This is a genomic window from Marinomonas sp. SBI8L (assembly GCF_001624705.1).
In the GTDB taxonomy this organism is placed as follows: Bacteria; Pseudomonadota; Gammaproteobacteria; order Pseudomonadales; family Marinomonadaceae; genus Marinomonas.
In genome coordinates, this window is the sequence record NZ_JSEO01000014.1 from 1 (window position 1) to 57,671 (window position 57,671).

Consider the following 57,671-nt stretch of genomic DNA (forward strand, 5'->3'; position numbering starts at 1 on the left):
AAGTCTCTAGCGAGTGCCCACACAAATTATCTGATTAACTATTTTAAAGAGCGTCTGACTTATCTGTGTAAGATAGTGAGTTACTTGGTAACTTGTCGGTGTAGTCTTGTTTGCTACCCCGTGTCAGCGAGGGCGTATATTAATGACTGGTAGATTTAGTGCAAGTGTTTTTTGCATTAATTTTCATTTTTTTAAAATCTATGCGAAGAAGCAATGGAATCACTAAAAATGGCGTAAACCAAATAGCTATCTCTGAGTCTGCTTTAATCTGCCACCATAAGTGAGCCAAGGTCGCTAATGCCGCTATGTAAACCATCTTATGTAATGGTTTCCAGCGTTTACCTAGTTTTCTCACCATAGCTTTAGGACTGGTAATCGCTAATGCCGCTAGTATCACAAACGCCAGTACACCAATATAGATATATGGACGCTTTAATAAGTCTTCTTGAATCCAACTTAAATTAAAGCCAGCATGCAGAACTAAATAAGCGAGTAGGTGAACTAAAGCATACCAAAAAGCGGCTAAACCGATAAAGCGACGGTATCGATTTATCATTCTTAAGCTTTTGAACTTTTTAGTTAAAGGCGTAACACTCAGGCTCATGCAAATAAAGACACTTGCCCAAATACCACTTAAGGTCATAAAAGGTTCGGCAGGGTCTGGAAAGTAGCGCCCACTTAAAAGCGAATACACTAACCAAATAAATGGAGCACAAAACACCACTAATACGTATGGTTTCTCTTTTCTGTCCCACATAAGCCTTACCTCTTTCTTTTGACCAATATTAATTAATAGTTCTTAACTAGGCTCATGCCTCTATACAGGTCAGCAACTTCTTCTTGGTAACCATTGAACATTTGCGTATCGATAACGTTAGGGAAAAGTAATCCTCCCGGTAAACGTCTTTCTTGTTTCTGTGTCCATCTTGGATGATCAACGCCAGGATTCACATTGGCATAAAAACCGTACTCTTGTGGTGCAAGCAGGTTCCATGTGGTTTCAGGCATAGTTTCAACAAAACGTATTTTGACAATTGATTTAATACTTTTGAAACCATACTTCCATGGCACAACTAAACGAATTGGTGCACCATTTTGATTAGGGAGCACACTGCCATACATACCAACACTTAAAAACGCCAAATCATTCATAGCTTCATCTATGCGTAAACCTTCTCTATACGGCCATTTTATATTGCCGCCATTTTGCCCTGGGAACTGGGAAGGGTCATATAAGGTTTCGAAGTAAACATATTTAGCTTTTGAGTTGGGCTTGAACTTTTTAAGCACATCACCAAGCGAAATTCCTACCCAAGGAATCACCATGGACCAAGCTTCAACACAACGCAGTCTATAAATACGTTCTTCTAGTTGATGCTCTTTAATAATATCTTCAAGTGCAAAAGTACCGACGATATCGGCTTCACCCTCGACTGTGATATTCCAAGGATCAGGCTTAAAGTTTTCAGCTCGTTTTGCTGGATCACCTTTACCATAGCCAAATTCGTAGAAGTTATTATAGGTAGTTGCAACATCAAAAGGTGCTACCTTTTCCCCAGCACCAAAGCTGGTTTCTTTAATGTTATTAAAGTATGGCGCTAAAGAGGTGGGAGGCGTAATCAAGTTACCTTCTTGTAAGCCTGCCAATACATTTGATGTGCCAGATAACGCAGCAATTGATAATGCTGAATTACGCATAAATTGACGGCGATTTAAATAAACAGCTTGATCTGTAACTTGATGCTCACTAACGTCGGATGCTTTCTTAATTTTTATCAACATGGTCATTCCTCATAATCTCTATGTGTTGACCTGTGTTTTTCTTATGGGTTCAATTTTCTTTACATTTTATTGACACTTTACCCCCTAGCTTACCTTGCTCATAAATATCAAAGCCAAAAAAAGCCTGCATATAGCAGGCTTTTCAAAGTTTAAATAGGTTTAAGCAAAGCGACGCATAATTGAACCAATCACGCCCGAAGCGCCATAAAGTAGAAAGGCACTTGCCAAAATTAAAGATGGCTCCATAGCGACAAGCACAAGAACAAAGACTACAGCCACCAACTTAATAAAAGACACCTTACCTTTCATATCTAAGTCTTTGAAACTGCGATACTTAATATTGCTCACCATTAATAAACCAACAGCTGGAACAAGCAGGAGCATCAAATAAACAAGGCTTTCAGCTGCTATACCTTGGCTATTAGCCGCCCAGATAACACCAGCAATGATTGCTGCTGCAGCAGGACTCGGCAAACCAGTAAAATAACGCTTTTCCTCAACCCCCAGCATGGTATTAAACCGGGCTAATCTTAATGCAGCACCAACGGCATAAATAAATGCAGCGACCCAACCTAGTTTACCAAGAGGAGCTAATACCCAAGTAAAAGAGATCAAAGCAGGGGCAACACCAAAAGAGACCATATCAGAGAGAGAGTCGTATTCAGCACCAAAAGCACTTTGAGTTCCCGTCATACGAGCAACACGACCATCAAGTCCATCAAGAATCATGGCAACAAAAATCGCCACAGCAGCATGAGTAAAGTCGCCATTCATTGCTGCGATAATGGCATAAAAGCCTGCAAATAATGCAGAGGTAGTAAACAGATTAGGTAATAAGTACACCCCTTTATGAGGTGGCTTTATTTCTGTTTTTTCGCTTTCAATGCCATTCGACTCTGGTTTATCGTTTTTCTTCTCAAGGGGCATTTCAGTCACTTTGCTCATGCACTCTCTCTGTTAATTATGAATATTCTTATAGTTGCGCAAAGGCTTTTTTGGCAGCAGCAATTGTAAACTCAATATCTTCATCAGTATGAGCTTGAGAAATAAAGCCAGCTTCAAATGCCGCTGGAGCAAAATACACCCCTTCTTGTAGCATCAAGTGGAAAAACTTTTTAAATTTCTCTGCATCACAAGCCTGCATTTCTGCAAATGAAGTAATGCGGTCTGCATCAGTAAAGAAGAAACCAAACATGCCACCAACACTCACTGAATGAAAGGGTACACCAGCCTCATCCGCAGCAGCTTTTAAACCCTGCATCAATTTTTCAGATTTTGCAGTTAGCGTCTCATGAAAGCCAGGCTCACTAATTAGGTTAAGGGCAGTTAAACCCGCCGTCATGGCAATAGGGTTACCAGAAAGTGTACCCGCTTGATAAACCGCACCGAGTGGAGCGATATGCTCCATAATATCGCGACGACCACCAAATGCACCCACTGGCATGCCTGCACCAATCACTTTACCTAGGGTTGTAAGGTCAGGTTTGATATTGAATTTTTCTTGCGCGCCACCCAAGGCAACACGGAAACCCGTCATTACTTCATCAAAAATCAGTACAGCACCAGATTCATCACATACTTCGCGTAAGGTTTCTAAGAAACCTTCAATCGGGGGAATACAGTTCATGTTACCAGCGACAGGCTCAACAATGATGCAAGCAACTTGGTCACCAATTTCTGCAAAGCATTGTTTTACACTTTCAATATCATTGTATTGTAGTGTTACTGTGTGTTGAGCAAGGTCTGCGGGAACACCAGGAGAGTTTGGAATACCAAGCGTTAATGCACCAGAACCAGCTTTTACCAATAAAGAGTCAGAATGACCATGGTAACAGCCTTCGAATTTCACAATTTTATCGCGTTTAGTAAAACCACGCGCTAGACGAATCGCGCTCATGGTTGCTTCTGTACCAGAGCTAACCATACGAACCATGTCCATAGAAGGTACTAGTTCGCACACTTTCTCTGCCATATCGATTTCGATTTCAGTTGGTGCACCAAAACTTAAACCTAAATCCATTTGCTCACGAATCGCATCTAAAACATCAGGGTGAGAATGACCAATAATCATTGGCCCCCAGGAACCTACATAATCAACGTATCTTTGATCATCTTCATCATAAACATATGCGCCCTGCCCTTTTTGGAAAAAAACAGGTGTTCCACCGACACCATTAAAGGCTCGAACTGGTGAGTTTACACCACCAGGGATACGCTTTTGGGCTCTTTGATACAAATCTTCAGATCGGCTCATAACTCTATACTCAAACTTTAAAAACAAAAAAGGAAAATTAGAAAGGTTTAACGATTACCAAGATGGCTATGGCAATCAGAATAACAACTGGCAATTCGTTGAACCAACGAAAGAAAACATGACTACGTGTATTCGCGTCATTGGCAAACTTCTTCAATAAACGGCCACAAGCATGGTGATAACCTAGTAAAACAAACACTAAAGTCAATTTGGCGTGAAACCAGCCTGATTTCATATAATACTCTGGGCTAAAACTAACTAACCAAATACCCAAGGCGATGGTGACCACAGCCGCTGGAGTCATAATGCCACGATACAGCTTGCGCCCCATTACTTTAAATCTTTCATTACTAATCGTATCTTTAGCATCAGCGTGATACACAAAAATACGCGGTAAATAAAACAACCCTGCAAACCAAGAAACCATAGCAACTAAATGAAACGCTTTAACCCATAACATAATTCGAATTCCTATATAAAATTCAATTTTAGCAATCTTGTAACAAGTTGAACTTGGGCGTTACCGCCGTCAAAGCAGTAACAGAGGTTCAAGCAAAATAAACGGCAGGCATTCTAGCATATTTATTTTTTCGGTATTACTCCAGAAAATACAACCTAAAGTGGGATAAATCACTAACTTATTCTTTTGTGCTTTTCACATCACCATTATGGTCAACTCTCACCCTTGCCTTAGAATGCAGGCCTAAGCTAGTAAGCCTTTCTATAAAAATCGAATCTTGCTTAAACGCGACTCTTGTTATCACACATGATGATGCAATGACTAACATGGCTGGCAGTAGAATTTCTGGAGTATGAGTCATTTCTACTATCGCAATAAGCCCTGTTAAAGGCGCTTGGAAGCTGGTTGACATCATGGCTGCCATGCCAAGCAAGGCAAACAATGAAATTAACTCAAGGCTTGCTTCACCAGAAAAAGCCCAAACAGCCACCTGAATTCCAGCCAATCCACCCATAACAAAAGTTGGCCCTATCATGCCACCAGGAATTCCTAAACCGATTGAGAAGGCGGTCAATAAAACTTTGGTCAGCAAAACTAACAGCAAGACATTTGTTAGCGATCCACCAGCCAAGAGTTTTTCAACTGAGTCATAACCGGCACCCAGTACCTCAGGAATGAAAGCTGCACATAATGCAGTAGCCACGCCCACGAGTGAAAAACGCCAAACTAGCGACCAATGATTGACTTTCCAAAGCAGTTGCTGCGTTCTAAAAAACAAACCAGCCAATAGAGCAACTACCAAAGATAGAGCAGCCAAGGCAGTAATACTCTCTGTATTAATCACTAAAACAGCAACACGATCGAAACTAAAAAGAGTAATCGGCCCTAGAAGTGCATGACTGACTGCCATTGAAAAGACGGAGGATAAAATGACAGGGAGAATAATGGCTATTCGGTATTCTAAAAAAATGACCTCAAGCGCAAAAAGAACACCTGCTAAAGGCGTTTGAAATGCTGCTGAAATTGCACCGGCAATACCACAGGCAACCAGTACTTCAATATGACTTTGAGATAAACCCAAACGTAACGCAATACGGCTACCAAAGGTGGCCCCGATATGAACAGCGGGCCCTTCTTTACCGATAGATAAGCCTCCCATCAAACCAATGCCCGCGGTTATAAACTGAATAACCCCATTCATAATAGGTAAATGGCCTTTATGGTAATTGAGTCGCTCAATGACATAAGGCACACCCACTTTCTGCCATTTTTTAGGCAAATAAAACATAATCAGAATTAATAAAAAGCAAGAGACTAAAGGAAAGAGTACACGCAATAATAATGGTAAATCTTCGAAGCCTTCATTATCTCCTCCCATAAAAAGATGGGCGGGTAGATCTAAAAGCCAATGCAATAGCACCATAGATAAGGCACAGGCTATCCCTACAATAACCCCTACAGAAGAGAGTAAAAGCAGAGCGTCAGAAGAATTAAGTCGCTGTTGCAGCAAATCTTTTAATTTAAAGCGGTACAGTTGGCTCTCCTTACTTTTAAGATTTGTAAAAATCGGGCACTATTCAACCAGTAAATCAACACAGGCGCAAATGTGTTAACGCGTTTCAATCAAGTATTAAGATAACGGGACTCAACAGTGTATAAAATCGGCATAGTAGGCGGCACAGGTTATACCGGTGCAGAATTATTAAGACTTTTAGCAAATCACCCAGAGGTTGAGGTGAAAGCCATCACCTCTCGAAGTGAAGAAGGCAAACTAGTTGCTGATATTTACCCAAGCCTACGAGGACATTATGACCTTAAATTCACCACTCCTAGTGTAGACGAATTAGCTGAGTGCGATCTTGTCTTTTTTGCCACTCCTCATGGTGTTGCCATGGACCAAGTACCTGCATTACTAGAGAAAGGCGTTAAAGTTGTAGATCTTGGGGCTGACTTTAGAATTAAAGATACAGTGGAATGGTCTAAATGGTATGGCATGGAACATAGAACACCTGACTATGTTGCTGAAGCTGTTTACGGTTTACCTGAAATAAACCGTGAAGCAATCAAAGGGGCTCGTTTAGTTGCTAACCCTGGCTGCTACCCTACTGCGACACAACTTGGCTTAATTCCTCTGCTTGAAGCAGGTGTTATTGACCCAAGTGATCTTATTGCCGATGCAAAATCAGCAGTAAGTGGTGCTGGTCGTGGTGCGAATGTTGGCACACTGCTTTGCGAAGCGGGCGAAAACTTTAAAGCTTATGGGGTTGCTGGTCACAGACATTTACCTGAAATCAAGCAAGGTCTTCAAGCTTATACAGATAAGCAAGTGGGTTTAACATTTGTCCCACACTTACTGCCTATGATTCGTGGTATTCATTCAACCATGTATGCCACATTACTCGATACAGACATTGACCTTCAAAAACTATTTGAAGAAAGATATCAAGATGAATTCTTTGTTGATGTGATGCCTGAAGGCAGCTTACCAGAAACACGTAGTACTAAAGGTGCTAACTTTTGTCGTATTGCGGTTTATCGCCCACAAGGTGGAAACAAGGTAGTCGTGCTTTCAGTTATTGATAACCTTGTTAAAGGGGCATCTGGTCAGGCGATCCAAAACATGAACATCATGTTAGGCCTAGATGAAAATGCTGGATTGACTGCTTTAGGCATGATTCCCTAGGGAGCTTGCAATTAAGTCAGCACTTGATCGAATCCATCTTTAAGGATTGGATTGAAAAATGCCCGTATAGCAAAAGCGATACGGGCATTTTTATAATCTTGTCATTGCACACTATTCTTAGTGTTAGCGTTGGAGCCGGTCAACCAACACTGTATGAGTAACAATTCGTTGGACATTTGGCCAAGCATCCATCATTTCACGAATCTCACTCAAGCGCGTCATATTTGCAGCTTCAGCAAAAACAATCAGATCGACATCACCACTAATACTATGGGCCTGCTTAATTTCTGGAATATCTTGCATCAAACCTGCAATCACTTCACAGCATAAGGGGCTAAAGGTAACAGAGAAATAGGCTGCGACTTGTGTTGCAGCATCTTGATTAAGCTTGGCATGATAACCCGTGATGGTTTGGCTTTCTTCTAAACGCTTAATTCTATCCGTCACAGCCGAACGAGACAGACTCACCTGACGAGCAATATCCGAAATAGATAATCTGGCGTCTTCTACCAAGAGAGAAAGAATTTTTTGGTCAAAACTGTCTAACTTCACTCATAATCCTTGTTGCCATCGCATTTTCTTGGAGCTAAGCAGTTTGACGGCATTACCGTCACTTTAACGGCGAAATAACCTATTTTGCTAGCTGTATACTTAATCAAATCATTCTATCCTGTCTCAATTGAATCACACATCAATTTATTTTGAATTCACCCACAATTTTTGCGATTGACATTAAAGAGAAGAAACATGAGCACAAACACCAAAGGGATAGGTCCATTACAAGGCATTGCCATGACAGTGACGACGTTTGTTGGCACAGGTCTGATGGTACTCCCCGCATTATCTGTCAACATAGCTCACGAACAAACCGCTTACAGCTGGATTTTTACAGCGCTCATCATTATGCCAATTGCCATTATTTTTGCTTTGCTAGGAGCAAGACTTCCCCATGCAGGTGGCGCATCACATTATATTGGTCAGGCTTTTAGTAAACCTTTACAAGATGCGGTGGGTTGGTTGTTCTTATCTATTTTAATCGTTGGCCCTGCGGTTGCGATAAAGATCACAGCTAATTACCTCGCTGCCTTCTTAGGTTTTGATCAAAGCATGTTTATTTACCTCTATATTCTGATCTTTATCTTATTTTTAGGCTTTGGCCTTGCTGGTATTCAAACCTCAGCCAAAACACAAACCGCCATAGTTGTTCTTATGCTTGTGGCTATTGTATGGCTTGCCATAAGAGGAGATATTCTAAATGCAGTCCAGCTCACTCAAGCGCCAGTAACGGACACTCAATGGCAACAAACCTTTAGCGCTATCAGTGTGGTTTTTTGGTGCTTTCTTGGTATTGAAGTAATGGCCCACTTGGGTGGTGAGTTTAAAAACCCTGCTAGGGATTTCCCTATTGCTATGATTGTCGGCATTAGTGTTGTGATTGTTTGTTACCTAACCGTCGTTTTCCTTATTTTTGCCTACGCAAGCTATGGTGACGAACAAACTAACAATCAATCTATTGCGGTTTTAGTTTCAAGTATCGCCGGTGAGAGTGCCAGTCGCTGGGTATCCTTTGGCGCCTTTGTCATCTCCTTTGCGAATGTCAGTATCTATCTACTTGGCTTTGGCCGTATGGTACAAGCCATGTCAGAGAACAAAGCATTACCTGCTTATTTAGGCAAACTTAACCGCTTCGGTTCTCCTGGCAATGCCATCATTATTGTTAACCTTGTCTGTGCAGGTTCACTCATTTTAGGAGAAACCTTCAATCTAAAAATGGAGTGGCTCATTGAAATGACAAATGGCTCATTCCTAACCGTTTATACATTGGCGTCTTTAGCGGCATGGCACCTTCTAAAAGGCAAAGTAAGATATCTTGCAATACCGGCATTGATGGCTTGCACCTTTATTGCCTTACAAATTGGTGAAAGCATGCTATTCGCCTTTGTGATGCTTGGTTCTGCCTATCTTTTCTCACTCTTGAAAGCTAATAAAACTGCAATTGCTTAAAAACCATTAATTTAAGTAATTGAGCCTGCTAAGCTCAAAATTTAAGTCTAAGATTACTGAGCGCTAAGATTAATTTTCTGTATAATCCAGAAAATTAATCTTTTTAGCATGCCATTCAGTTTTCATTGAAGAATGGCTAATTTCGATTTTAGGAGAATTCTCATGCCTTTATTAGACAGCTTTCGCGTCGACCACACTCGCATGCATGCCCCTGCAGTTCGCGTAGCAAAATCCATGGCGACACCTAGCGGCGACACAATTACCGTTTTTGATTTAAGATTTTGCATTCCTAATAAAGAAATATTATCTGAAACAGGCATACATACATTAGAGCATTTATTTGCTGGTTTTATGCGTGATCACCTAAACGGTAACTCTGTTGAGATTATTGATATTTCACCTATGGGTTGTCGTACTGGTTTTTACATGAGCTTAATTGGCGAACCAACAGAAGAAAAAGTGGCGAACTCTTGGAAAGCGGCGATGGAAGATGTTGTAAATGTTGCTGCAAAAGAAGATATCCCTGAGTTAAATGAGTATCAGTGCGGCACTTTTGAAATGCACTCACTTAAAGAAGCGCAGGATATTGCAAAAATGATTCTTGAGCGTGACGTGGCTGTAAACAGCAACCAAGAACTTTACTTAAGTGAAGAGTTCCTTGCTGAACATAGCTAATTGCTAAATTAGCCTATAAAAGCCCTGATTATAAACAGGGCTTTTATATTTTATTTGTCTCTGAATCCCATAAAGGCAAGCCTAGCTTTAATCCTTAATTAGAAAGCATCCTCTTCTAGTAAAGCAGCATCTGCTTGTAAAACATCCTGTGATTTTGTAGAACTAACCCAAATTGCGATTCCTGTTTTCTCTTGCCCTAACACAGGTGGTTTATCTAGCTTAATCTGCCAACGCTTACCTTGACTGATAAGACTAAAATTATCTAATACAACATAGTCATGATTAAGTCGCCTATTTCTGTTCTCGCCCGCTTTGACCTGAGTTGTAATCCCCATACCTAAATACGCAACATTAAGCAGATAAGGCCCATCAATATCAGGGTGCCCTGAATATTCAGCTTCTAAAAAACCTTGAGTTAATTTAGCCGATAACTGTCCTGCATCACCGTGATTTTGAGGTATATCTCGTTCTCCTCTAAACCATTCTCGCCATTCTTTATTATTCACTACAAAACCTGGGGTATAAACTTGGCTTGTATTCCCCTCTCTTACATGTCTTCTTTGTCTACTACTATATTCAGGACGGGAAAAACGATCTTCCCAACCAATGTAATTCCAATAGTCCACATGGTAAGCAAGAGGAAATGCTTTTTCGAAAGGGTCTTCTTCAGTCGCAAGACTAGATAAAAAGCGATCTGCAGGAGGACAAGAACTACATCCTTCAGAAGTAAAAAGTTCTACCACGGTTGGCGCGTTTGAATCTGTTACAAACACTTGTGAATGTGCGGTTTGAGCTGAAAGTAAACCAAATAAAAACGGAATTGTATAAAAGAGCCTCATATCATCATGCCTTTTCATATGGATAAGTGCACCCTAACAGCACAAGCCTACGCTGATAGAAATATGCGATATAGCTAATATGAGGTAGAAAATCTAATTTAGTTCACTTGTTGATGAATTCAAGTTATGGCAAATAAAACAAAAAGTTTGAAACAGAAGAGTAAAGAGAGGAGCGGCTCACATAATTTTTTATGCGAGTCGCGAATTTTAAATCATGATTCGTAGAATTTAACGTGAGGCGCTGGCAAGTACTGCACTCGCAGCCACAAACACTGCTCCCATAGAACGGTTTAAACGTATGGCACCCTTTGAGCTTTTGATGAAACGCTTAATTTGGTTACCTGCTATCGCATAAATATATGAGCCGATAAATTCAGTCACAATAAAAGTAAAGCCCATGATAAAGAACTGAATCATAACGGGTTTATCAAGATTTAACATTTGAGGAAAAACCGCCGTAAATATCAGAATGGCTTTCGGGTTGCTAATAGCAACAATAAACTCCTGACGAATTAATCCTGAATAAGGCACTTTTCTAGTATGAGTAACTTCACCTGAATCAACCCCTTGAGCAGCATTACGCCAAGTTTTAATACCCATATAAAGTAGGTAGCAAACACCCGCCCACTTCACTATGTTGAACAAAAGACTAGATGAAACAATAACAGCACCCAGACCTAGAGCAGAAACCAGCATCAAAATAGCAAAGGCAAAATTTCGGCCAATAGTGCCAACCAAAGCTGCCACGGGGCCCTGATTAATACCATTAGACATAGCCATAAAGTTATTAGGACCAGGTCCTAGAGATAACAAAAGAAATATTGGCGCTATCGTTAGCCAGTCAACAAATGCCATGCTGTTTCCTACTGAGTTTTCAACATAAATTAAAACGAATTATGAGTGGTTAATTTTCAAGCAATTATCAATTAAATACTTCCTAGCCACAAGAAATTAATCAAACTTTTGAATCGAAAGTTTGCTTGCAAATTTACGCTGTTTTTTAAAGTTTTAAGCCGTTAAATGATTGGTAATCGTCTGGTGAAAAACTTTCCTCTGGCGCAAACTTCTCCACAAGTTAAGACATCAAAACCTTTGCTCAATATCAGATAAGCAAAGGGCACGTTAAAGAGTGAGGATTTATGAGCATTGCACACATCATGTTATGGTTAACCGCGATTATTTGGGGAGTGGGATTTGTTGCACAAAGTGCAGGCATGAACTCACTTGAGCCACATAGTTTTAATGCTGCTCGTTTTATTCTAGCTGCTATATCATTGATTCCTTTATTGTTTATTTTCCCGAGCAAGCAAAGCTATCAAGTTCGTACACTTGTATTAGGCGGAATAGTTGGCGGGATATTTATGTTTACTGGCTTCACTTTCCAGCAAACGGGTTTGCTTTACACCACAGCAGGTAATGCTGGATTTATCACCAGCGTCTATATCGTTCTTGTCCCAATCATAGGCATGGCCTTTGGACAAAAAACCGCACGTAATACTTGGATTGGCATCACCTTCGCTATTGTTGGCTTATATAGCCTAACCATAGGCCCTAATCTAACGATTAATTATGGTGACGCACTTGAACTAGCAGGCTCCTTTTTCTGGGCATCCCATGTATTGGTGATAGGTTATTTATCGAAGCGTATACCCGCAATTCCTTTTGCAATTACTCAATTTTGTGTAGCCGCCGTTTTGGCTATTGCTGCCGCCTTTATTTGGGAAACGCCGAAACTTGAAAACTTCTATCTAGCTTGGGTGCCAATTGCCTATGCAGGGATAGCCGCGTCAGGTATTGCTTGTACATTACAAATACTTGGGCAGAAAAAAGTATCACCGAGTGCAAGTGCCCTTATCTTATCAACCGAAGCTGTCTTTGCAGTCATTGCCGGATGGTTATTTATGGATGAAGTTTTGAGTTTTGATGCCTATGTTGGCTGTGGTTTGATTCTTATCGGTATGTTGATTAGCCAATGGCCGACTAAGGAAGGTAAAGAAAAAGAAAGAGTCAATGCAGAAACAACGGCTTCAACTTAGTCAGTTTAGTATTCAACCCAAGTTAATGATTCCCATGCGTTAAGCATTACCCTTTTGGCCCAGTTCAAACTACTGGGCCTTTTTTTATCCAATAATTTATTAGTCTCAGCCTTCTAACTCGTTATTAAAAAGGTTCAGTTGCCTTGGCAGCTCTCTTTTTATAGGAGTCGAGAGTATCATCATGGTATGAGTATCACTTAAATCAATTAATCGATTTAATAAATCATCTAAAGCAGACATAGAGGCGACGCCCACCTTAAGAATAAAAGCATAAGGCCCTGTTAGGTTCTGACTTTCAATTACTTCATTCAGAGTACTGACCAAGACTTTAAACTCTTTCTCTTTGGCATGATGCACTTCACAGCCAATCAAGGCTGTAATGGGAATCCCCATTTTCTCTAAATTGAGTGTTGGTCGGTAACCTGTAATTACTCCAGACTCCTCTAATTTTCGAATACGTTCAGCCACCGCAGGCGCGGATAAGTGAACTCTTTTCCCTAATTCTGAAAATGACATTCTGGCATTTTCAGTTAAAGCAAAAATCAGCTTTTGATTAATTTTGTCCATTTTTGATAAACCTATGAGGCAAACCTTTGTCATTAGATATGTTGCAATAAATGATATATATTTTTGCTATTATTGCATTTTATACATAAAAACAAACTGCATTTATAGCTTGTTAAATTTAAGGCCTGCTCTATGGATACCAAATCATTGCAACTCTTTTCTCACTTGGCCCAAACTCTACATTTTGGCCGGACCAGTGAAGCGTTTCATATGAGCCCATCCACCTTAAGCCGACACATTAAGCAAATTGAAAATGAAATAGGCCATGTTTTGTTTAATCGAGACAATCGCTCTGTTCAACTAACCATTGAGGGCGAAAGGTTTAACCAATATGCCTTAGAAAGCCTTTCTCAATGGCGTAATTTTAGACGTTCTCTCACCACAAGCGGAGAGCAATTGGTGGGAGAAATTAGCCTTTATTGCTCTGTAACCGCAAGCTATAGTTTTTTGTATGATATTTTGAGTGAGTTTCGTGGTCTGCACCCAAAGATAGAAATGAAACTGCATACTGGTGACCCAGCTCCAGCCCTTGCTCGCGTCATGGAAGGACATGAAGATATCGCCATAGCGGCAAGGCCAAACAATCTACCAAGCAGTATGGCGTTTAAACGTATTGCCATTTCCCCTCTGGTTTTTATTGCTCCTAATGATGTTAATGCCGCACAATCGCTTGGGGTTTCTATGTCAGCCGATAGCAAGATTAACTGGAATCAAGTACCTATGATTTTATCTGAAGAAGGTATTTCACGCTCACGTGTGGACCAGTGGTTTCGACAACGTAATGCAAAACCTAAAATCTATGCACAGGTATCAGGTAATGAAGCCATTGTTAGTATGGTGTCCTTAGGCTTTGGAATAGGTGTGGTACCAAAAATAGTAATCGACAATAGCCCTTTGATCGACAAGGTAAGCATTATGGATCTTCAACCAGAACTAGAGGCTTATGATGTTGGCCTATTTACGCTAAAAAAGAATCTTGCGACACCAATTATTAAGGCTTTCTGGCAACAAATTAACCGCTAAGAGGCAAGGCTTTCATCATCAAGAATATTGTAATTAAAGCGTGATGAAAGTTGATGGAACTCTTTATGAAGCAGTAATAAAGGTTTTTTCTTTTCCATATCATTAATACGGCTAATTAAGAAGCCAGCCATGGATACATACTGAGATAGTTGGCGTGCTAGCTCTTGCTGAAAGATAAAGTATTCCCTCACCTCTGGTGCCGCTTCCAACAGTTGCATTTCTTCCACATGAGACATCCAACGCGCAAGAGATTCCGTCAGCAAACCTGTACTGGATACAATAAATAAAACCTGTTCAGCTTTTTGTCTAAACCTTAAAGGCAGATTTTTAGAGCTAATTGCAAGTTGTGCTTCTACTTTTTCAAAAAGCTCCAACCATTCATTTAATACCACATGATTTATTAAAATTTTTCGCAAATTCTCTAATAAGCTTTTTTCATCGGTAATGACATGCTTTAAATCTGCGGAGCAGATCGCCTCTATGATGACTTTTGAGTAACGTGGAAAATAATGGGGAGAGTAAAGCTTAAGAATTGGAATGAAGTCCAATGGACCCACATTAAAAGAGAACTTATCACTCATTCCTACCTGTAAAAACCTGCTTAACCAAACAATTTGGTCTTCATTAGCAACCTCAAGCATGTCTTCTTTTTTCATTAAACCTAGGCTAGTAGGAAACACCTTCATATTCGTAATGGATCTGACTATCGTAATTGGCAAACCGTTAATTTTGCCAAGCACCTGGCTCGTTAATGAGAGAATAGAATCATTAGACCCACCTTTACTGATAAACAGACGGCCAATATCTTGAAATAGACAAGCGGTAAAAACAGCCCGCTTTGTCATTTGGCTGTCTTGCTTTGCTCTGGCTATCATCCATGCACCCCAAGCTAGGGTTAGGGACTTTTTCATTTTGCCTGGGTAAAGCTGGGCATAAACCGTAATGAGTTGAACGAGAGTTGGATATTGCGTAAAAAAACCACACATATCAGTGAGGTCTTCTTCGTTATGAAGCTTTAGATGCAGCTCTTTCAATAAATCATTTTCGTTAATGACATTGAGAGTCTGTTGTAGAATTTCATTTCGAGCTAGCGAGTTCTGCATTTTAATGCTGAACTCCAAAGGCTGCTCTAGCACATGCTGACGAATTCTAGCCAATCGCGCAGATGTTAACTCAGTATCAGCTTTGACTAATACTGCCCCTTCCTTGTTTAAAATATCTTTAGAAGCTAATGCGCTGTTCTTAGGTTCAATTGATTCCAGTTGAACCGCATACTCCTTAGACATCTGATCAGCCAGCTCCATATCACTCCTTTAAGTCCTTTTAACCCTTTTGATAAATATGGCCTAATTAGCAAGATAACATGATATCTCTATAAAATGCATTTATAGAATAGTTGAATATTAAAAAAATGAGGAAAAAAAAAGCCACATAAATGTGACTTTTTTGTAACTCTATTCAGTTTTATTTTGAGCCAATCAAGAAAATTGAATGGCTCAAAATATAAAGTACTAAATACTCAGTACTTTCTCTCCGCGTGCGATACCGGAAACACCCGTTCTCACAACTTCTAGCAGATGAACAGCACCTAGTGACTGTAAAAAGCCATCTAGTTTGTCTGATTCACCCACAATTTGAATTGTGTAAATAGACGGTGTCATATCAACTATGTTGCCACGGAAAATATCAACTGTACGCTTAATCTCAGCGCGTTGTGCACCTGTCGCACGCACTTTAACCAACATCAATTCACGCTCGATGTGCTGCCCTTCAGTAAGGTCAACTAGCTTAACGACATCGATCAGCTTATTAAGCTGTTTTGTAATCTGCTCAACCACTTGGTCTGAACCAAAAGTTGTCAAAGTTAAACGCGACAAGGTCGGATCATCAGTAGCAGCTACGTTTAGAGATTCGATATTAAAGTTTCTTTGAGAAAATAAGCCAACTACACGCGACAAGGCACCTGGTTCGTTTTCCATCAATACAGAGATAATGTGTCGCATATTAGGTACGCTCCGTCTTGCTCAATAACATATCACGCATGGAACCACGAGGTACCTGCATTGGATAAACATGCTCTTCAGGGTCAACATAACAGTTGATAAATACCAACTGATCCTTCATGGCAAAAGCTTCAGCCATTTTTTCGTCAAGTTCGTCTTTTGTATTAATCTCAACGTACTGATGACGATAGGCTTTCAATAAAGCTTCAAAGTCAGGTAAAGACTCAAGGTATGAACTAGAGTGGCGACCTTCATAGTTCATATCTTGCCATTGGCGTACCATGCCAAGATAACCATTATTCAAACATAAGATTTTAACGGGCAAACCGTATTGCAAGCAGGTAGACAGCTCTTGAATATTCATTTGAATACTGCCTTCACCTGTTACACATACTACTTCTTCATCTGGGAAGTTTAGTTTGATACCCATAGCCGCAGGTAAACCAAAGCCCATGGTGCCTAGACCGCCTGAGTTAACCCAGCGATTTGGTTTATCGAACTTGTAGTATTGTGCAGCAAACATCTGGTGCTGACCTACATCGGAAGCAACAAATGCATCCCCTTTAGTCGCTCTCCAACATGCTTCAACCGCAGCCTGTGGCTTGATTTTTTCACTCGAAGTATCGTATTTACCACCGTGAACCTTGCGCCATTCTTCAATCTGCTTCCACCAGCCATCTAACACACTTGCATCCGCTTTCTTAGAAGACTCAACAAGACCTAACATTTCGGTTAGTACTTGTCTTACTGGACCAACAATAGGTACATCAGCACGAATGGTTTTAGAAATAGCAGCAGGATCAATATCGATATGAATGATCTTAGCGCCAGGACAGAATTTATCAGGGTCATTTGTTACCCTGTCATCGAAACGTGCCCCCACAGCAAGAATCAAATCACTATGGTGCATAGTCATATTCGCTTCATAGCTACCATGCATACCTAACATACCCACAGATTGACGATCCGTTGCTGGGTAGCCACCTAGGCCCATTAGTGTATTAGTTACAGGGAAGTTTAACGTTTTACCCAATTTAACCAGTAGATCAGATGCGCCACCTAAAATAACACCACCACCGGCGTAAATGATTGGGCGTTTCGCCGCAAGCATTAAATCAACCGCTTTCTTAATCTGGCCACTATGGCCTTTTGTTGGTGGCACGTAAGAACGTAGAGAAACCGTTTCAGGGTATTTATATTCAAACTTTTCGTTTGGTACTGTCATATCTTTCGGGATATCAACGACAACAGGACCAGGACGACCAGAAGACGCAATGTAATACGCTTTTTTCAGGATTTCTGGAATTTCTGACGCATGTTTCACAGAGAAACTGTGTTTTACAATTGGACGACTTACACCAACCATATCAGTTTCTTGGAATGCATCTTCACCAATCAGGTAACTCATTACCTGACCACAGATCACAACCATTGGAATTGAATCCATATAAGCCGTTGCAATACCTGTAATGGTATTTGTTGCACCAGGACCAGATGTTACAAGTACTGTACCCGCTTTACCGGTTGCACGAGCATAACCATCTGCCATGTGTGTTGCAGCTTGTTCATGACGAACAAGTACGTGTTTGACGTCATTTTGGCGATGCAATGCGTCATAGATATGCAAGGCTGCCCCGCCTGGATATCCATAAATATACTCTACGCCCTCATCTTTAAGAAAGCGGGCGATCATTTCACCACCGGATAATAATTCCACCTTTTTACCCTCTATTATTCGTTTTACTGCTAGATTTTTATGGCACATATTGTACCCATATATCTTAGTCAGATAAATATTGATTAAACGAAGTTTGCAAAGCTTATGCAGAAACCCTAAAAAAGGTGCATTCAAACGCAAAAAATCGCAGTAATAACACTGCCCGCGTTTTTCGCGAGGAGAAATGTAAAGTTGTAACTTAAATCACTTCACATTTTTGTGTGCATTCATATGTCTATGCATATGATTGGGATAGGCTGTTGGCCTAAATAAGATTTTTAGCTGGGATGTTTGCTAAAAAGATACCTTATTCTGCCTATTTATTCCCCAAGCTGTCAAGCAACATTTATGAAGAAGCTTGCCCTTCATCCCGCTTCGTGGTGTCATAGGCTGATTTGAACAGTAGGAGTTTTAAAACAATGGCAAGTGAACTAAATCAACAACGAATTATTGATGAATTTTTACGCTGTTTTAGAAAAATGATCATGGAGCCAGAACTAGCAGGAGAGCTGGTTCGCATTGCGAAAGAACATATTAATGAGCCAGATGCATACGAGCGTATCTCTCAAGAAGTTTCTAGCCAAACAACGTTAAAAATTACAGATGAACACACAGATGCAGACCGCATGTTTATCAACTTATTAATCGATGTCGTAAAAGGCGATTCTAACCTTTATTAGCCTGGTTACTTCTTTTAAAGGCATAACAAGTGTTTATGCCTTTAAAAAGTACCTCCCTTAAAAGTCTTATCTCTTTGTCATCATTAAAAAACGATCTAAGAATGTCTCAAACTAGCGCATTAAGTGCCGCTGAATTAAACGAACTCGTCCTTAAAATTAAAGACTGGGCGATAGAATTTGGTTTTGCTGAAGCAAAAATAACGGGCACAGATTACAGCCAGCATAAAGATGACTACCAAGCATGGATTGACGCGGGCTACAACGCCAGTATGGATTATCTTGCTAACCATGGTGACATGCGCTTTTATCCAGAACAGCTGCATCCAGGCACGCAATGTATTATTGCTTTACGCATGCACTACCTGCCCCAATCGGTTGAAACTGTTAAGCGCTTACAAACCAAGAGTAAAGCTTATATTGCTCGTTATGCTCTTGGCCGTGATTATCACAAGCTAATACGTAAACGCTTAACTCAGCTTGCTAAAAAGATTCAAGAAGAAGTAGGTGATCATGGTTATCGTGCCTTTGTTGATAGCGCACCCGTTCTAGAAAGACAAATTGCTGAAAATGCTGGCTTAGGTTGGACAGGTAAAAACACGCTCTTACTCACTCCTAAAGCGGGTAGCTGGTTTTTATTAGGTGAGATTTTTACTAACCTCCCACTACCAGTTGATAAGCCAACGCCAAAAAGGCATTGTGGCAGCTGCACTGCTTGCCTTGATCTTTGCCCTACCGATGCCTTTGTCGAACCTTGGGTTTTAGATGCTAATAAATGTATTTCCTACCTCACCATAGAACATGATGGACCGATACCTGTTGAACTTAGGTCGAAAATGGGTAACCGAATTTTTGGCTGTGATGACTGTCAGCTAGTTTGCCCTTGGACAAAGTTTGCTAAATACACTGAAGAGCAAGACTTTCAACCTCGCCACCAGCTTGATAAAGAAGAGTTGGTTACACTCTTTTTGTGGCAAGAAGATGAGTTTCTGAAAAAAACAGAAGGCTCACCTATACGCCGAACAGGCTATGAGAACTGGCTCAGAAATATCGCCATTGCACTTGGTAACGCTCCCTATAGCGAAGATGTAATTGACGCCTTGAAAAGCAGAGAAGATGACAGCTCTGAGTTAGTAAAAGAACATGTTAACTGGGCCTTAGCTCAACATGCCCTTAAACCTAAGCTCATTTAACACCATTCATTACTTTGAATAGCGAATTAAGCCTTCTTGTACCGTAGATGCAACCAGCTCCCCTTTTCGATTAAATATCTGACCTCTAACAAAGCCCCTTGCACCACCAGCACAAGGACTATCAGCCACGTAAAGTAACCAGTCATCTAATTTAAAAGGACGATGAAACCAGATAGCATGATCAAGACTCGCGATATTCAAATAACGATTACCGATTGAGATACCATGTGGGGTTAAGGCTGTTTCTAAAAAACCATAGTCGCTTGTATAAGCCAACATAGATTGATGAATCAGTTGGTTATCAGGCAAAGGTGCCACACTTTTAATCCACATATGGCGCTTAGCTATGCCATGCCTTGGCCTAAATGGGTTTTGATTTTCTACAACCCGACATTCTATCGGCCTATCAGCAATAAACAGATCTCTAATCTTATCTGGAATTTCGCTAGCATGAGCACGGTATAAATCCAGTTCAGATTGGAAGTGCTCAGGCCCTGGCACATTTGGCATGACATCTTGGTGCTCAAAGCCGTCCTCTTCCTGATGGAATGAGATAGACATGTTAAGGATTTGTTTCCCAAACTGACTTGCCACCACTCGACGCATACTAAAGCTGCCACCATCACGAATGACTTCTACTTCGTAGTTAATTGGATGTGATGCATCACCAGGACGTAAAAAGTAAGCATGTAGTGAATGGGGTTGGCGATTCTCTACTGTTTGTGTGGCAGCGGACAAACCTTGTCCTATGACCTGACCACCAAAAACTTTAGGAAAGCCCAGATCCTTGCTGCGGCCAATAAAATGGGTTTCATCTTGTTGCTCTAATTTAAGAACATCAATCAAATCATTTACGACATTTTGCAACTTTCTTAAACTCCCATTCAGTTAATTATAAAACTCTTATATAGATTAATAACTTGAATTTAATCATACGCTTAAAGCTTATGTCATAAATCAAATTAATAGCAAATTAGTCACATAATATGAAAATTATTTATTCTGTTAACTTTGCTTATTGCGCTTTTTTTTGGTTCTATGGACTTGCTAACTCTGTGAGGTATTTTTTTGTCTGAGTCATCCCTAGTCGATCCATTTGGAAGACGCATAGATTATCTTCGTATTTCTGTCACCGACCGCTGTGACTTTCGCTGCACTTATTGCATGGACGAAGATGTCACTTTCATGCCTAAAGAACACATTTTGTCTTTAGAAGAGATCGTCACTACTGCGCGTACTTTCATAAAAATGGGGACGAAACGCATCCGAATTACCGGAGGTGAACCACTTGTCAGAAAAAACATTTTATGGGCTCTTGAACAAATTGCCAATACCCCAGGCTTAGAAGAGTTAACCATCACAACAAATGGCTCTATGTTAAAAAAATTGGGCCAATCGCTTTATGATGTCGGTGTATCTCGATTAAATGTCAGTCTAGATACACTCATAGAAGAAGAATTTAACCGTCTAACGCGTCGCAACAAGTTTAAGCAAGTCGTTGAGGGGATAGAAACCATTGCGGCTCTTCCTTTTAATCGCTGCAAAATTAATAGCGTCATTATGAAAAACCAAAATGACGATCAAATTTTGCCTTTGGCCAAATTTGCCCTTGCTCATAATATGGACATTAGTTACATAGAAGAGATGCCACTGGGCGCTATCACTGCACATGATAGAGCTGAGTCTTATATGTCTAGTGATGATGTTATCGAACTATTAAGTAACCATTATCAACTAAGCAAAAGCTCGGCCACAACACCAGGGCCGACCCAATACTATAAAGTTGAAGGCGAGCAAGGACGAATTGGAGTCATCTCTCCCCATAGCCATAATTTCTGCTCTAGTTGTAACCGTATACGCATGACAGTAGAAGGCCGCTTGCTATTATGTCTTGGCAATGAGCACTCTCTTGATTTAAAACCTTATATACGCGCAACAAATCAAGATAAACTGACCTTAGAAGATGCCATTATCAAAGCCTTGGCACTTAAACCCGAACAGCACTATTTTAATCTAGAAGAAGAACCACAAATTTTACGCTTTATGAGCGCTACTGGTGGTTAATTAAGAAGGCAAACAATGAGCAAGACAGCTAAACCTTTTCGTCCCTTAAATATTAATGTACTTACCGTTTCAGATACTCGATCCATTGCTGAAGACACTTCAGGTGATGCCCTTATTGCAGGTCTAACAGAAGCAGGCCACAACCTAGTAGAAAGAAAGCTCGTAAAAGATGACATTTATGACATGAGAGCAGCTGTGTCTAACTGGATTGCAGATAAAGAGATTAATGTTGTCCTTATTACTGGCGGCACAGGTTTTCATTCAAGAGACAGTACTCCAGAAGCGTTAAAACCACTTTTTGATATGCATGTTGAAGGCTTTGGTGAACTCTTCAGACAAGTTTCTTTTGACGAGATCGGCACTTCAACAATTCAATCAAGAGCAGCAGCGGGTATTGCTAACCGTACCTTAGTATTTTGTCTTCCTGGTTCGACAGGAGCATGTAAAACAGCTTGGTATAAGATTATAGAATCTCAACTAAATGCAACAACTCGTCCCTGTAACTTTGTTGAGATGTTACTAGGTAAGTAAAACCTAGTTTTAAATAAATTAACAAGCATATGAAGAAGTGCACTTTTTATTCAGTGCACTCTTTCACACACCATCTCAAAAACGTAAAGTCTAATCACTTGTTCCAGCTAAATATTCATTAAGGCCAATCATGTCTAAGTCGCCATTAATCTCTTTCACGGATGCTCTCAATACGATTCAAGCAAACTCCAAATGCTTGGTATCCAACCAGACAATCGAACTTAATCAAGCTCTAGGCAAGGTTTTGGCACAGGATATTATTGCTGAACTTGATATACCACCGGCATCAAACAGTGCAATGGATGGATACGTCATGCGCTTTGAGGATTGGCAAAAAAACAAGGTGTTTGCCATTAGTCAACGCATTCCAGCAGGCCAAGCAGCAACAGAGTTAGCGCCAGGTACAGTCGCTCGCATTTTTACAGGAGCGGAAATCCCCACTAATGCTGACTTGGTTATTATGCAAGAAAATGCGACCCAGCAAGATGAGGGAGTAAGCTTTAGGCAAACACCTAAACAACATGACAATATTCGCCCACAAGGCCAAGATATTACTAAAGGTGATTTGGTTTTAAGTAAAGGAACTCGCCTTGAAGCTCAACATTTGGGCATGATAGCAAGCCTTGGTATCAAGCAGGTAAATGTATTCAGCGAATTAAGCGTTGGCGTTTTAACCACAGGTGATGAACTTGTTGAACCAGGAACACCTCTTGCTCAAGGCCAGATTTACAATAGTAATGGCCCTATGCTCAAGGCATTAGTGGAAAAGCTAGGTTATCAAGTCACAAGCTATCAACATGCTCCTGACAATCATGAAGAAACAGAAGCCATTTTGGCAAAAATGGCACCTGAATGTGACATTATTTTATCCTCTGGTGGTGTATCGGTTGGCGAAGAAGATCACGTTAAAAATGTGATTCAGGCTAATGGAGAGCTACTTCTTTGGAAAATTGCAATAAAACCAGGAAAACCTTTAGTTCATGGGAAAGTATTTGATACACCTTTTATCGGCTTGCCAGGTAACCCTAGCTCTACTTTAGTGACTTTCCACTGGTTTGCGACGATAGCATTAGCGGTAAGTTCAGGTTTAACAGTGAACCCTGTACAAGGTTTTGAAATAGCGTCTGGGTTTAGTCGCCAAAACGTCATTAGTCGTGATGAGTTTTTAAGAGTGTCGATAGTTAATGGCAAAGCTGTTGCTCACTCTCAACAAAGCTCTGGAGCACTTAGTGCTGCTTGCCATAGCCATGGTTATTTCCACATACCTGCCGGTGAAAAAATCGAAGAAAACAAACGTTTTATCTTTTACCCTTTCTCTAGCTTTTAATTCCTGATTTTTTGAATAAGCTCGGTTTATGAACTAGATTATAGAAACATTCTAGCGATATTAAACTGAGTTATTCTAAGTTTTGGGGAGTACGCATGCGCAATCTTGAATGGGAAGATTCGTTATATCAACACCAGCATCAGATGATAAAACGTCTAGATACTTACCGTAAGCAGCCTTCAAGTAAAGAATTAACAAGCGACGATAAGATGGTGATTGAGCATTCGTTTCAACTCCTGGTAGCGTCCATGTTAGATCTAGCCAAATACGTACTTAAACATCATTACAAAACCAAAGTATATGAGCGACACGAAGTACTTAAAGCCTTACTAGAACATAATGATGTCACCTTTGAACAAGGTGAACAAATGAGAATACTGATTGAGATTCGTGAAAATATTTTATTTGATTACTTAGACGAGAATTTTAATATTCTAAGACAAGCAATGGAGTTAAGACGCTATAGCTTAGTAGAAGTACTAACAAAAGAGTGGACAACGAGACTTAAAAATATTGATGCTCAACTAAAGCTAAATGCTGGCTAATATCTATGGCGCTCAATAAAAGCTCATTAATCATTGCACTTAAAACTTAGACATATCAGCAAGAGTAATTATGCAAAAACACTCAAAATAGCTCTTGCTGATATATAAGCTCTTATCTAGCCCATTTCATTCACAAACGCATTACGGATAATACCGCGCAACCATTGATGACCTAGATCAAACTGGTATCTATCATGCCAAATCATAGAGTAATCAAAAGTACGAGTTTCAAATGGTAGATCGTAAATTTTAAGATCTGGTGAGGTTGCTAAAATATCTGTCGCGAATAAACGCGGCACAGTCAGCAAGAGATTACTACTAGATACCACTCTCACAGCGGGTACAAAGTTTGGAAGCACAATAGCGACATGCCTTTGATGACCCATCTTGTCTAATACTCTATCCACTGCTGCTCTTTCTTTTTTACCTAATACCACTTGAGCATGGTGTAGATTCAAGTATTTCTCCAAAGTCAGCTCACCTTGAAGCCCTGGGTGATCGGCTCTAGCAATACAGACCATTTCATCTGTGTCTAATCGCACTGCTCGAATACTGCTAGGTGGCTCTTTTGAAATAACAGCAACAGCGACATCAATATCATTCACATCCAACTCAAAAGACGTGCCTTCATGCCAATGTTTTACATCTAACACCGCATTAGGTGCCTGCTGTCTAAAACTATCTAAAATTTTAGGCAATACAGTTAAAGCACCGAAGTCTGTAGTAGATAAAACAAAACGACGTTGTGAAGAGGCAGGATTAAACTGAGGAGGCTGAACTAAACTTTCTAGTCCCTTCAGCATATCAACCAAGTAAGGCGCTAAATTTTCTGTACGAGCCGTTGGCGATAAGCCATGGGAAGTACGAACAAATAAGGGGTCATTAAATACTTCTCTAAGTCTAGCAAGAGAGCGACTGACCGCTGGTTGACTTACGTTTAACTTCTGCGCCGCCTTAGTAACGTTCAGCTCATCAATTAAAACTTGCAGAATATAAAGCAAGTTTAAGTCAATTTCTGATAATTTTATTTCTTGCAAAGAAATAACCCCCAATTATAAATTCTTGTAAAAATTGTTATTTATAGCATATCAAAACTGCATGATATGCCAATCAAATTAATTAAATGAATAAAAATTAAGCAGATATTTGCCTAATTTCTGCAGATGTCATACCTAATAAATACAATATGCTATCCAAACCTAGTTGATTAACAGGGTGCGGAGCTTGCTCTCTCACTAAAGGCTTAGCATGCAATGCGACACCAAGGTTCGCCGTATTCAGCATAAGCAGATCGTTAGCACCATCTCCACAAGCGATCGTTTGAGATTGGCTGTAACCTGTTTCTTGTAAAATGCTTTCTAATAAATGCTTCTTGCGACTGCCATCTACTATTGGTCCTAGATGTTTACCTGTTAATTTATCGTCTTCTATTTCTAAAACATTGGCATGTACTTCACTGAAATCGAGAGCACGTTGTATTTTGTCTGCAAAGAAAGTAAATCCACCAGAAAGAATCGCGGTGTGCCAATCAAAGTGATTTAGCACTTTCATCAGCTTATCGATACCTTCCATATATTCAATACGAGCAAACACACCATCCATGACATCACTGCTCAAACCGTCAAGCAAAGATAATCGCTTAACAAAACTTTCTGTAAAATCTATTTCACCACGCATAGCACTCGCAGTAATAGCAGCAATCTCTTCACCAATTCCTGCCTCAACTGCCAGTTCATCCATCACTTCAGCTTTAATTAAAGTTGAGTCCATATCAAATACAGCTAAACCTGGTCGACTAATATCCACAGATTGGCTTTGATAAACATGGTCAATATGACTCTCATCAGAGAAACTTAATAACTGAGCTCTCACCATAGCCTCTTGCTCTTTAGTAAAAGGGCTATTCAGGTTCCATCTCTGCACTGCAACAGGGTCACTTGAATCAGTTAAATACTGATGACTTACATCTTTATTATATTCAGCTAACCAAGACTCTAATTGATCCATTGTCTTTTGATCAATGGCACCCAATAACGTAATACTTGCAGACATAGTTTTTCCTCAAACGACATTAGTTCAACTATATCAAATACCTGCCCAATCAAATACTCTAGATGATGAATCATCATACAAAATACACATTTTAAGTCTAAAATAGCTACTAAAGACGACAAAAGACTGAGTAAAGTAATAACAAAAACATCACAGGGAAGCCCTAGCTGCCACATGATGAAAAAAGGCTAACTGATTAACAAATATGCAAATTAAAGAAAACTAATCTCAGCCGATAGCATATAAACACCCTGACATTTAGACGCCTTTGGAATATTGACAGAATAATGGATATCAAAGCAAAAGCTCGCAATCTCAGCACGACTCTTGAACAGAGAATAAGTGCCTCAATAGTCACTTTAATGACTTTTCTCAGCTTAATTTTGATCTCACTTACCATTTTTTGGGCGACTATTACTAACACGCTTGAAGGTTATTTAACCCAACAAACCGAAGTGCTGGGTAGCAGCTTAGCAACGCAAGCAGCCTTTAATGCAACCCAATCAATTTTAACCAATGATCTATTAAGCTTAAATGTACTGCTCACGAGGCTTGTCGTTGACGAAAATATTTTAAGTGCGCGAGTATTTAATAAAAAAGACGAGCTACTTGCTGAAGCTTCGAGTGATAACAGTAGCCATTTAAATGATAGTGATATTAGCCTTAGTGAAAACAAAAGAGTATTTAGCTCTAGTGTTAAATTTAGACAAGAAGTCGTAGGGCACGTCATTATTACGCTTGATAAAACGCCTACTCAGAACATTCTTTCTAGACTAAATTCTTTGCTTATTAGCGTTAGTATATTTATTACAGCGATTGCACTTTTCATTGTCTTTTTTATGACCAAAAAGCTCTTCGCCCCTATCACAAATGTGAGTGAAGCATTAGAAGCCCTTCTTAAAGGCCATACCGATGCACACCTCAACAAGGGGCTTTATAAGGAAGCAAACACATTATTAGGCTTACTTGCTAAAGTGCAGTCCCTTGAATGGCTGCCTAGCGCACAAGGCGACAAGAAAACCCAAACAGATACAAATATACAAATCTTAGAAGCAGAAACAGGGATAGATAAAGAGGATCAGTTTGAGTTTAATTTCGAGCAAATTTTTGAAGAAGATAAACAAAGAAGCTGCATTCTTTATATTGAATTAACCAATATGTCTCAGTGGCAAGAAGAGTTTACCCCTATTCAAATCGCGAACCTTTTCACCCCTGTTTATCGGGCTATGTTTCAAGCTAGTGAAGCCTATTGCGGGCAAGTTCATCAATATCAAGAAAACGCGACTTTAATTCTATTTAGTGCAAGTGAATGTGAAGATCAGCTTTATTTAAATGCTATTTGCACTGCAAAGTTATTTACTAACTTATTAGAAAAACTCTTACAGTCAGATATTTATACCGACACTCCTAGCATTGAATATAAGATAGTGATTGATGATGGTATTAAAAATCTCGCCCAACGTATGGAACAGGCAGATAACATACCGATGGAATTTGAAGAGCTATTTAGAGAAATAAAACAATTGAGCGATGAGATCGAAGTAAAAACAACTGCAATTAGTGAAGCCATTTTCGTTTTACCTGAAATTCAGAATAAAGTCTTTACAGGGTTACCGGAGATACACACGGATGAAAAAGGGAATGAAAAGCTAAGCTACTCGATTAAAGGCATGTCAGATAAACTGCTAAGTAAAATCCAAACTAAGTTTGAACAAATCAGTGAATAATAAAGAACCTACCAATAAGTCGCCTCTTCTCAGTCTGTTCTTTTAAGTTAATGGGGAAAAGTATCACTCAAGGGGTTACTTTTTCTGAAATGCCATTTAGGTATGCTTCAAAGAGCCGAAGGAGGTGGTCTAAAGCCCTATCTTTACATTGAAGAGCTTATCAATAGAATCACTATTAAGTTGCACGCCTCACCATAAATCTAGCGACTTTTATCCACATGCTGAGGCGGTAAGACTTATTCGCAGCTTCCTTAATCTATCGACAAAATTCAGGCAGAAAAAAACCAACTGTAATACAGTTGGTTTTTGTTTATCGTTTGTCTTTTAATTAGTCATTCAAATGCATAACATCATCCAAAGACAAACCTTGTTTCTCCATCATTAACTTAAGCTTCCTTAAAGCTTCAACCTGAATCTGACGAACACGTTCACGTGTTAGGCCTATCTCAGCACCGACATCTTCTAGAGTGCTTGGCTCATAGCCACGCAGACCAAATCGGCGTGCAATTACTTCTCTTTGTTTTTCATTTAAATCATTAAGCCAGTGGTCAATATTGTGAACCACATCACTAAATTGTCTTTCGTCTTCTGGTCCAGCGTGGTTTTCATCTGCAATAATTTCAACCAAGCTTTTATCTGTATCCATACCACCGACAGGGGAATCGATCGAGCTGATACGTTCATTCAAGCTCAGCATCTTTTGCACGTCTTCCACAGGACGATCAAGCAATTCAGCTATATCTTCTGCACTTGGCTCATGGTCGAGCTTTTGCGTTAGCTCACGCGCAGCTCTTAGGTAAACATTCAGTTCTTTTACGACATGAATAGGTAATCGAATTGTTCTAGTTTGATTCATAATGGCACGTTCGATTGTTTGTCGAATCCACCATGTTGCATAAGTTGAGAAACGAAAACCTCTTTCTGGGTCAAACTTCTCAACCGCTCTGATAAGGCCTAAGTTGCCCTCTTCGATCAAATCTAGTAGTGATAGGCCACGATTAAGGTAGCGACGTGAAATCTTCACCACCAGCCTCAGGTTACTTTCTATCATCCTTTTACGTGATGACTCATCACCTTTTAAAGACTTACGCGCATAATAAACTTCTTCTTCCGCGCTTAATAAAGGAGAAAAACCAATTTCACTTAAATACATCTGAGTAACATCAAGATTTTTACCAACATCCTCATTGGCATATCTTGCAGTAACTGCTGATTCAAACTCTTCGTTAGTATCAACATCATCTAGATTAAGACCATTCTCAATATCATTACCTGACGATAATGCTACATCCTCTGCTTTTACGATTTCTACAGCTTTCATGTTCCCTCCAAATACCCAATGAGTTGTTATTATTTGGGTAATACTTTTAATGGGTTTATTGGCTGACCGTCTTTCCTAACCTCAAAGTGCAATAATGATGTTTGTGATCCCTTTCCTCCGATGATTGCAAGTTTTTGACCGGCTTTAACAGATTGTTGCTCTTTCACTAAAATTTCTTGGTTATAAGCATAAGCGCTTAGGTATTCATCACTATGTTTTACAATAACAAGATTACCGTAACCAATTAATCCATTCCCTGCGTAAACAACAATACCATCAGAAGCAGAAACCACCTTGCCATTTTTTTTGCCTTTGATATCTATACCTTTACTACTAACACCCTTGTTTGAAAACCCCTTAATTACATCTCCCGACACAGGCCATACCCAATTTAGGGCTTTTTTGGACTTAGTTTTAGTATTAGATGGTGTTTTTGCTATTTGGTTCTTATTACTTACAGTGGTTTGCTTTTTATTACTTTTGACCACCTTTGTCGGGGTTGTTTTCGCTTTTTGGCTATTTGCAGTACTTTTCTTAACCGTTTGTTTAACCGTTTTAACCTTGTTTGATAAACGAATTTTCTGTTTTGGATAAATTACATAAGGTGCAGGAATCTTATTTAGAGCAGCAAGCTCTTTATAATTAAGGCCGTACTTAAATGCGATAGAAAATAAAGTGTCGCCTGACTTTACGCGATAGTAGCCGCTTACAGTTTTTTGTTTTCCAAAGGAAAGGTCAGGCGTCCAGTTTGATTTTTTTGAATTTGAAGCTCCAGAAAAGTTCAAAGGGTCACTGGCACAGCCGTAAAGCATCATGCCAGCTAAGCTAACAGCAATTAAATCAATTAACTTTATTATTCTCTTCTTACTTGTCATTAGAAATTATATTAGAGCTCACTTTTGAAAGATGAATTAACGTTTCGTATCTATATCATTCGTATCATTAAGTAAAAAAATGTTATTTATCGCCTTAATTATAAAAATACCAAGCAATACAAAGCACAAGGGATAAACTAAATCAGATGACATTTGATAATCATTAATATTCCAAGGCATCACATACATGACATTTTCGGGCACATCTTTACCATCAATATTGGTCCACTGACCTATATTTTTCCATGGCCAGATTTTTAACAATGATCCCAACATAACGCCAATTAAAAATGAAATAGTTATCTCTCTAAAATAAGTCATCAAATACTTAAGTAATTTAGAAAATGTCAGTAATCCTAATAAAGCCCCAGAGGCAAACAAAGCTAAAACACTTAATTCTAAGTTTTTTATTGCCAATAACACTGGTCCATACATACCTAACATTAATAGAATAAAGCTACCTGATATACCCGGTAATAACATGGCACAAATAGCAATCATGCCAGAGAGAATAATCATTAAAGGTGTGACATTGATATTCGTGGGTGATAACAAAGACACTAGCAGGCCAAAACAGCAACCCAGTAAAATCATTATCAAATGCTTAATTTGCAGTTTAGGTAAATCTTTTGACAATAATGCAGCAGACGCAAGAATAAGACCAAGGAAGAAACTTGCTAAATATCTAGGGTAAAACTCTAAGGCAAAAGAAATAGCCCCAGACAAGGCAATCAAGCTAGTTAGAATACCTACTCCTAAGACAAGTAAGAAGCTTGTGTCAAAATGTTTCCAAAGCCCCTTAATGTCTCCCTTGAAAAGCAATTGTATGCTTTCCTTATTAACGCCACTAAGTGCTGAGATCAAACGTTCATAAACCCCTAATATAAACGCAATAGTGCCACCAGAAACACCAGGGACAATATCTGCAGCCCCCATAAAAATGCCACTAAAGTAAATCTTTACCCATTTATTCATCTTCTAAACCTTCTAACAGAGGAACAAAGTGAGCTTTTTCATCATCCAAACGCTTCCACTTAGCTCCCTCTTTTAGCCAACAAGCGACACATGAAACAGTATCTTCAATTGGCATAATTAAAATTCCACCCTCTTTTAAGTTCTCTAACAAGGCAGTAGGCACCTTATTAACCATGGCTGTCACAATAATGGCATCTAACGCAACACTATTTGGCCAGCCTTTATTCGCATCACCATATAGATATTCAACATTATTAATATTTAGCTGAGTTAACCTTTGCTTAGCAATTTCGTGCAAAGCTTGTTTTCGCTCTATGGTATGCACTTTATTAAAAAAGTGAGCAAGCAAGGCTGTTTGATAACCAGACCCTGTCCCAACCTCTAACACTCTCCCTAAACGCGCATACTGCAGTAACCATTGCGTCATTCTGGCAACAGTAAAAGGCTGGCTAATTGTTTGATTATGGCCAATAGGTAAAGGCGTAGAAGAATAAGCAAGATGAGAAAAAGCAGGCTCAACAAAAATATGGCGTGGTAACTCAGCCATTTTTGCTAATAAAGCTTCATTTTCTATCCCTTGCCTTCTTAAATCGCTAATCATGCTTGAAGCACGACTCTCAGAGGTTCTTACTAAACTTTTTAAACTATTCATTTTCATCTAAAGGCGTGTCTAACCAAGTAGAGATAGAAGTCATGGCATTGTAACATGTCATATCTGTATGCAAGGGAGTGATAGAAACGTAACCCTGATTAATCGCATGAAAATCTGTTCCTTCTTTTTCATCATGAGGTTCAGATAAAGCACCAATCCAATAACTTGATATGCCTTTGGGATGTTGAGCGGATATGGCTGGTTGAGCAGATTTACGATAGCCTAATCGTGTTACTTTAAAACCTTTGATTTGTTCAAACTCAACGTCAGGTACATTGACATTCAAAATGCTGCCTTTGGGCAAAGACACACTCAGCTCATTTAAAGCATCTTGATCTGCAATCAAATTCATAATGACTTTTGCAGCTGTATCAAAATGTCTATTTCCAACTAATGATACTGCGATAGCGAAGCACCCAACATGACGAGCCTCCATAGCCGCTGCGACAGTACCGGAATAAATGACGTCATCGCCTAAATTCGGACCATGATTAATACCAGAAACAACGAAATCAAATCTACCATCGATAACTTCTGAAATAGCCAAATTAACACAATCAGACGGTGTACCATCAACACTGTACTGCCCTTGTGCTACTTGTTTAGGCTGAAGAGTTCGCGTCAAGGTTAAAGAGTTACTTGCCCCACTGCGGTTACGATCAGGCGCGACTAAAACAGTCTCATATTTACTGGATAAAAATTGATTTAGAGTTTGGATACCTTTCGCATCCACTCCATCATCATTCGCTATTAGTATTCTCATTGGCACTCAAATTAGATACATCGGTAAAGTCGATTAATTCACGTAAAACGCTCGTCGCAAAACAACCTTTAGGCAGGCTAAATTGCACAATCAGTTGATCGTTAAGCAATTCCCAGACCATGTTTTCAGGAATGACTCGAGTCGCTCTTTGCTCACGACCTAAAGAAAGACGATTTAGCTGCTCTAATAAAACATCATCTTCTTTCCAAGATTGTTCCATTGAGTGTGCTCTTAACAAACTAGTATCAGCAAGTGCACCATTATTAGCTAAAGGTAGCTGAGGATGTAAATCTAATTGATGCAAACGTCTTAACAAATTAGCATTGAGTTCATCTACCTTAAAAGAAGACTGTGTTCCTTGTAACTGAACTCTATCGTCAATAAACACTTGCCCCCATAAACCAGAAGCAACTTGGTCACTTAACGCTTGATTAAAAAACCAAGAACGTATTGCAGAAAGCCAAAATGATTCAGTCTTGGTTAAACGTTTTTTTGGTGATGGCTCTTTTGCTAACCAACGACTTCCTTGGGCTAGGTTATTACCGTTAATACCAAATCGCTGCGGTCCAAAATAATTAGGCACGCCTTCAAGTGCGACAAGTGCAAGACGATCAGCTAGATCATCTAAATTTCCAGCTAAATTCCTTATTCTAAGAACAAAGCGATTTGTCTTATGAACGCCAACTTTAAGTTTGCGAGGGTGCTTCACCATCTGAACCAGCTTAATACTCTCTTCTGGTGCAAGCTCTTCACCGATAGCCTGCATTAAACCAGCACCATCTAAGGTTTTATTTAGCACATGTAAACAAAACCATTGGCGTGTTACCGCATGCCTATCTTTTACTCCACTATAGGTGACCTTATTAACAGCAATATCAGCATGCCTTGCGATAAGGCGCGCTAAGAACTCTGTATTGACGCCCTGCTTTTCAATGAAAAGGTAGAGATGCTCACCCTTGCCTTCAGGCTCAAAGCCCAGCTCTTCTTCAACATAAAAGTCTTGGGCACTTGTTTTTAAATCACCTGTAACCTGTGGTTTAGACCATGCATATCGCCAATCAGTATTCATTCTACAACCTTGTCATTCAAGCGCTATCTAGTAGGCTTAGTAAATCTATTTATTCAGCAGCGATAAGCAAAGCAACAGAGGCCACTGCAATACCTTCCTTACGCCCAGTAAAGCCGAGTTTCTCTGTCGTCGTTGCTTTGACATTGACACAATCAATATCAAGCCCTAAATCCTGAGCGATGTTGTTTCTCATAGGATCAATATGAGGAGCCATTTTGGGCGCTTGAGCCATGATGGTAATATCTAAATTACCTAGTTTATAGCCTTTCTTAAGTACTTCTTGATAGGCCTTTTTTAGTAAAACTCGGCTATCTGCTCCGGCAAAATCAGGATTAGTATCGGGAAAATGTTTGCCGATATCACCGAGCGCTGCCGCCCCTAAAATAGCATCGGTTAAAGCATGAAGAACGACATCTCCATCAGAATGAGCTATCAGCCCTTGTTGGTAAGGAATACGAACCCCACCTAAAATTATTTCATCACCTTCACCAAATTTATGGACATCAAAGCCATGGCCAATACGAAATGGCAGCATAAATAATTCACCTTATTCATTCGTTCAATTAATGGTTATCAAGTAAAGGAAGTAAGGCTTGGGCCATTACTAAATCGATGGGTAGAGTAACTTTAAAGTTACTTGCTTTACCTTCTACCAAATCAGGATATTGTCCTACCGACTCAAGCGCAGAGCTTTCATCAGTAATCATTAAATTTTGTTTTTTAGCTTTGATTAAGGCTGCAAAAAGTGCATCTGCTTTAAATTTTTGCGGTGTTTGCGCATGCCAAATGAACTGCCTATCTAGACTCGTTTGCACATGCGTTTGATGCTTAGATGCCTGCTTTGATTGCTTGATTGTATCTTTTGCAGGCATAGCTAACAGGGCGCCCACTGGATTGTTATTCGCCAATAAGTCATCGATTTCAGACAGTGAAATTAACGGCCTAGCAGCATCGTGAACTAAAACAAATTCATCTTTTATAGTATGTTTGTCCATAATAAAAGATAAGCCATTTAACACGGTATCACTGCGCTCTTTGCCGCCAATATAACGGTGAACACGTTTATCATTAGCCCAAATTGAATCTAGCCAATAAGCATCATTCACACTTAGACCAACAGCAATATTATTTATTTTTTCATGACTAAGTAAACGCTTGATAGTTTGATCTATTAAATATTGGCCATCTAGCGTTAAGTATTGCTTTGGGACGTTAGCCTGCATTCGAGCACCGACGCCCGCCGCAGGTAAAATAACCCAATAGGAATCTGTCATTGGTCTACCATCCTATAAAAGGTTTCACCTTCTTTAATATATTGCAGCTCGGTACGAATCTTTTCTTCAACTGCATCTTGTCCATTTCTAAGGTTCGACAACTGTGCTCGCAAAGCTGCATTGCGCTGAGCGAGTCTATCGTTGGTCAGCTCCTGAAACTCAACCTGTTTGCTTAGCTCTTCCTGACGTTTATGACCTTGCTCACCATATACAAGTTGGTAAGTAAGGTAGATCGCCATAAGTGCGAACAATAGGGACACTAATCGTTGCATTGAAATGATCATTCCTGAAAAAGAGCTCCTACTATAAATCACGTCCAATATTGGGTAAAACAAAAAAAGGGAGAACCTAGGTTCTCCCTTTTTTACTTAACCTAGTTTGTTAGATTAAGCTTGACCTTTGATCTCTGAAAGACCGTTATAAGGTGCTTTACCACCTAATTGCTCTTCAATACGAAGCAATTGATTGTACTTAGCAACACGGTCAGAACGACATAGAGAGCCTGTCTTAATTTGGCCAGCCGCTGTACCTACTGCCAAATCTGCAATTGTTGCATCTTCAGTTTCACCAGAACGGTGAGAAATTACAGCAGTATAACCTGCCGCTTTAGCCATTTTGATAGCTTCCAGCGTTTCAGTCAAAGAACCGATTTGGTTAAATTTGATCAAGATAGAGTTAGCAATACCTTCATCAATACCACGTTTCAGAATCTTAGTATTGGTTACGAATAAATCGTCACCTACTAGTTGAATCTTATCGCCTAGAATCTTAGTTTGGTAAGCAAAACCTTCCCAATCAGACTCATTCAAACCATCTTCAATTGATACGATTGGATACTGTTCACAAAGATCAGCTAGGTAGTCAGAGAAACCTTCTGAAGAGAATACTTTACCTTCACCTTTCAGATTGTATTGGCCATCTTCAAAGAATTCTGATGCAGCACAGTCCATTGCTAGAGTAATGTCTTTACCTAACTCGTAACCGGCATTGGCAACAGCTTCTTTAATTACAGCCAGGGCTTCTGCATTTGATGCTAGGTTTGGTGCGAAGCCACCTTCATCACCAACCGCAGTATTAAGACCACGATCGCTCAATACTTTTTTCAAGGCATGAAAGATTTCAGCACCGTAACGCAATGCTTCACGGAAGTTAGGTGCGCCAACAGGCTGAACCATAAACTCTTGGATATCTACATTGTTATCAGCATGCTCTCCACCATTGATGATGTTCATCATAGGAACAGGCATAGAGAATTGACCCGCTGTACCATTGATTTCAGCAATATGCTCATACAAAGGCATTTTCTTAGCGGCTGCTGCAGCTTTAGCTGCGGCAAGCGATACTGCTAGAATAGCATTCGCACCAAAAGTAGATTTATTTTCTGTGCCATCTAGGTCGATCATAATTTGATCTAGTTCAGCTTGGTTTTCCGCATCTTTACCTAGTAAAGCTTCACGAATTGGACCATTTACAGCTGCAACTGCTTTTAATACACCTTTACCTAGGTAACGACTCTTATCACCATCACGTAGTTCAAGTGCTTCACGAGAACCAGTAGAAGCACCAGATGGAGCACAAGCAGAACCAACAGAAGCATCAGCCAAGATTACGTCAGCTTCAACTGTTGGATTACCTCGAGAATCAAGAACTTCTCTCGCCTTAATATCAATGATCTGAGTCATAACAAACCTTTTATCAATAAAATGAAAAAACTACGCCCCCTAAGGCGCAGCACTTATTTCTCTTTACCAGCGTATTTTAGAGCGGCGTGTACGAACGCACTAAATAGGCCATGACCATAGCGTGGCGTGGAAGTGAACTCTGGATGGAACTGACAAGCAACAAACCATGGGTGATCTGCTATCTCAATCATTTCTACTAGAGAGTTATCTTCTGAACGACCTGAAATTGTCAGTCCAGCTTCTTCCAATGCAGTCAAATAGTAGTTATTGACTTCATAACGGTGACGGTGACGTTCACTAATAACAGGTTGACCATAAGCGGTGTGCGCTTTTGAACCATCAAGCAAGTTACAGTTTTGTGCACCAAGACGCATAGTGCCACCTAGGTCTGATTCCTCTGACCGTATTTCTTTGGAACCTTCTGAATCAGTCCATTCTGTAATAAGACCGACTACTGGGTTCTCTGTTTTTAAGTTGAACTCTGTACTATGGGCACCGTTTAGTTTTGCAACATTTCGCGCAAACTCAATAACAGCAACCTGCATACCTAGACAGATACCTAGATAAGGAATTTTATTCTCACGAGCATACTGAGCAGTTAAAATTTTACCCTCAACACCACGCTCACCAAAACCACCTGGCACTAAGATAGCATCCATTGATTTTAGAACTTCAGTGCCTTCATTCTCGATAGTTTCAGAGTCGATATAATGTAGCTTCACTTTAGTTTGTGCGTGAATACCAGCATGATCCATGGCTTCAATCAGAGACTTATAAGCATCTAGAAGCTCCATGTATTTACCAACCATGGCAATATTAACTTGTTTCTCTGGATTAAGTTTGGCTTGTGCCACCTTATTCCAGATAGCAAGATCAGGAATACCGCAGTCTAGACTAAAGCGATCAACAATTAGGCTATCTAAACCTTGATTATTCAGGTGCTGTGGAATGCTATAAATCGTATCAGCATCAGGAAGAGAGATAACAGCTCTTTCATCTACGTTAGTGAAAAGAGAGATCTTCTTACGCTCAGGTGCTTCAATAGACACTTCAGAGCGACATAGTAGAATATCAGGTTGAATACCAATAGAGCGTAACTCTTTAACTGAGTGCTGTGTTGGCTTCGTTTTAGTTTCACCAGCAGTGCGAATATAAGGCACTAATGTAAGGTGCATAAACAAAGCACGATGAGAGCCTAGCTCTACTTTCAGTTGACGTACCGCTTCAAGGAAAGGTTGTGATTCAATATCACCTACTGTGCCACCAATTTCTACTAGAGCAACATCAGAACCTTCTGCACCAGTAATTACACGGCGTTTAATTTCATCAGTAATGTGTGGAATCACTTGTACAGTACCGCCAAGGTAATCACCACGGCGTTCTTTTTTCAGTACACTTTGATAGATTCTACCTGATGTAAAGTTATTGCGTTTGCCCATTTTGGTTGAGATAAAACGCTCATAGTGACCAAGATCTAAATCGGTCTCAGCACCATCTTCGGTAACAAAAACTTCACCATGTTGGAAAGGGCTCATGGTACCTGGATCAACGTTGATGTAAGGATCCAGTTTAAGCATAGTGACTTTAAGGCCGCGCGATTCAAGGATCGCTGCTAGAGAGGCTGCTGCCAATCCTTTACCAAGAGAAGAAACTACGCCGCCTGTGACGAAAATGTATCGAGTCGCCATTTATGAAAAGCCCGCCTTTATAGATGAAAAATAGAGTTGATGACATGTTGAGCCATGCCTTCTGACGGGTCGAAATAATACCATTTGATGACTTATCACTCAATCGATAAATCCAGAATAGGACTTAAATAGAGATAAATTCCCTTGAGGCTAAGAGATTTAAGAAAATGGATTTTTAAAAGTTAAATTTTTGGCCAAGTCAGCAGCGTTTTCGGTTGCCATTTAATATCTATACGAGTTTGAAAGCTCGGCTTAACCCAAATATTTGCAATAGCAACAAGTTCACCTTTGTAAAATAGATAAGGTAAGTGCTCACGCCACCATACTGGGATTTTTTCATCGTTAAACCATTTTTTTAATTTACGAGAATGACCATTAGTTAATAACAAATCACAGGATTCTGGTTTAACAGCCAAACAAAAATCATCATAGTCTAAAGCTTGCTTATCATTGATAGATAAATGATAGAAATCATACTCTCGCTCTACAGGCGTAGCCAAACTTATCCCAAAATTCTGATCAATTAAATTTGCTGGCAGCACATACAAACGCCCTTGAAAGCGCATTAGACGCGCCTGTTTATGTTTAAAACAAGGCTGTTTATCTTGCTGGCTAAAAAAGCTCGTATCAAGCGCTAGAACTTGAGCCTGGGTCAAACTTAGCGAAAATAACTCAAGATATTGACGTAACCAAAAGGTTCGCTCTTTTTGAGTAAGTACAGCAAGCTCTCCTAGGTATAAGCTTCCATCAATCGCTTGCCACTTAGCTAGCTTTTCTTGGCTCAAATTCGACAACATTTGATAATCAAAAGCTAATCGCCTGGCGGCTTGCTCAATTCTAAGCTCTGCTTCTTTTTCAAAAGTCTGCAGTGCTGGAATGATACGGTGACGAATATGGTTACGACTATAAATTTCATCCCGATTGGACTCATCCTCAACCCAATCTAGAACATTTTGTTTTGCATATTCAATCAAACTGTTTTTATCAAAAGGCAATAATGGTCGATAAAGATAGCCGTCTGACAAAGTACGCGTTTCAGGCATACCCGCTAAGCCTTTGCCACCGGTCCCCCTTAACAAACGAAACATTAATGTTTCTGCCTGGTCACCGGCATGATGCGCTAATAAAAGATAAGCACCTTCACTCAAATGCCTAGCAAAAACATCGTATCGAGCAACCCTAGCGGCTTCTTCAATTGAATGCTTTTGCGTATTTAATTCAACCTTGAGACCTTGAAATGCCACTTGATATTTATGACATAGAGCGTCACAAAAGCTAAGCCAATCATCAGCATTTTCACTTAAACCATGGTGTATATGAATGGCTTTTAAACGCTCAGAAAGCCCTAACTCAACCAATAAATGCAATAAAACAACAGAATCAACACCACCACTTAAACCAATCAGAATAGGTTTATCACTTCCTTTCAAATAGTTCTGAAAAGAGCCTTCTAAACTCATTTCGAATGTTTCTTTGAAAAGTTGCATTAGCACCACTCTATTGGTTAAGGTTTAAATATAAAAAAGCCTCCATTAGGAGGCTTTTTAGCATCAGCATTCACGCTCTGAACTATTAAATATTATAGTCCGTAAGACATCAATCTTTGGTAGCGACGCTCTAATAACTCATCAGTTGTTAATGCATTCATACGATCTAGCGCTTCAAGTACATTCTCTTTATAGCTTTGCGCTGTTTGTTCATGATGTACATGTGCACCGCCCATAGGTTCAGCGATAATTTTATCAACTAAACCAAGCTCTTGCAGACGGTCCGCTGTAATACCCATAGCCTTTGCAGCATCAGAAGCACGGTCAGCACTTTTCCATAGGATAGACGCACAACCTTCTGGAGAAATTACCGAGTAGGTACCGTATTGCATCATCATCAATTCATCGCATACACCGATTGCTAACGCACCACCAGAACCACCTTCGCCAATAACTGTTGCGATAATAGGCGTTTTCAGTCGAGACATAACAGCTAGATTGTAAGCAATCGCTTCACTTTGACCACGCTCTTCAGCACCGATACCTGGGTATGCCCCAGGGGTGTCAATTAAAGTCACAATTGGCATATTAAAACGTTCAGCTGTTTGCATCAAACGTAGCGCCTTACGATAACCTTCAGGTGCAGGCATACCAAAGTTACGTAGTACCTTTTCTTTTACTTCACGTCCTTTTTGATGGCCGATAACCATAACGGGTTTACCATCTAAACGCGCTACACCACCAACAATGGCACGATCATCAGCATAATGACGGTCACCATGCATTTCTTCAAAATCGGTAAAAGCGTGCTCGATATAATCCAAGGTATAAGGACGTTTTGGGTGACGTGCAAGTTGAGATACTTCCCATGCACCTAGATTACTAAACAGTGACTGAGTTAGGGTAATCTTTTTCTCTTCTAAACGACTGATTTCGTCGCTGATATTAAGTTGATTATCATTACCAACCAAGCGTAACTCTTCAATTTTTTGCTCAAGTTCAGCAATTGGTTGTTCAAAAGGTAAATAGTTTAAATTCATTATTTAATCACTGCTGTTTAGTTGCCATCGAGAGAATGCTCTTTTTATACGATTTCTCTAAAGAAATCAGAGTCATTCCAATCACTACTTGTCTAATACCATTAAATTGCACCAATAATATCAACAAGTTTTCTGTCTTATAATTCTAAAATGCCGCTAATTATACACGAGCTGAACGTTTTGTTGACCGTATTGTTTTTTAAGATCGTACATTAATTGGTCATCAGGCATAATTTTCCAACTTTGACCCAAACAAATGTCTCCTTCTGCATGATCTGTTGCAAAACTTACTACCACATCACAACCATCTCCTCGATAAGGTTGCAAGAACTGAGATAAAGTTTGTATATCCATACTCGACACTGTATCAGACTGCCAATCAATCCTTAAAGCTTGAACATATCTTATTCGTGCTTGAGCAATATCCATTACTTTACGAGCAATGACCTTTTGGCCACCTCGGAACTCATCGTTACTGATTTCCCCCTCAACAACGACAACTTGATCCTTTTGAATGACATCTTTAAATTCTTCATAACTATCAGGAAAGACTGTCACTTCAATACGTGCAGACCTATCATCCAAAGTCACAAATGCGATATTGCCGCCTTTCTTACTCTTGGTGATACGCATTTCAACGATAAGACCCGCCATAATTTGCGAATCACCTCGTTTTGGCTGTAAATCAACAATACGTGAGCGGGCAAAGCGTCGAATTTCTTTTTCATAATCATCAATTGGATGACCCGTTACATACAAGCCAAGCGTATCTTTTTCACCGTCTAGTCGTTGACGAGACGGCCATTCATGTTGAATCCCTATTTCGTCATAAGCCCCTTCCGTAGATTCTTCGACAGCAACACCGAAAAGGTCCATCATGCCGGCATCTTCATCTTTGGCAATTCTATCAGCACGCTTTAGGGCTTCATCGATTGAGGCAAATAAGGTTGCGCGATTTGGGCCAATTTGATCAAGCGCACCTGATCGAATCAGGGCTTCCATCACTCGTTTATTTACTTTTTTACCGATCCGCTTACAGAAGTCAAAAATATGCTCAAAAGGTCCATCTTCACGAGCCTGAGTAATTGCTTCAATGGGGCCTTCACCCACACCTTTAATCGCACCTAAACCATAGACAATAGATCCAGCGCTATTTACAGTAAACTTGTATACAGACTCATTAACATTTGGCAACTCAAGTTGAAGCTTCATAGCACGACATTCTTCAATGAAGATAACTATCTTATCTGTGTTTTGCATATCGGCAGATAATACCGCCGCCATAAAGGGTGCTGGATAATGATGTTTCAACCATGCTGTCTGATAAGAAACTAAGGCATATGCAGCAGAGTGAGATTTGTTAAAGCCATAACCTGCGAATTTCTCCATCAAGTCGAAGATGTTACCTGACAAATCATCACTGATATCGTACTTACCCGCACCTTCCATAAAGAGTAAGCGCTGTTCTGCCATTACTTCAGGCTTTTTCTTACCCATAGCACGACGTAATAAATCGGCACCACCCAAGCTAAATCGCGCCAACACCTGAGCAATTTGCATAACCTGCTCTTGGTACAAAATAATACCGTAAGTTGGTTCTAGCACTGGGATTAGGTCATCATGCTGATAATCAGGATGAGGGAAAGCAAGCTCTGAACGCCCATGCTTACGGTTGATGAAGTCATCTACCATGCCCGACCCTAAAGGACCAGGACGATAAAGCGCTACCAGAGCGACAATATCCTCAAAACGCGAAGGCAATAGCTTTTTAATTAGCTCCTTCATGCCTCGCGACTCTAACTGGAAAACGGCCGTCGTCTCAGCTCTTTGAAGCATGTCATAAGTTGGTTTATCTTCTAAATCAATAAGAGAGATATCAAGCGCAGGCTTGCCTTCTCGGGCTTGAATATCATTGATATTCTTCATCGCCCAATCAACAACCGTCAGTGTTTTTAGACCTAGGAAGTCAAACTTTACAAGGCCAGCTTCTTCTACATCATTTTTATCATACTGAGTAACTAAACCTGAACCATCTTCTTCACAATAAAGTGGTGAAAAATCAGTTAATTTTGTTGGCGCTATTACCACGCCCCCTGCGTGCTTACCAAAGTTTCTAACAACACCTTCTAACGAAAGTGCCATTTCCATCACTTCGCCCGCTTCCTCATCACCATCAATAAATTCCTTTAGCATTGGCTCTTCTTCAAGGGCTTTGTTCAAAGTCATGCCAATTTCAAAAGGGATCAGTTTTGAAAGTTTGTCACCCAGGCTATAGGGCTTACCTTGTACCCGTGCAACATCTCGAACCACAGCTTTAGCCGCCATAGCACCAAACGTAATAATCTGGGATACCGCATCACGACCATATGTTCTTGCTACATAGTCGATCACCTTATCTCGGTTATCCATACAAAAGTCGATATCAAAATCGGGCATGGATACACGTTCAGGGTTAAGGAATCGTTCGAATAGTAAGTCGTATTCCAGTGGGTCCAAGTCAGTGATTTTGAGTGCATAAGCAACAAGTGAACCCGCACCAGAACCTCGTCCAGGGCCAACAGGGATATCGTTATCTTTAGCCCATTGGATAAAGTCCATTACGATTAAGAAATATCCTGGGAACCCCATTTGATTAATAATATTGAGCTCGAACTCTAGTCTATCCCAATATTCTTGCTTTTTATTAGCGATACGATCGCCATACTTATTGACTAGAAAGTCAAAACGCTCTTCTAGACCTTTAAAGGAAAGCTCACTAAAGAAAACATCCATTGTCATGCCTTCAGGCACAGGGAAATCTGGCAAAAAATACTCGCCCAACAGAACATCTACATTACAACGTTTTGCTATCTCAACCGTATTTTCTAACGCTTCAGGAATATCTTCAAATAAGGCTTCCATTTCATCGGCTGATTTAAGGTATTGCTCTTCTGAGTATCGCTTTTTCCGTCTTGGGTCATCTATGGTGACACCATCATGTATGCAAACACGCGCTTCGTGGGAATCAAAGTCTTCACGCTTAAGAAAACGCACATCATTTGTTGCAACGACAGGACAACCTAACTCTTGAGCTAAGGGAATAACAGCATGAATATACTCTTCTTCGCCCACTCGACTAGTTCTTTGAAGCTCTACATAAAAGCGATTAGGAAAAATTTGCATCCAACGTTCAAGTTGATGCTTAGCATGAGTAGTTTTTTGTAGTGTCAGATACTGTCCAATATCGCCATATTGAGCACCTGAGATAAGAATGACATCTTCTGCATGCTCTTCAACCCAGGCTCGCTGAACTATCGGACGCCCTTCAAACTGACCAAGCTGATATCCTTTCGATATTACTTCGATGATATTCTTGTAACCCTTGTTTGTCATAGCAAGCATGGTCAACCTATGGTTTTCTTCTAACTCACCATCCGCTTCTATAACAACATCAGCACCACAAATGGGCTTAATACCACTCCCCATTGTGCCCTTATAAAAACGCACAAAGCCACAAAGGTTATTTTCATCTGTCATTGCAACAGCAGGCATACCTAAATCAGCAGTCGCACCTAATAAACCTTTAATCTTTACTAGACCATCAACTAAAGAGAATTCTGTATGTAATTTAAGATGTACGAAGGATGTCGACACGTGTAAACCTTTAAGCTAACTTTTCAATAATACGTTTAACAGGGCCAAAACTCTGTCTATGAATAGGGGTCACACCTAATGTTTCTAATGCTTCTAGGTGTTGTGCTGTTGGATATCCCTTATGTTTCTCTAGGCCATAACCTGGATATCGTTCCGCCAAAGCACTTATTTCATTATCACGCTCTACCTTAGCTAAAATAGATGCAGCTGAAATTGCCTCAACTCTATCATCCCCTTTTATGACAGCTTCTGCCGTGCAAGGTAAATCTTTGGGGATACGATTACCATCTATCAAGGCATGCTCTGGAGCAATAGGTAAACCTGAAATAGCTCGCTGCATCGCCAGCATACTAGCGTGAAGAATATTTATTTCGTCAATTTCAGCCACGCTAGCTCTGGCAATACAAAATGCGAGTGCCTTCTCTTTAATTTCATCAAACAAAGCAACACGCTTTTTTTCTGACAATTTCTTAGAATCAGCCAAACCTTCTATAGGATTATTAGGATCAAGTATCACAGCTGCTGCGACAACATCCCCAGCAAGAGGCCCTCGGCCAGCTTCGTCAGAGCCCGCGAATAAAACTCCGGTATATTGCTCACTAACGAAAGGCTCTAATACGGGCTTAGCTTTCTTTTTTTTATCTACCAACTTGCCAGGCCTCTATATTTGCTTTTGATTTACTAACGCGACGACTGCTTCTGCAGCTTGCTGACCCGCGTTTAATTTAAGCTCTCTATGTAGACGCTCAAATGTTTGTGCTATTTCGGTATCTGGCGAGAAGTTTTGCCAACTTTCAATTAAGCTTTTTGCTAAATTTTCAGGGCTTGCTTTATCTTGTATCAACTCAGGTACTAATGCCTTTTTAGCCAATAGATTAGGCAGCGATACATAAGGAACTTTAATCATTCTTGACATGATGGCATAAGTCAATTTAGTAAATCGGTATGCTACTACCATTGGACGTTTAACTAACATAGCTTCCAGAGCAGCAGTACCTGAGGCAAGTAGAACTGCATTAGCTGCAACCATACACTCTCTAGAATGGCCGTCAGTTACCACTATCGAAGGTAATAAGTCAGCCTTTAGATCATCACTTAGGATCAAGGCCGCAATTGTTTCTTCAATTTGAGCACGTCTTTGTTCATTCACTGCAGGAATCAGAAATTGAGCATGAGGAATTTGTTTTTTAATAATGGCCATAGTTTTAGCAAACACAGGCATTAAGCGACTAACTTCCCCTCCTCTTGAACCTGGCAAAACAGCAAAGATGGCATTCTCTTCTAACTCAAGCTTTAACTCGGCGCGTGCTTTGGCTTGATCAACAAGCAAAGGAATTTCATCAGCAAGCGAGTGCCCAACACATTTAATTGGAATCTTATGCTCATGATAGATATCTGTCTCAAAAGGAAATAGAGCTAGCATAAGATCAACGGATTCTTTTATTTTAAAAATGCGTTTTTGACGCCATGCCCAGACAGAGGGACTAACATAGTGAATACTAGTAATACCCTTTTGCTTTAACTTTTTTTCAAGAGGTAAGTTAAAATCAGGGGAGTCTATTCCAATAAAGGCGGTCGGAGGGTTTTCAACACACAGGTTAAATAGCATTTTACGAATAGAAAGAAGTTCTCTCAGCCTACCCAACACCTCAACTAGCCCCATCACAGATAATCTATCCATAGGAACTAAAGAAGTGAAGCCTTGTGCTTGCATTAAAGGACCACCAATACCACTAAAACTTGCATCTGGATCGAGTTGTTTTAAATGAGAAATTAAGCTCGCACCTAAAATATCCCCTGATGCTTCACCCGCAACCAAAACGTAATGATTTGACACTTATTTTCCTCATAGAGCTAATTAACAAAAAACCCCAGAAGTGTCTGGGGTTTTTACTAGCTTCAAGCATATCAATAACGGATGCTATCGAATAATACCGCGCTTAGAGCGTTTTATCGAAGCTAAAAACATGGCAACTTCGTCATATTCTAATGCTAGGCCCTGCTCAAGCTCTTTCACTGCATCTTCTAACTTACTGCCTTTTAGATAGATGCACTTATAGGCAGACCTTAGCGCTTTAATAACTTCTTTAGACATACCTCTGCGGCGCATACCTTCAAAGTTCATCCCGTGAGCTTTAGCTGGATTACCTGAGACCATGACATAGTTTGGAATGTCTTTGGTTACCATAGATCCCATTCCACACATACTAAAAGATGCTACCTGACAAAATTGGTGTATGCCTGTATAGCCCCCCAAAATAATAGAGTCACCAATAACAACATGCCCAGCTAAAGCGACATAATTTGCCAGTATATTATTGTCACCAACAATACAGTCGTGACCAACATGTGTGCTGGCCATAAACAAATTACCATTACCTATTTGAGTAATACCATTATCCTGAATCGTGCCCCTATGTATTGTGGCATTTTCACGAATAATATTATTATCACCAATCACAAGCTTAGTGGGTTCACCTTGATATTTTTTATCTTGGTTTGCTTCACCGACTGAGGCAAATTGATAAATTTCATTACCTTCACCAATCGTCGTGTGGCCATTAATAACGGCATGGGATTTAACAACAGTCCCTGCTCCAATTTTGACATTTGCACCAATCACAGAAAAAGGCCCAATTTCGACACTTGAGTCGATTTCGGCATTAGGGTCAACAATGGCTGATGCATGAATCGTCACTAGAGTTTCCTATCTGCACATAAAATAGTTGCGGAACAAGCAAGTTCGCCATCTACTGTTGCTTTACAGGCAAATTTCCAAATACCACGACGTTCAGTAATAATTTCAGCTTCTAGCTGCACTCTATCACCAGGTACAACAGGACGCTTAAAGCGAGTATTATCGGCACCTACGAAATAATAGATAGAACCATCTTCTGGTGTCTTATCCATTGTTTTAAAGCCTAAAACACCTGCTGCTTGTGCCATTGCTTCTATAATTAGAACACCTGGCATAACCGGATGATCAGGAAAATGACCATTAAAAAACGGTTCGTTCACTGTGACATTTTTATATGCCACAATTGATTCACCCAACTTAATATCAACAACACGATCCACTAACAAAAAAGGGTATCTGTGTGGGAGATATCGGCGAATCTCATTTACATCCATCATCTACTATCGACCTTATATTTTCTTCTTACTTAAGTTTATGTTCTAACTTGGCTATCTGCTTAGCCATATCATCAATTCTTCGCAACCTAGCGGCTGATTTACGCCATTTATCCGTTGCCTCTAACCCAGTACCTGAAGAGTAAGAGCCCGCTTTATGGATAGACTTACTCACCAAACTCATGGCAGTCACATGAACATCATCAACAATTGTTAAATGCCCAATAATGCCGACACCACCAGAAATAGTACAACGTTGACCTATATGAGTACTGCCAGCAATCGCAGAGCAACCCGCAATTGCGCTATTATCACCAATAATTACGTTATGAGCAATTTGAACTTGGTTATCAATGATAACACCATTACCAACTTTAGTATTCTCTAGAGCACCACGATCAATTGTGGTATTTGCACCCACTTCTACCTTATTACCTATAGTAACGGCAGCAAGCTGCATAATTTTAACCCAGCCTTCTGAGCTAGGTGCAAAACCAAATCCATCAGCACCAATTACACATCCACTGTGCAATAAACAGTCCTGACCTATTTCAACATCATAATAAAGAGTAACATTGGCTGCTATTCGCGTATTTTCACCAATCTCAACTCGTGCTCCAACGACAGAGTTTGGTCCAATCTCAACATTATCAGCAAGAACTGCACCTTCTTCAATTACCACATTTGCAGCAATTTTGACATTTTTACCTAAGCTTGCACTTGCATCTATACTTGCCGAAGGATGAATGTTGGCTAAAGGCTTGGGTCTATTATCAAAAAGGTGAGTTAGCTTAGCAAAAGCAAGATAAGGGTTACTGACAACGACAGCATTTTTTAAGCCTTGGGATAACGCCTTATCACGAATTAATACAGCACCGGCTTGAGTATTAGCAAGTTGCCCCTGATATTTAGGGTTTGCTAAAAAACTTAACGCCTGAGCATCCGCATGCTCAAGCGTTCCTAACTTCTCAATCATATAAGACGAATCGCCGATAACATCACCATCAACATGGTTTGCTATTTGCGCTAAACTAAAAGCCATTAATTACTCTCATCAAGACGTTTCGTTAATTCATTAGTGATATCTATGCTGGGCCCTGCATATAAACTCAATTGGCGATTAATTACTAAGTCAATTTTCTTTTCTTGAATAATAAGCTTTAAAATGGCTTCCGCATTCGGTGTTAGTTTTGCCAGCAATTCTTTTTCAAGCTTTTGCGCTTGGCGTTGCATATTAGTCGCAGCACCTCTTAACTCAGCGTCTCTTTTAGCTAACACTTCACGTCTTTGTTTAAATGTTTCTGGATCTAGAGTTAATTCATCTCGCTTTAAATTAGCAACTTTTTCATCCAACTCAGTTTTTGCTGCGTTTAATTGCTGCTCCATTTTAGCCACTTTTTCTCTTGGCTCTTTTGCTGCTTCCTGACCTATTTTACTTTGCAAAACAGCGACACGGAAATCAAGTGTTACTACATTGGTCGCAAAAGCAGACAGAGAAAACAAAGAGAAAATGGCAAAAACAATCGAGTATTTCATTATGAGTCCTTATTAAAATGTAGTCCCTAGCTGAAATTGAAAAGCATCCATATCATCACCAGTTTTAGCATTTAACGCTCTTGCTAAGTTAAATGATAATGGTGCAATAGGTGTTACCCAAGTCCAACTAAAACCAGCACTAAAGCGAATTTCGGCAAGATCTACACCTTCATTACAACCTGTATTACCACTATAACAGTTATCAGTAAAAACGTTACCTGCATCTATAAAAAAGGCAGTACGTACAGATTTATGATCTTCAACCATAGGCATTGGAAAAATAAATTCAGCAGTACCTGTTATAGAAATATTCCCACCTAAAGCATCAGGTGTTTCAGATGAAGTACTTGGATAAGAGTTCAAAGGCCCGAGAGATGAGCTATCAAAGCCCCTTACAGAATAAACCCCACCTGCATAATAGTTCTCATAAAAGGGGAGTTGCTCAGAATCACCATAGCCAAACCCATAACCTAACTTACCTTTTAATCTTAGCAACCATAAATTTGAGCCATTAAGATTCCAGTACCTCTGAGAGTTCAAATCTAACTTACCATATTCTTGATCGCTAATAGGCGTCGCTAAACTTAAACTCAAACGTGTTGAGTACCCTTGTGTTGGCAACATACCGCCCACTAGGTCACTATCACTCCAAGTAATACTACCAATAACATCATCAAAATTATTGCCATGTTGATTAACATAATCACTGGTTTCATTTGATGGGTCTGTCCCCAGTCTTACTTTAGTTTCCTTAGCAGTTACACCAAAAGTTAACCTTTGGGTATCTGAAATGGGGTAACCAAATCTTACCGTTGCCCCTAAACTATCAAGACTATAATCTTCAACCTCATCATCTTCATCATAATCTGTGGTTTTATAAAACACATCAAAACCACGGCTAATGCCATCAACAGTAAAGAATGGATTATCATAAGATAAAGTGTAAGCTTTTTTAGTATCAGAAGTACTAATATTAAAAGAGGCCTTGTTACCCGTACCTAGAAAGTTACGTTTGGAAATACCAAAACCAAGCTGCATACCATCCCCTTCAGAGTAACCAATACTCGCTTGGATGCTGCCAGATGGTTGCTCCTCTACAGAGATATCAATATCAACTTGGTCACTGCTTCCCTTAACAGGAATAGTTCTTAAAGAAACCTCACCAAAATAACCTAATCGTTCAATACGTCTTTTCGATTGCTGAATACTTGAGTGGTTAGCTAAACTTCCTTCGAATTGCACCATTTGACGACGCAATACTTCATCTCTGGTTTCTGAATTACCCGAAAAGTTAATTCGTCTAACATAAACCTTAGGCCCAGGTGTCACGTGATAAATTAACTTAACTTTATCACCCTCCAATTTTTCAGGAATAATATTTACTTTGGTAAACAAATATCCATGATCACCTAATAATGCTGACACGGCTTCCAGGTCTTTTGTTGCTCTAGCTCTAGAAAAAACATCACCTTCTTCTTGGGTTATTTTTTCAAATATTTCAGACTCTTCTAAAACTAGCTCACCATTCAATGCAACTTCATCAATAAAATATTGAGGCCCTTCCTCGATATTAATAACAATATAAACATCTTGTTTGTCTTGGGATAAGCTTACTTGACTAGAGACAATTTCAAAATCTAGGAAGCCACGATCCAAATAATAGCTTTTCAAATTATCTAAGTCTGCCTGGATTTTAGGCTTAGCGTATTCATCACCTGAACCAAATGGATTAAAAAAGCCAGTTTCCATTGACAGGAAGTCTTTAGTAATCTCTTCTTCAGTAAAAAATTGATTACCAATTACATTTAAATGCACAATTTTAGCGGTTTCACCTTCGTCAATATTGATGGTGACACCCACTCTATTTCTTGGCATCTCTTCAGTAATCACTTCCACATCAGCATTATAGCGTCCAAGCGCATAATATTGGCGCTGTAACTCTTGCTGAATTTGATTCAAGGTATCTGGCTTATAAAACTCTCCCACCTCTAACGAAGAACGCGTTAAACCCTTTTCTAGATCTTCTGTTGGTATCAAGTCATTCCCTTCAATGACAAGCAAACCAATAGAAGGCCTCTCTAATACTTCAAAAGTCAGTACACCCTGATCTTCGTAGACCTGAATATCGCTAAAAAAGCCGGATGTAAATAAGGTCTGGATAGCATCATGAACAGATTCATACTGATACTCTACACCCTCTTCATAACCTATCATTTCAAATGCCCTTGCATCAGGCACTTGTAACAAACCATTTATTTGGACTTGAGAAACACTTTTAGAAATCGCCGGTAAACTCAAACACATTAGACATAAGGTAAAAACAAACTTCACTCACAACCTCTCTACAAACGGGCGATATCATTAAAAATAGCGACCAACATCAAAGCGAATAACATAGAAGCTCCGATACGATAAGCTAGATATTGAACTTTTTCTGAGACTGGCTTTCTACGCACGGCCTCAACAAAATAAAACAGCAAATGACCACCGTCCAATACAGGAATAGGTAGCAAGTTAAGTACTCCAAGACTAATACTCAAGTAAGCCATAAACTGTAAAAATGATTGCAAGCCAGACTCAGCAGATGCACTTGCAACCTTAGCAATAGTAATTGGGCCAGATAAGTTATCAATTGAGATCAATCCCTTAATCATCTTATAAATAGATAACAAGGTTAAATTGATCATTTGACCAGAGCGATCGACCCCATAAGCAATTGACTCAAAAAAACCATACTGAGTTTCTTTATACCAAGATGCGTCCAACACAACTGGCTTTACCATCAAACCGACATAACCTGTCGCCACTCCCTCTACATCCCTTGAGTTTGGCGTTAGCATAAGGTTTATTTCTTGATTATCTCGCAGCAAAGTGACTGACAAAGCCTGCAACGGGCTCTTTTGCACTATATTGACAAATTCTTGCCAGTCCTCAATTAAATTATCATCAACCTTAACGACCCTATCATTCTCTTTAAGCCCGGCTAATTCAGCTGCGCCATCAGATAAGACTTTATCGACGATTGCAGGCATTTGAGGTCGCTTAGGAGTTAATCCTAACTCATTGATAAGTCCTGCTGGCTCTGAATCTGACAACCAAGCTTGCAACTGGAAATCAGACTCAACTTCAGTCGAACTTCCCTTGGGAATATATCTAAAGGAATAACTACCTGTTTGCCCAATTAAATTTGCAAGTGCAAGATTCACCTGTTGCCAAGATGCGACGTTATCACCGTTTATCCAAGTAATTTCATCACCAGCCTGCAAACTTGATTGAGCAATAATTGAATCTGCTTTTATCCCACCAACTATTGGCGTAACCGTTTGAATCCCCTGAAGCGCAACTACTGCATAAAGAATAATTGCCAACAAAAAGTTAGCTAAGGGCCCTGCTGCAACAATAGCAATACGTTGCCAAACCGTTTTATTGTTAAATGCCTCATGTTTTTGCGTATCAGGTACATCACCTTCTCGCTCATCCAACATTCTGACGTATCCACCAAGAGGAATAAGCGCCAAAGTGAATTCAGTGCCGAGGCGATTTACCCATTTAAAAATTGGCTTACCAAAACCAACTGAAAACCTAAGCACCTTCACACCACAAGCACGCGCTACTATATAGTGACCGAACTCATGGAAGGTTATAAGCACACCTAAAGCAACAATAATGGACAGTACACTCTGAATCACAAAAACGCCTTAGAATTAATAACATCATTTGCTTTTTGACGCGCCACTTTATCAGCATCAAATACAGCTTCCAAATCTGTGACAGGGAAAACAGCAGTTTGTTCAAGCACTTCGGTATTTATTTTGGCAATATCCAAAAAACCAATACGTTTGTTCAAAAAAGCATCTACTGCTATTTCGTTTGCTGCATTCAAACTAGCCATCGCAGTGCCACCTATATACCAAGCATCAGCAGCAAGTCTCAGATTAGGAAATTTATCTAAATCAGGTTTTGAAAAGTCTAGCTGGGCAATTTCAAACAAATTTAACGGCTCAACTCGGGTTGTAATTCGCTCAGGCCAGGTCATGCCATAAGCAATAGGCACCTTCATATCAGGGTTACCCATTTGAGCAATGACAGATCCATCATCATAAGAAACCATTGAGTGAATAATACTTTGAGGATGAATTACCACCTCAATATCATCAGGCTCCACATCAAATAACCAGCAAGCCTCAATGAGCTCCAACCCCTTATTCATCATACTAGCGGAATCAACAGAGATTTTACGCCCCATAGACCAATTTGGATGCTTACATGCCTGCTCAGGCGTCACAGATAGCATTTCTTCATTACTGAAGTTTCTAAATGGGCCGCCTGACGCTGTTAATAAAATCTTATCAACTGATCTTTTTATCGCACCAGACTCATTTTGAGGAAGACACTGATAGATTGCATTATGCTCGCTATCAATCGGCATTAAAGTGACATTATGCTTAGCAACTTCATCCATAAAAAGCTTGCCAGCAGTGACAAGAGATTCTTTATTCGCCAACAAAACTCGCTTACCTGCACGAATAGCAGATAAAGTAGAAGTTAAGCCAGCAAAACCAACAATAGCAGCAACAACCTGATCCACATTAGATTCAGATGCAATTTCAGTCATAGCTTCAGCACTACAATCAAACTGAATAGGTAAATTGGGGCAGGCATGAGCAACAGCATCTCGCGCCTTTTCAGAACCCATAACAACGCGTTCAGGTTGAAATTCATGACAAATTTCAACCATACGCTCAACACTTTCATTTGCTGCAGCCGAAATTAGTTTAAACTTATCAGGATGCTGAGAAATTAAATCGAGCGTACTTGAGCCAATCGAACCAGTCGCACCCAAGAGACAAATATTTTGCATTAGAGCCATCCCACGTTCATCATGAGCAATACAAAAATAGGTGCTGCAGAAGTAACGCTATCTATTCGGTCCATTACACCACCATGACCAGGTATAAGACTACTTGAGTCTTTCAAACCTTCGTGCCTTTTAAACAGGCTTTCCGTTAAATCACCCAACACAGAGACAGCTACTGTTACTAAACCTACGGCAGACAAAATAAGAGTTTGAGCCAAAGCAAGCTCCTGGTAAGAGGCAAAGACAAAAAGCCCTACTTGAGTTACAACAAGGCCACCAATTACACCTTCCCAAGATTTCCCTGGACTTACATGTCGCGCTAATTTTCGCTTACCAAGCAATCGCCCAGTGAAATAAGCACCAGTATCTGCTCCCCAAATAAGTGCCATAAGCAAAATCAAGTAAGTAATAAACTGATCACCCTGTTTTATTACTGCCAACGCACACCAAGTTGTTAGCAAAATACTTAAACCAAATGACAACCTTAAGAAGCGCCCCTTCCAAGCCTTCATTTCAGGGTAAGCAATAACCCAGTAGAGTGCGAAGCACCAAAGTACAGGCGTAATCCACAACATAGCCCGTTGCAGATCAAAAATAGCAACACCATAAGATAAGGTTGCAACCATACCAGCAAAAGCAATACGTGTTTGTTGCCGAGTAATACCTGAAAGCCTTGCCCATTCCCAAGCAGCTACAACTAGCACAGCACCAGTGAAAAGCATAAAACCGATTTTATTAAAGGTAATAACAACATAGACAAACACAATTGCCATAACAATGGCACTAAGCACTCTAGGTAAAAGCATAATTATCGACCGCCATAACGTCTTTGGCGCTGCTGATAAAGATCAATCGCATACTGAAAATCGTCAGCATTAAAATCAGGCCAAAGAACAGGTAAAAAAACAAACTCCGAATAGGCTGCCTGCCATAACAAGAAGTTACTAATACGCTCCTCACCCGAGGTTCGTATAATAAGGTCTGGGTCAGGAAGATCTGAAAGGTAAAGTTGATCTGAAATCGCATTTTCATCTATTTGTTCAATAGACAAATCACCCTCAATCACTTTTTTACAAAGTTGACGCGCTGCTTGAGTGATATCACCACGCCCACCGTAATTTGCAGCAATAACTAATTGCATCCCTTCATTAGTTTGAGTTTGTTGCTCTGTGTAGGCAATTTGCGCTCGTAAACTAGCACTAAAACCTGACACATCACCCATCACCCTAAGTCGAATATTGTGCTCATGCATGCGCTTTAACTCTTTTTTCAAAGAGCGCATAAACAACATCATAAGAGCATCAACTTCTGCTTTAGGCCGTTTCCAATTTTCGCTAGAAAAGGCAAATAACGTTAGCACCTTTACACCAGTCTTTGCAGAAGCCTCTACAATACGGCGCACAGCCGTAGCACCAGCCTTATGGCCAGCAAGACTTGGTAAAAACTTTCGTTTAGCCCAGCGATTGTTACCATCCATAATTATGGCAATATGGGCAGGAATATTTTCTGCCACTTCCATAGAATGGCTAAGTTCGTCGTTTGACGATCCAGACATACGCAAAACCTTATTTTAAAGAAAAACACTTAAAGGAGCCCTAAGGGCTCCATTAAGTTTTTTAGATTGCCATTAGGTCTTTTTCTTTTTTAGCCAAGCGATCTTCCACTTCAGCAACATACTTATCAGTCAGTTTTTGCACCAAGTCTTGTGCACGACGCTCTTCATCTTCAGAGATTTCTTTCTCTTTTACCAAAGACTTAAAGTTAGCATTCGCATCACGACGGATATTTCGGATAGACACACGCGCACTCTCAGCTTCTGCTTTTGCTTGCTTAAAGTAGTTTTTACGAGTCTCTTCAGTCAAAGCTGGCATAGGAATACGAATCAGACCACCAGTAGTAGAAGGATTTAAGCCTAAATCTGACTTCATGATTGCTTTTTCGATTTCAGGCACTAAGTTTTTCTCCCATGGAGAAATACCCAAAGTACGAGCATCTTCTACAGTAATATTTGCAACCTGGCTAAGAGGTGTATCTGAGCCATAATAATCAACACGAACTGAATCTAAAATACTTGGGTGAGCACGACCAGTACGGATCTTTTTAAATGCTGTCTCTACCGCAGTGATAGATTTTCCCATACGCTCTTCAGAGTCTAACAAAATTTCATCAATCATAACTTTCTCACTTAATTAGTGTGCCTTCATTGCTACCCACAATTACATTAATGAGTGCGCCTGGCTTATTCATATTAAATACACGTATTGGCATATGGTGATCGCGAGTCAAGCATATTGCAGTTAAGTCCATGACTCCTAATTGTTTTTCCAATACTTCGTCATAGTTTAATGTATCATATTTAACAGCATCTGGATCTTTCATTGGATCAGCAGAATAAACACCATCTACTTTAGTCGCTTTTAGAACGACATCAGCATCAATTTCAATACCACGTAAACATGCAGCAGAGTCTGTCGTGAAGAATGGGTTACCTGTGCCTGCAGAGAAAATCAGCACATCACCTTCTTTCATCAAACGCATAGCACGTCGACGATCATAAGGCTCAACTATCCCTGTCATAGTAATTGCAGACATAACACGTGTTGTAATATTTGCTCTTTCGAGTGCATCACGCATTGCCAAGGCATTCATAACCGTTGCTAGCATACCCATATGGTCACCAGTCACACGATCCATCCCAGCTTCACTTAACGCTTGTCCACGAAATAAGTTACCACCACCAATAACAATACCAACTTCAACACCTATACCACGTAATTGGCCAATCTCAAGCGCAATTCTATTCAATACTTTAGGGTCGATACCAAACTTTTCGTCCCCCATTAAAGCTTCACCACTTAGCTTTAACAAAATTCTTTTATAATTGGCGTTTTTTTCAATCGGCATACTCAATCTCCGGTAATGGCATTGTTAATATTCAGGCAAAAAAATCAGCCTGATATAAAATATTCACCTTTGTAAGATGTATATTTATAAAAAAGGGCAGTCTAGCTGCCCTTTTTATGAAGTCGATCAGCTAGGATTAACCTTTAAGCTGAGCCGCAACTTCTGCAGCAAAATCAACTTCTTCAACTTCAATACCTTCACCTACTTCAAGGCGAACGAAAGAAGTGATAGTTGCGCCAGCATCTTTAGCCAATTGACCCACTTTAACATCTGGGTTTTTAACGAAAGGCTGTTCAACTAGGCTGTTTTCAGCCAAGAATTTCTTCATACGACCAACAATCATTTTATCAACGATTTCAGCTGGTTTGCCTGCCATATCTGGCTGAGCACGGATAATTTCTTCTTCTTTTGCTAGAACATCAGCAGGCATATCTTCACCGCGTACAACGCGTGGAGCAACAGCTGCAACGTGCATAGCAACATCTTTAGCTAGTTCATCAGAACCATTTTCCAGCTGAGTCAATACAGCAATTTGACCGTTACCGTGTAGATAACCGCTTACCAAGCCACCTTCAACTACAACAGCACGACGAGGCGCGATGTTTTCACCGATCTTCTGAACA

General features: G+C 39.9%; 56 protein-coding genes (1 of these 56 running past the window's edge). 12 read left to right on the forward strand and 44 right to left on the reverse strand.

All coding sequences use genetic code 11. The features are described from left to right. Positions 1 to 139: 139 nt before the first annotated feature. The 6 genes from OA91_RS18710 to OA91_RS18735 all read right to left on the reverse strand — a co-directional run bounded on the left by OA91_RS18710 (position 140) and on the right by OA91_RS18735 (position 6,006). On the reverse strand, positions 140 to 757 hold the full coding sequence (locus tag OA91_RS18710) for a sulfite oxidase heme-binding subunit YedZ (protein WP_063336879.1): 618 nt from the start codon (positions 755 to 757) through the stop codon (positions 140 to 142). A gap of 32 nt (positions 758 to 789) precedes the next feature. Continuing rightward, positions 790 to 1,782: a protein-methionine-sulfoxide reductase catalytic subunit MsrP gene (gene msrP, locus OA91_RS18715; protein ID WP_063336878.1), complete on the reverse strand. Its 993-nt coding sequence runs from the start codon at positions 1,780 to 1,782 to the stop codon at positions 790 to 792. A gap of 159 nt (positions 1,783 to 1,941) precedes the next feature. Further along, entirely contained in the window at positions 1,942 to 2,727 is a 786-nt protein-coding gene (gene pssA / locus OA91_RS18720) for a CDP-diacylglycerol--serine O-phosphatidyltransferase (protein WP_063336877.1), read from the reverse strand. A 28-nt stretch (positions 2,728 to 2,755) separates the two neighbouring features. Further along, a complete protein-coding gene (gene hemL / locus OA91_RS18725; RefSeq protein ID WP_063336876.1) occupies positions 2,756 to 4,036 on the reverse strand; it encodes a glutamate-1-semialdehyde 2,1-aminomutase in 1,281 nt (426 codons plus the stop codon). 37 nt (positions 4,037 to 4,073) lie between these two features. Next, positions 4,074 to 4,496 (reverse strand): protoporphyrinogen oxidase HemJ, encoded by a 423-nt coding sequence (gene hemJ, locus OA91_RS18730; RefSeq protein WP_063336875.1) that lies wholly within the window; start codon positions 4,494 to 4,496, stop codon positions 4,074 to 4,076. Positions 4,497 to 4,674: 178 nt separating this feature from the next. Next, positions 4,675 to 6,006: a chloride channel protein gene (locus OA91_RS18735; RefSeq protein WP_231870408.1), complete on the reverse strand. Its 1,332-nt coding sequence runs from the start codon at positions 6,004 to 6,006 to the stop codon at positions 4,675 to 4,677. Positions 6,007 to 6,147: 141 nt separating this feature from the next. On the opposite strand from OA91_RS18735, the gene argC reads away from it, so the two are divergent. Beyond that, positions 6,148 to 7,179 (forward strand): N-acetyl-gamma-glutamyl-phosphate reductase, encoded by a 1,032-nt coding sequence (gene argC / locus OA91_RS18740; protein WP_063336874.1) that lies wholly within the window; start codon positions 6,148 to 6,150, stop codon positions 7,177 to 7,179. A 123-nt stretch (positions 7,180 to 7,302) separates the two neighbouring features. On the opposite strand, the gene OA91_RS18745 is transcribed toward argC, so the two are convergent. Continuing rightward, on the reverse strand, positions 7,303 to 7,731 hold the full coding sequence (locus OA91_RS18745; protein ID WP_063336873.1) for an Lrp/AsnC family transcriptional regulator: 429 nt from the start codon (positions 7,729 to 7,731) through the stop codon (positions 7,303 to 7,305). 195 nt (positions 7,732 to 7,926) lie between these two features. On the opposite strand from OA91_RS18745, the gene yjeH reads away from it, so the two are divergent. After that, complete coding sequence (gene yjeH / locus OA91_RS18750) at positions 7,927 to 9,183, forward strand: L-methionine/branched-chain amino acid transporter (RefSeq protein WP_063336872.1); 1,257 nt, start codon at positions 7,927 to 7,929, stop codon at positions 9,181 to 9,183. 162 nt (positions 9,184 to 9,345) lie between these two features. Continuing rightward, entirely contained in the window at positions 9,346 to 9,858 is a 513-nt protein-coding gene (luxS, locus tag OA91_RS18755) for an S-ribosylhomocysteine lyase (protein ID WP_063336871.1), read from the forward strand. Between the two features lie 98 nt (positions 9,859 to 9,956). Here the strand turns inward: luxS and OA91_RS18760 are convergent, their stop codons facing one another. Together OA91_RS18760 and OA91_RS18765 are read right to left on the reverse strand one after the other, a co-directional pair. Further along, positions 9,957 to 10,715, reverse strand: a complete 759-nt coding sequence (locus OA91_RS18760) for a DUF1223 domain-containing protein (RefSeq protein WP_063336870.1) — start codon at positions 10,713 to 10,715, stop codon at positions 9,957 to 9,959. Between the two features lie 210 nt (positions 10,716 to 10,925). Further along, positions 10,926 to 11,552, reverse strand: a complete 627-nt coding sequence (locus OA91_RS18765) for a LysE family translocator (RefSeq protein ID WP_063336869.1) — start codon at positions 11,550 to 11,552, stop codon at positions 10,926 to 10,928. A gap of 284 nt (positions 11,553 to 11,836) precedes the next feature. Here OA91_RS18765 and OA91_RS18770 point away from each other — a divergent pair, with 284 nt between their 5' ends. Next, positions 11,837 to 12,733 (forward strand): DMT family transporter, encoded by an 897-nt coding sequence (locus OA91_RS18770; protein WP_046018630.1) that lies wholly within the window; start codon positions 11,837 to 11,839, stop codon positions 12,731 to 12,733. Between the two features lie 105 nt (positions 12,734 to 12,838). Here OA91_RS18770 and OA91_RS18775 read toward each other — a convergent pair whose 3' ends face one another. Beyond that, positions 12,839 to 13,300 (reverse strand): Lrp/AsnC family transcriptional regulator, encoded by a 462-nt coding sequence (locus OA91_RS18775; RefSeq protein ID WP_063336868.1) that lies wholly within the window; start codon positions 13,298 to 13,300, stop codon positions 12,839 to 12,841. A 132-nt stretch (positions 13,301 to 13,432) separates the two neighbouring features. Between OA91_RS18775 and ilvY the strand changes: the two genes are divergently transcribed. Next, positions 13,433 to 14,323 carry an HTH-type transcriptional activator IlvY gene (gene ilvY / locus OA91_RS18780; RefSeq protein WP_063336867.1) on the forward strand — a complete coding sequence of 297 codons (891 nt, stop codon included), beginning with the start codon at positions 13,433 to 13,435 and terminating at the stop codon, positions 14,321 to 14,323. On the opposite strand, the gene OA91_RS18785 is transcribed toward ilvY, so the two are convergent. The 3 genes from OA91_RS18785 to OA91_RS18795 all read right to left on the reverse strand — a co-directional run bounded on the left by OA91_RS18785 (position 14,320) and on the right by OA91_RS18795 (position 18,043). Further along, entirely contained in the window at positions 14,320 to 15,627 is a 1,308-nt protein-coding gene (locus OA91_RS18785) for a hypothetical protein (protein WP_046018627.1), read from the reverse strand. The two genes, ilvY and OA91_RS18785, sit on opposite strands and share 4 nt — an antisense overlap. A 207-nt stretch (positions 15,628 to 15,834) precedes the next feature. After that, complete coding sequence (gene ilvN, locus OA91_RS18790; RefSeq protein WP_046018626.1) at positions 15,835 to 16,326, reverse strand: acetolactate synthase small subunit; 492 nt, start codon at positions 16,324 to 16,326, stop codon at positions 15,835 to 15,837. A gap of 1 nt (position 16,327) precedes the next feature. Next, positions 16,328 to 18,043: an acetolactate synthase 3 large subunit gene (locus OA91_RS18795; protein WP_063336866.1), complete on the reverse strand. Its 1,716-nt coding sequence runs from the start codon at positions 18,041 to 18,043 to the stop codon at positions 16,328 to 16,330. 419 nt (positions 18,044 to 18,462) lie between these two features. Between OA91_RS18795 and OA91_RS18800 the strand changes: the two genes are divergently transcribed. Together OA91_RS18800 and queG are read left to right on the forward strand one after the other, a co-directional pair. After that, the gene (locus OA91_RS18800; protein ID WP_046018624.1) at positions 18,463 to 18,723 is read left to right on the forward strand and encodes a hypothetical protein; all 261 of its coding nucleotides are present in this window, start codon (positions 18,463 to 18,465) and stop codon (positions 18,721 to 18,723) included. A gap of 101 nt (positions 18,724 to 18,824) precedes the next feature. Then, a complete protein-coding gene (gene queG, locus OA91_RS18805) occupies positions 18,825 to 19,913 on the forward strand; it encodes a tRNA epoxyqueuosine(34) reductase QueG (protein WP_063336905.1) in 1,089 nt (362 codons plus the stop codon). A gap of 9 nt (positions 19,914 to 19,922) precedes the next feature. Here the strand turns inward: queG and OA91_RS18810 are convergent, their stop codons facing one another. Continuing rightward, on the reverse strand, positions 19,923 to 20,780 hold the full coding sequence (locus OA91_RS18810; RefSeq protein ID WP_046018623.1) for an acyl-CoA thioesterase: 858 nt from the start codon (positions 20,778 to 20,780) through the stop codon (positions 19,923 to 19,925). A 201-nt stretch (positions 20,781 to 20,981) separates the two neighbouring features. On the opposite strand from OA91_RS18810, the gene moaA reads away from it, so the two are divergent. From moaA to OA91_RS18830, 4 genes are all read left to right on the forward strand, one after another. Continuing rightward, positions 20,982 to 21,977: a GTP 3',8-cyclase MoaA gene (gene moaA, locus OA91_RS18815; protein ID WP_046018622.1), complete on the forward strand. Its 996-nt coding sequence runs from the start codon at positions 20,982 to 20,984 to the stop codon at positions 21,975 to 21,977. Positions 21,978 to 21,992: 15 nt separating this feature from the next. Then, on the forward strand, positions 21,993 to 22,508 hold the full coding sequence (moaB, locus tag OA91_RS18820) for a molybdenum cofactor biosynthesis protein B (protein WP_063336865.1): 516 nt from the start codon (positions 21,993 to 21,995) through the stop codon (positions 22,506 to 22,508). A gap of 130 nt (positions 22,509 to 22,638) precedes the next feature. Continuing rightward, positions 22,639 to 23,835 carry a molybdopterin molybdotransferase MoeA gene (locus OA91_RS18825; protein WP_063336864.1) on the forward strand — a complete coding sequence of 399 codons (1,197 nt, stop codon included), beginning with the start codon at positions 22,639 to 22,641 and terminating at the stop codon, positions 23,833 to 23,835. A gap of 95 nt (positions 23,836 to 23,930) precedes the next feature. Beyond that, entirely contained in the window at positions 23,931 to 24,380 is a 450-nt protein-coding gene (locus OA91_RS18830; RefSeq protein ID WP_046018619.1) for a hypothetical protein, read from the forward strand. Between the two features lie 116 nt (positions 24,381 to 24,496). Here the strand turns inward: OA91_RS18830 and OA91_RS18835 are convergent, their stop codons facing one another. Together OA91_RS18835 and serB are read right to left on the reverse strand one after the other, a co-directional pair. Next, on the reverse strand, positions 24,497 to 25,417 hold the full coding sequence (locus tag OA91_RS18835) for a LysR family transcriptional regulator (RefSeq protein ID WP_046018671.1): 921 nt from the start codon (positions 25,415 to 25,417) through the stop codon (positions 24,497 to 24,499). Between the two features lie 97 nt (positions 25,418 to 25,514). Further along, positions 25,515 to 26,432 carry a phosphoserine phosphatase SerB gene (serB, locus tag OA91_RS18840; RefSeq protein WP_063336863.1) on the reverse strand — a complete coding sequence of 306 codons (918 nt, stop codon included), beginning with the start codon at positions 26,430 to 26,432 and terminating at the stop codon, positions 25,515 to 25,517. Between the two features lie 362 nt (positions 26,433 to 26,794). Here serB and OA91_RS18845 point away from each other — a divergent pair, with 362 nt between their 5' ends. After that, positions 26,795 to 28,159, forward strand: a complete 1,365-nt coding sequence (locus tag OA91_RS18845) for a hypothetical protein (protein WP_231870409.1) — start codon at positions 26,795 to 26,797, stop codon at positions 28,157 to 28,159. 328 nt (positions 28,160 to 28,487) lie between these two features. Here OA91_RS18845 and rpoS read toward each other — a convergent pair whose 3' ends face one another. From rpoS to tsf, 28 genes are all read right to left on the reverse strand, one after another. Next, complete coding sequence (gene rpoS, locus OA91_RS18850; RefSeq protein WP_157196983.1) at positions 28,488 to 29,480, reverse strand: RNA polymerase sigma factor RpoS; 993 nt, start codon at positions 29,478 to 29,480, stop codon at positions 28,488 to 28,490. Positions 29,481 to 29,509: 29 nt separating this feature from the next. Next, on the reverse strand, positions 29,510 to 30,355 hold the full coding sequence (locus tag OA91_RS18855) for a peptidoglycan DD-metalloendopeptidase family protein (RefSeq protein WP_052702293.1): 846 nt from the start codon (positions 30,353 to 30,355) through the stop codon (positions 29,510 to 29,512). Positions 30,356 to 30,391: 36 nt separating this feature from the next. Then, positions 30,392 to 31,330 carry a DUF368 domain-containing protein gene (locus OA91_RS18860; RefSeq protein WP_063336861.1) on the reverse strand — a complete coding sequence of 313 codons (939 nt, stop codon included), beginning with the start codon at positions 31,328 to 31,330 and terminating at the stop codon, positions 30,392 to 30,394. Beyond that, a complete protein-coding gene (locus OA91_RS18865; protein ID WP_231870410.1) occupies positions 31,323 to 31,982 on the reverse strand; it encodes a protein-L-isoaspartate(D-aspartate) O-methyltransferase in 660 nt (219 codons plus the stop codon). Before OA91_RS18865 ends, OA91_RS18860 begins: the two co-directional genes overlap by 8 nt. Next, a complete protein-coding gene (gene surE / locus OA91_RS18870) occupies positions 31,975 to 32,745 on the reverse strand; it encodes a 5'/3'-nucleotidase SurE (protein ID WP_063336860.1) in 771 nt (256 codons plus the stop codon). The genes OA91_RS18865 and surE overlap by 8 nt, the downstream gene beginning before the upstream one ends. Beyond that, complete coding sequence (gene truD / locus OA91_RS18875) at positions 32,723 to 33,814, reverse strand: tRNA pseudouridine(13) synthase TruD (RefSeq protein ID WP_063336859.1); 1,092 nt, start codon at positions 33,812 to 33,814, stop codon at positions 32,723 to 32,725. Before truD ends, surE begins: the two co-directional genes overlap by 23 nt. Before the next feature lie 49 nt (positions 33,815 to 33,863). Continuing rightward, the gene (gene ispF / locus OA91_RS18880; RefSeq protein ID WP_063336858.1) at positions 33,864 to 34,349 is read right to left on the reverse strand and encodes a 2-C-methyl-D-erythritol 2,4-cyclodiphosphate synthase; all 486 of its coding nucleotides are present in this window, start codon (positions 34,347 to 34,349) and stop codon (positions 33,864 to 33,866) included. Positions 34,350 to 34,377: 28 nt separating this feature from the next. Then, positions 34,378 to 35,088, reverse strand: coding sequence for a 2-C-methyl-D-erythritol 4-phosphate cytidylyltransferase (ispD, locus tag OA91_RS18885; protein ID WP_063336857.1), 711 nt, complete (start codon positions 35,086 to 35,088; stop codon positions 34,378 to 34,380). Next, entirely contained in the window at positions 35,085 to 35,360 is a 276-nt protein-coding gene (locus OA91_RS18890) for a septum formation initiator family protein (RefSeq protein ID WP_046018611.1), read from the reverse strand. The genes ispD and OA91_RS18890 overlap by 4 nt, the downstream gene beginning before the upstream one ends. Before the next feature lie 114 nt (positions 35,361 to 35,474). Further along, positions 35,475 to 36,770, reverse strand: a complete 1,296-nt coding sequence (gene eno, locus OA91_RS18895; RefSeq protein ID WP_046018610.1) for a phosphopyruvate hydratase — start codon at positions 36,768 to 36,770, stop codon at positions 35,475 to 35,477. Positions 36,771 to 36,823: 53 nt separating this feature from the next. Beyond that, a complete protein-coding gene (locus OA91_RS18900; protein ID WP_063336856.1) occupies positions 36,824 to 38,458 on the reverse strand; it encodes a CTP synthase in 1,635 nt (544 codons plus the stop codon). A gap of 182 nt (positions 38,459 to 38,640) precedes the next feature. After that, the gene (gene tilS / locus OA91_RS18905; RefSeq protein ID WP_063336855.1) at positions 38,641 to 39,945 is read right to left on the reverse strand and encodes a tRNA lysidine(34) synthetase TilS; all 1,305 of its coding nucleotides are present in this window, start codon (positions 39,943 to 39,945) and stop codon (positions 38,641 to 38,643) included. A gap of 92 nt (positions 39,946 to 40,037) precedes the next feature. Beyond that, entirely contained in the window at positions 40,038 to 40,985 is a 948-nt protein-coding gene (gene accA / locus OA91_RS18910; protein WP_063336854.1) for an acetyl-CoA carboxylase carboxyl transferase subunit alpha, read from the reverse strand. 156 nt (positions 40,986 to 41,141) lie between these two features. Further along, positions 41,142 to 44,618: a DNA polymerase III subunit alpha gene (dnaE, locus tag OA91_RS18915; RefSeq protein WP_063336853.1), complete on the reverse strand. Its 3,477-nt coding sequence runs from the start codon at positions 44,616 to 44,618 to the stop codon at positions 41,142 to 41,144. 10 nt (positions 44,619 to 44,628) lie between these two features. Continuing rightward, complete coding sequence (gene rnhB / locus OA91_RS18920) at positions 44,629 to 45,267, reverse strand: ribonuclease HII (RefSeq protein ID WP_063336852.1); 639 nt, start codon at positions 45,265 to 45,267, stop codon at positions 44,629 to 44,631. Between the two features lie 12 nt (positions 45,268 to 45,279). Further along, positions 45,280 to 46,455 (reverse strand): lipid-A-disaccharide synthase, encoded by a 1,176-nt coding sequence (gene lpxB, locus OA91_RS18925; RefSeq protein ID WP_063336851.1) that lies wholly within the window; start codon positions 46,453 to 46,455, stop codon positions 45,280 to 45,282. A gap of 84 nt (positions 46,456 to 46,539) precedes the next feature. Continuing rightward, positions 46,540 to 47,316: an acyl-ACP--UDP-N-acetylglucosamine O-acyltransferase gene (gene lpxA / locus OA91_RS18930; protein ID WP_046018604.1), complete on the reverse strand. Its 777-nt coding sequence runs from the start codon at positions 47,314 to 47,316 to the stop codon at positions 46,540 to 46,542. Further along, positions 47,316 to 47,753 carry a 3-hydroxyacyl-ACP dehydratase FabZ gene (fabZ, locus tag OA91_RS18935; RefSeq protein WP_082828017.1) on the reverse strand — a complete coding sequence of 146 codons (438 nt, stop codon included), beginning with the start codon at positions 47,751 to 47,753 and terminating at the stop codon, positions 47,316 to 47,318. The genes lpxA and fabZ overlap by 1 nt, the downstream gene beginning before the upstream one ends. Positions 47,754 to 47,778: 25 nt before the next feature. Next, positions 47,779 to 48,792 carry a UDP-3-O-(3-hydroxymyristoyl)glucosamine N-acyltransferase gene (lpxD, locus tag OA91_RS18940; RefSeq protein WP_063336850.1) on the reverse strand — a complete coding sequence of 338 codons (1,014 nt, stop codon included), beginning with the start codon at positions 48,790 to 48,792 and terminating at the stop codon, positions 47,779 to 47,781. Continuing rightward, complete coding sequence (locus OA91_RS18945; RefSeq protein ID WP_063336849.1) at positions 48,792 to 49,286, reverse strand: OmpH family outer membrane protein; 495 nt, start codon at positions 49,284 to 49,286, stop codon at positions 48,792 to 48,794. Before OA91_RS18945 ends, lpxD begins: the two co-directional genes overlap by 1 nt. Positions 49,287 to 49,298: 12 nt before the next feature. Beyond that, a complete protein-coding gene (gene bamA, locus OA91_RS18950) occupies positions 49,299 to 51,617 on the reverse strand; it encodes an outer membrane protein assembly factor BamA (protein WP_231870411.1) in 2,319 nt (772 codons plus the stop codon). A gap of 11 nt (positions 51,618 to 51,628) precedes the next feature. Continuing rightward, complete coding sequence (gene rseP, locus OA91_RS18955; RefSeq protein WP_063336847.1) at positions 51,629 to 52,975, reverse strand: RIP metalloprotease RseP; 1,347 nt, start codon at positions 52,973 to 52,975, stop codon at positions 51,629 to 51,631. Beyond that, the gene (ispC, locus tag OA91_RS18960; protein WP_063336846.1) at positions 52,972 to 54,147 is read right to left on the reverse strand and encodes a 1-deoxy-D-xylulose-5-phosphate reductoisomerase; all 1,176 of its coding nucleotides are present in this window, start codon (positions 54,145 to 54,147) and stop codon (positions 52,972 to 52,974) included. The genes rseP and ispC overlap by 4 nt, the downstream gene beginning before the upstream one ends. Further along, positions 54,147 to 54,950, reverse strand: a complete 804-nt coding sequence (locus OA91_RS18965; protein ID WP_063336845.1) for a phosphatidate cytidylyltransferase — start codon at positions 54,948 to 54,950, stop codon at positions 54,147 to 54,149. The genes ispC and OA91_RS18965 overlap by 1 nt, the downstream gene beginning before the upstream one ends. Before the next feature lie 2 nt (positions 54,951 to 54,952). Next, the gene (locus OA91_RS18970) at positions 54,953 to 55,699 is read right to left on the reverse strand and encodes an isoprenyl transferase (RefSeq protein WP_046018597.1); all 747 of its coding nucleotides are present in this window, start codon (positions 55,697 to 55,699) and stop codon (positions 54,953 to 54,955) included. Between the two features lie 61 nt (positions 55,700 to 55,760). Continuing rightward, positions 55,761 to 56,318 (reverse strand): ribosome recycling factor, encoded by a 558-nt coding sequence (frr, locus tag OA91_RS18975; RefSeq protein WP_046018596.1) that lies wholly within the window; start codon positions 56,316 to 56,318, stop codon positions 55,761 to 55,763. A 7-nt stretch (positions 56,319 to 56,325) separates the two neighbouring features. Further along, the gene (pyrH, locus tag OA91_RS18980) at positions 56,326 to 57,048 is read right to left on the reverse strand and encodes a UMP kinase (protein ID WP_063336844.1); all 723 of its coding nucleotides are present in this window, start codon (positions 57,046 to 57,048) and stop codon (positions 56,326 to 56,328) included. Between the two features lie 136 nt (positions 57,049 to 57,184). After that, a protein-coding gene (gene tsf, locus OA91_RS18985; RefSeq protein WP_063336843.1) for a translation elongation factor Ts crosses the window boundary here: on the reverse strand, positions 57,185 to 57,671 show its 3' portion. The gene runs 374 nt beyond the window's last position; only the last 487 of its 861 coding nucleotides appear in the window; the start codon falls outside the window, past its right edge — the gene reads right to left on this strand; the stop codon is at positions 57,185 to 57,187.

Coding starts and splice junctions, on each gene's coding strand:
- OA91_RS18710 (WP_063336879.1), bottom strand. CDS start 757: ATGTGGGACAGAAAAGAGAAACCATACGTATTAGTGGTGTTTTGTGCT.
- msrP (WP_063336878.1), bottom strand. CDS start 1,782: ATGTTGATAAAAATTAAGAAAGCATCCGACGTTAGTGAGCATCAAGTT.
- pssA (WP_063336877.1), bottom strand. CDS start 2,727: ATGAGCAAAGTGACTGAAATGCCCCTTGAGAAGAAAAACGATAAACCA.
- hemL (WP_063336876.1), bottom strand. CDS start 4,036: ATGAGCCGATCTGAAGATTTGTATCAAAGAGCCCAAAAGCGTATCCCT.
- hemJ (WP_063336875.1), bottom strand. CDS start 4,496: ATGTTATGGGTTAAAGCGTTTCATTTAGTTGCTATGGTTTCTTGGTTT.
- yjeH (WP_063336872.1), top strand. CDS start 7,927: ATGAGCACAAACACCAAAGGGATAGGTCCATTACAAGGCATTGCCATG.
- luxS (WP_063336871.1), top strand. CDS start 9,346: ATGCCTTTATTAGACAGCTTTCGCGTCGACCACACTCGCATGCATGCC.
- OA91_RS18760 (WP_063336870.1), bottom strand. CDS start 10,715: ATGAAAAGGCATGATGATATGAGGCTCTTTTATACAATTCCGTTTTTA.
- OA91_RS18765 (WP_063336869.1), bottom strand. CDS start 11,552: ATGGCATTTGTTGACTGGCTAACGATAGCGCCAATATTTCTTTTGTTA.
- OA91_RS18770 (WP_046018630.1), top strand. CDS start 11,837: ATGAGCATTGCACACATCATGTTATGGTTAACCGCGATTATTTGGGGA.
- OA91_RS18775 (WP_063336868.1), bottom strand. CDS start 13,300: ATGGACAAAATTAATCAAAAGCTGATTTTTGCTTTAACTGAAAATGCC.
- ilvY (WP_063336867.1), top strand. CDS start 13,433: ATGGATACCAAATCATTGCAACTCTTTTCTCACTTGGCCCAAACTCTA.
- OA91_RS18785 (WP_046018627.1), bottom strand. CDS start 15,627: ATGGAGCTGGCTGATCAGATGTCTAAGGAGTATGCGGTTCAACTGGAA.
- ilvN (WP_046018626.1), bottom strand. CDS start 16,326: ATGCGACACATTATCTCTGTATTGATGGAAAACGAACCAGGTGCCTTG.
- OA91_RS18800 (WP_046018624.1), top strand. CDS start 18,463: ATGGCAAGTGAACTAAATCAACAACGAATTATTGATGAATTTTTACGC.
- queG (WP_063336905.1), top strand. CDS start 18,825: ATGTCTCAAACTAGCGCATTAAGTGCCGCTGAATTAAACGAACTCGTC.
- moaB (WP_063336865.1), top strand. CDS start 21,993: ATGAGCAAGACAGCTAAACCTTTTCGTCCCTTAAATATTAATGTACTT.
- OA91_RS18825 (WP_063336864.1), top strand. CDS start 22,639: ATGTCTAAGTCGCCATTAATCTCTTTCACGGATGCTCTCAATACGATT.
- OA91_RS18830 (WP_046018619.1), top strand. CDS start 23,931: ATGCGCAATCTTGAATGGGAAGATTCGTTATATCAACACCAGCATCAG.
- serB (WP_063336863.1), bottom strand. CDS start 26,432: ATGTCTGCAAGTATTACGTTATTGGGTGCCATTGATCAAAAGACAATG.
- OA91_RS18845 (WP_231870409.1), top strand. CDS start 26,795: ATGACTTTTCTCAGCTTAATTTTGATCTCACTTACCATTTTTTGGGCG.
- rpoS (WP_157196983.1), bottom strand. CDS start 29,480: ATGAAAGCTGTAGAAATCGTAAAAGCAGAGGATGTAGCATTATCGTCA.
- OA91_RS18855 (WP_052702293.1), bottom strand. CDS start 30,355: ATGACAAGTAAGAAGAGAATAATAAAGTTAATTGATTTAATTGCTGTT.
- OA91_RS18860 (WP_063336861.1), bottom strand. CDS start 31,330: ATGAATAAATGGGTAAAGATTTACTTTAGTGGCATTTTTATGGGGGCT.
- OA91_RS18865 (WP_231870410.1), bottom strand. CDS start 31,982: ATGAATAGTTTAAAAAGTTTAGTAAGAACCTCTGAGAGTCGTGCTTCA.
- surE (WP_063336860.1), bottom strand. CDS start 32,745: ATGAGAATACTAATAGCGAATGATGATGGAGTGGATGCGAAAGGTATC.
- truD (WP_063336859.1), bottom strand. CDS start 33,814: ATGAATACTGATTGGCGATATGCATGGTCTAAACCACAGGTTACAGGT.
- ispF (WP_063336858.1), bottom strand. CDS start 34,349: ATGCTGCCATTTCGTATTGGCCATGGCTTTGATGTCCATAAATTTGGT.
- ispD (WP_063336857.1), bottom strand. CDS start 35,088: ATGACAGATTCCTATTGGGTTATTTTACCTGCGGCGGGCGTCGGTGCT.
- OA91_RS18890 (WP_046018611.1), bottom strand. CDS start 35,360: ATGCAACGATTAGTGTCCCTATTGTTCGCACTTATGGCGATCTACCTT.
- eno (WP_046018610.1), bottom strand. CDS start 36,770: ATGACTCAGATCATTGATATTAAGGCGAGAGAAGTTCTTGATTCTCGA.
- OA91_RS18900 (WP_063336856.1), bottom strand. CDS start 38,458: ATGGCGACTCGATACATTTTCGTCACAGGCGGCGTAGTTTCTTCTCTT.
- tilS (WP_063336855.1), bottom strand. CDS start 39,945: ATGCAACTTTTCAAAGAAACATTCGAAATGAGTTTAGAAGGCTCTTTT.
- accA (WP_063336854.1), bottom strand. CDS start 40,985: ATGAATTTAAACTATTTACCTTTTGAACAACCAATTGCTGAACTTGAG.
- fabZ (WP_082828017.1), bottom strand. CDS start 47,753: ATGATGGATGTAAATGAGATTCGCCGATATCTCCCACACAGATACCCT.
- lpxD (WP_063336850.1), bottom strand. CDS start 48,792: ATGGCTTTTAGTTTAGCGCAAATAGCAAACCATGTTGATGGTGATGTT.
- OA91_RS18945 (WP_063336849.1), bottom strand. CDS start 49,286: ATGAAATACTCGATTGTTTTTGCCATTTTCTCTTTGTTTTCTCTGTCT.
- ispC (WP_063336846.1), bottom strand. CDS start 54,147: ATGCAAAATATTTGTCTCTTGGGTGCGACTGGTTCGATTGGCTCAAGT.
- OA91_RS18965 (WP_063336845.1), bottom strand. CDS start 54,950: ATGCTTTTACCTAGAGTGCTTAGTGCCATTGTTATGGCAATTGTGTTT.
- OA91_RS18970 (WP_046018597.1), bottom strand. CDS start 55,699: ATGTCTGGATCGTCAAACGACGAACTTAGCCATTCTATGGAAGTGGCA.
- frr (WP_046018596.1), bottom strand. CDS start 56,318: ATGATTGATGAAATTTTGTTAGACTCTGAAGAGCGTATGGGAAAATCT.
- pyrH (WP_063336844.1), bottom strand. CDS start 57,048: ATGCCGATTGAAAAAAACGCCAATTATAAAAGAATTTTGTTAAAGCTA.